General features: G+C 66.4%; 41 protein-coding genes and 3 pseudogenes. 11 read left to right on the top strand and 33 right to left on the bottom strand.

Annotation, left to right across the window (positions count from 1 at the left end; genetic code table 11):
* Positions 1-71: 71 nt before the first annotated feature.
* The 5 genes from ribD to B3T59_RS13840 all read right to left on the bottom strand — a co-directional run bounded on the left by ribD (position 72) and on the right by B3T59_RS13840 (position 4552).
* Complete coding sequence (gene ribD, locus B3T59_RS13860; RefSeq protein ID WP_313318321.1) at positions 72-1055, bottom strand: bifunctional diaminohydroxyphosphoribosylaminopyrimidine deaminase/5-amino-6-(5-phosphoribosylamino)uracil reductase RibD; 984 nt, start codon at positions 1053-1055, stop codon at positions 72-74.
* A 22-nt stretch (positions 1056-1077) separates the two neighbouring features.
* Entirely contained in the window at positions 1078-1776 is a 699-nt protein-coding gene (rpe, locus tag B3T59_RS13855; RefSeq protein WP_372495399.1) for a ribulose-phosphate 3-epimerase, read from the bottom strand.
* 10 nt (positions 1777-1786) lie between these two features.
* Complete coding sequence (locus B3T59_RS13850) at positions 1787-2353, bottom strand: GtrA family protein (protein WP_064861723.1); 567 nt, start codon at positions 2351-2353, stop codon at positions 1787-1789.
* Between the two features lie 71 nt (positions 2354-2424).
* Positions 2425-3894, bottom strand: a complete 1470-nt coding sequence (locus tag B3T59_RS13845) for an HNH endonuclease (RefSeq protein WP_287003847.1) — start codon at positions 3892-3894, stop codon at positions 2425-2427.
* 70 nt (positions 3895-3964) lie between these two features.
* A complete protein-coding gene (locus B3T59_RS13840; protein WP_287003845.1) occupies positions 3965-4552 on the bottom strand; it encodes a TetR/AcrR family transcriptional regulator in 588 nt (195 codons plus the stop codon).
* 91 nt (positions 4553-4643) lie between these two features.
* On the opposite strand from B3T59_RS13840, the pseudogene B3T59_RS13835 reads away from it, so the two are divergent.
* A pseudogene (locus B3T59_RS13835) lies at positions 4644-5135 on the top strand (SDR family NAD(P)-dependent oxidoreductase); the annotation flags it as partial.
* A gap of 35 nt (positions 5136-5170) precedes the next feature.
* Complete coding sequence (locus tag B3T59_RS13830) at positions 5171-5344, top strand: hypothetical protein (RefSeq protein ID WP_287003855.1); 174 nt, start codon at positions 5171-5173, stop codon at positions 5342-5344.
* A gap of 21 nt (positions 5345-5365) precedes the next feature.
* Here the strand turns inward: B3T59_RS13830 and B3T59_RS13825 are convergent, their stop codons facing one another.
* From B3T59_RS13825 to mihF, 8 genes are all read right to left on the bottom strand, one after another.
* Complete coding sequence (locus tag B3T59_RS13825) at positions 5366-6739, bottom strand: RsmB/NOP family class I SAM-dependent RNA methyltransferase (protein ID WP_064861712.1); 1374 nt, start codon at positions 6737-6739, stop codon at positions 5366-5368.
* On the bottom strand, positions 6736-7680 hold the full coding sequence (gene fmt, locus B3T59_RS13820) for a methionyl-tRNA formyltransferase (protein WP_251721310.1): 945 nt from the start codon (positions 7678-7680) through the stop codon (positions 6736-6738). Before fmt ends, B3T59_RS13825 begins: the two co-directional genes overlap by 4 nt.
* Before the next feature lie 39 nt (positions 7681-7719).
* On the bottom strand, positions 7720-9651 hold the full coding sequence (locus B3T59_RS13815) for a primosomal protein N' (protein ID WP_287003841.1): 1932 nt from the start codon (positions 9649-9651) through the stop codon (positions 7720-7722).
* Positions 9652-9715: 64 nt separating this feature from the next.
* On the bottom strand, positions 9716-10927 hold the full coding sequence (metK, locus tag B3T59_RS13810) for a methionine adenosyltransferase (RefSeq protein WP_287003840.1): 1212 nt from the start codon (positions 10925-10927) through the stop codon (positions 9716-9718).
* 129 nt (positions 10928-11056) lie between these two features.
* Positions 11057-12301 carry a bifunctional phosphopantothenoylcysteine decarboxylase/phosphopantothenate--cysteine ligase CoaBC gene (gene coaBC / locus B3T59_RS13805; RefSeq protein WP_287003839.1) on the bottom strand — a complete coding sequence of 415 codons (1245 nt, stop codon included), beginning with the start codon at positions 12299-12301 and terminating at the stop codon, positions 11057-11059.
* Between the two features lie 12 nt (positions 12302-12313).
* The gene (rpoZ, locus tag B3T59_RS13800) at positions 12314-12613 is read right to left on the bottom strand and encodes a DNA-directed RNA polymerase subunit omega (protein ID WP_287003837.1); all 300 of its coding nucleotides are present in this window, start codon (positions 12611-12613) and stop codon (positions 12314-12316) included.
* Positions 12610-13212, bottom strand: coding sequence for a guanylate kinase (gene gmk, locus B3T59_RS13795; RefSeq protein ID WP_197494644.1), 603 nt, complete (start codon positions 13210-13212; stop codon positions 12610-12612). The genes rpoZ and gmk overlap by 4 nt, the downstream gene beginning before the upstream one ends.
* Positions 13209-13523 carry an integration host factor, actinobacterial type gene (gene mihF, locus B3T59_RS13790; protein WP_064870783.1) on the bottom strand — a complete coding sequence of 105 codons (315 nt, stop codon included), beginning with the start codon at positions 13521-13523 and terminating at the stop codon, positions 13209-13211. The genes gmk and mihF overlap by 4 nt, the downstream gene beginning before the upstream one ends.
* Before the next feature lie 613 nt (positions 13524-14136).
* Between mihF and B3T59_RS13785 the strand changes: the two genes are divergently transcribed.
* Positions 14137-14691, top strand: a complete 555-nt coding sequence (locus B3T59_RS13785) for a hypothetical protein (protein WP_005202691.1) — start codon at positions 14137-14139, stop codon at positions 14689-14691.
* An 80-nt stretch (positions 14692-14771) separates the two neighbouring features.
* Here B3T59_RS13785 and pyrF read toward each other — a convergent pair whose 3' ends face one another.
* From pyrF to B3T59_RS13730, 11 genes are all read right to left on the bottom strand, one after another.
* Positions 14772-15614, bottom strand: coding sequence for an orotidine-5'-phosphate decarboxylase (gene pyrF / locus B3T59_RS13780; RefSeq protein ID WP_287003835.1), 843 nt, complete (start codon positions 15612-15614; stop codon positions 14772-14774).
* On the bottom strand, positions 15614-18949 hold the full coding sequence (gene carB / locus B3T59_RS13775) for a carbamoyl-phosphate synthase large subunit (RefSeq protein WP_287003833.1): 3336 nt from the start codon (positions 18947-18949) through the stop codon (positions 15614-15616). Before carB ends, pyrF begins: the two co-directional genes overlap by 1 nt.
* Positions 18949-20118: a glutamine-hydrolyzing carbamoyl-phosphate synthase small subunit gene (gene carA, locus B3T59_RS13770; protein WP_005202688.1), complete on the bottom strand. Its 1170-nt coding sequence runs from the start codon at positions 20116-20118 to the stop codon at positions 18949-18951. Before carA ends, carB begins: the two co-directional genes overlap by 1 nt.
* On the bottom strand, positions 20115-20636 hold the full coding sequence (locus tag B3T59_RS13765; RefSeq protein ID WP_039854484.1) for a hypothetical protein: 522 nt from the start codon (positions 20634-20636) through the stop codon (positions 20115-20117). The genes carA and B3T59_RS13765 overlap by 4 nt, the downstream gene beginning before the upstream one ends.
* Positions 20633-21964 carry a dihydroorotase gene (locus B3T59_RS13760; RefSeq protein ID WP_064870785.1) on the bottom strand — a complete coding sequence of 444 codons (1332 nt, stop codon included), beginning with the start codon at positions 21962-21964 and terminating at the stop codon, positions 20633-20635. Before B3T59_RS13760 ends, B3T59_RS13765 begins: the two co-directional genes overlap by 4 nt.
* Positions 21961-22932 carry an aspartate carbamoyltransferase catalytic subunit gene (locus B3T59_RS13755; RefSeq protein ID WP_287003829.1) on the bottom strand — a complete coding sequence of 324 codons (972 nt, stop codon included), beginning with the start codon at positions 22930-22932 and terminating at the stop codon, positions 21961-21963. Before B3T59_RS13755 ends, B3T59_RS13760 begins: the two co-directional genes overlap by 4 nt.
* Entirely contained in the window at positions 22932-23504 is a 573-nt protein-coding gene (gene pyrR / locus B3T59_RS13750) for a bifunctional pyr operon transcriptional regulator/uracil phosphoribosyltransferase PyrR (protein ID WP_005202678.1), read from the bottom strand. The genes B3T59_RS13755 and pyrR overlap by 1 nt, the downstream gene beginning before the upstream one ends.
* An 89-nt stretch (positions 23505-23593) precedes the next feature.
* The gene (gene nusB, locus B3T59_RS13745; protein WP_005202675.1) at positions 23594-24058 is read right to left on the bottom strand and encodes a transcription antitermination factor NusB; all 465 of its coding nucleotides are present in this window, start codon (positions 24056-24058) and stop codon (positions 23594-23596) included.
* Positions 24059-24088: 30 nt separating this feature from the next.
* Entirely contained in the window at positions 24089-24652 is a 564-nt protein-coding gene (gene efp, locus B3T59_RS13740) for an elongation factor P (RefSeq protein WP_005173212.1), read from the bottom strand.
* A gap of 66 nt (positions 24653-24718) precedes the next feature.
* Positions 24719-25834, bottom strand: a complete 1116-nt coding sequence (locus B3T59_RS13735) for a M24 family metallopeptidase (RefSeq protein ID WP_039854482.1) — start codon at positions 25832-25834, stop codon at positions 24719-24721.
* Positions 25835-25864: 30 nt separating this feature from the next.
* Positions 25865-27637 carry a bifunctional sugar phosphate isomerase/epimerase/4-hydroxyphenylpyruvate dioxygenase family protein gene (locus B3T59_RS13730; protein WP_064904198.1) on the bottom strand — a complete coding sequence of 591 codons (1773 nt, stop codon included), beginning with the start codon at positions 27635-27637 and terminating at the stop codon, positions 25865-25867.
* A 77-nt stretch (positions 27638-27714) separates the two neighbouring features.
* On the opposite strand from B3T59_RS13730, the gene B3T59_RS13725 reads away from it, so the two are divergent.
* The 4 genes from B3T59_RS13725 to B3T59_RS13710 all read left to right on the top strand — a co-directional run bounded on the left by B3T59_RS13725 (position 27715) and on the right by B3T59_RS13710 (position 31414).
* A complete protein-coding gene (locus tag B3T59_RS13725; protein ID WP_005202670.1) occupies positions 27715-28359 on the top strand; it encodes a TetR/AcrR family transcriptional regulator in 645 nt (214 codons plus the stop codon).
* Positions 28360-28501: 142 nt separating this feature from the next.
* Positions 28502-29374 (top strand): shikimate dehydrogenase, encoded by an 873-nt coding sequence (locus tag B3T59_RS13720; protein WP_287003827.1) that lies wholly within the window; start codon positions 28502-28504, stop codon positions 29372-29374.
* Between the two features lie 41 nt (positions 29375-29415).
* Complete coding sequence (locus B3T59_RS13715) at positions 29416-30768, top strand: MFS transporter (RefSeq protein ID WP_287003826.1); 1353 nt, start codon at positions 29416-29418, stop codon at positions 30766-30768.
* Positions 30769-30865: 97 nt separating this feature from the next.
* Positions 30866-31414: a B-4DMT family transporter gene (locus tag B3T59_RS13710; protein ID WP_287003853.1), complete on the top strand. Its 549-nt coding sequence runs from the start codon at positions 30866-30868 to the stop codon at positions 31412-31414.
* Positions 31415-31434: 20 nt separating this feature from the next.
* Here the strand turns inward: B3T59_RS13710 and aroB are convergent, their stop codons facing one another.
* From aroB to alaS, 8 genes are all read right to left on the bottom strand, one after another.
* The gene (aroB, locus tag B3T59_RS13705; RefSeq protein WP_287003825.1) at positions 31435-32541 is read right to left on the bottom strand and encodes a 3-dehydroquinate synthase; all 1107 of its coding nucleotides are present in this window, start codon (positions 32539-32541) and stop codon (positions 31435-31437) included.
* Positions 32538-33032: a shikimate kinase gene (locus B3T59_RS13700; RefSeq protein ID WP_287003852.1), complete on the bottom strand. Its 495-nt coding sequence runs from the start codon at positions 33030-33032 to the stop codon at positions 32538-32540. Before B3T59_RS13700 ends, aroB begins: the two co-directional genes overlap by 4 nt.
* Positions 33033-33094: 62 nt before the next feature.
* On the bottom strand, positions 33095-34303 hold the full coding sequence (gene aroC, locus B3T59_RS13695) for a chorismate synthase (RefSeq protein ID WP_287003824.1): 1209 nt from the start codon (positions 34301-34303) through the stop codon (positions 33095-33097).
* Between the two features lie 46 nt (positions 34304-34349).
* Positions 34350-34736 carry a prepilin peptidase gene (locus B3T59_RS13690; RefSeq protein ID WP_064905532.1) on the bottom strand — a complete coding sequence of 129 codons (387 nt, stop codon included), beginning with the start codon at positions 34734-34736 and terminating at the stop codon, positions 34350-34352.
* Between the two features lie 90 nt (positions 34737-34826).
* Positions 34827-35684 (bottom strand): shikimate dehydrogenase, encoded by an 858-nt coding sequence (locus B3T59_RS13685; protein ID WP_251721282.1) that lies wholly within the window; start codon positions 35682-35684, stop codon positions 34827-34829.
* 4 nt (positions 35685-35688) lie between these two features.
* Positions 35689-37170, bottom strand: coding sequence for an endolytic transglycosylase MltG (mltG, locus tag B3T59_RS13680; RefSeq protein WP_376782658.1), 1482 nt, complete (start codon positions 37168-37170; stop codon positions 35689-35691).
* Positions 37171-37603: 433 nt separating this feature from the next.
* Complete coding sequence (ruvX, locus tag B3T59_RS13675) at positions 37604-38032, bottom strand: Holliday junction resolvase RuvX (protein ID WP_287003821.1); 429 nt, start codon at positions 38030-38032, stop codon at positions 37604-37606.
* Positions 38029-40701 (bottom strand): alanine--tRNA ligase, encoded by a 2673-nt coding sequence (gene alaS / locus B3T59_RS13670; protein WP_287003820.1) that lies wholly within the window; start codon positions 40699-40701, stop codon positions 38029-38031. Before alaS ends, ruvX begins: the two co-directional genes overlap by 4 nt.
* A gap of 191 nt (positions 40702-40892) precedes the next feature.
* Here alaS and B3T59_RS13665 point away from each other — a divergent pair, with 191 nt between their 5' ends.
* The 4 genes and pseudogenes from B3T59_RS13665 (at position 40893) to B3T59_RS13650 (ending at position 43257) form a co-directional block, all read left to right on the top strand.
* Positions 40893-41384, top strand: coding sequence for a hypothetical protein (locus B3T59_RS13665; RefSeq protein ID WP_251721266.1), 492 nt, complete (start codon positions 40893-40895; stop codon positions 41382-41384).
* Positions 41385-41571: 187 nt separating this feature from the next.
* Positions 41572-42105 carry an XRE family transcriptional regulator gene (locus B3T59_RS13660; protein WP_251721264.1) on the top strand — a complete coding sequence of 178 codons (534 nt, stop codon included), beginning with the start codon at positions 41572-41574 and terminating at the stop codon, positions 42103-42105.
* Positions 42106-42179: 74 nt separating this feature from the next.
* A pseudogene (locus B3T59_RS13655) lies at positions 42180-42776 on the top strand (MFS transporter); the annotation flags it as partial.
* A 43-nt stretch (positions 42777-42819) separates the two neighbouring features.
* Positions 42820-43257 carry an MFS transporter gene (locus B3T59_RS13650; protein ID WP_251721262.1) on the top strand — a complete coding sequence of 146 codons (438 nt, stop codon included), beginning with the start codon at positions 42820-42822 and terminating at the stop codon, positions 43255-43257.
* Positions 43258-43263: 6 nt separating this feature from the next.
* Here the strand turns inward: B3T59_RS13650 and B3T59_RS13645 are convergent.
* A pseudogene (locus B3T59_RS13645) lies at positions 43264-43875 on the bottom strand (replication-associated recombination protein A); the annotation flags it as partial.

Genomic DNA, 43875 nt, shown 5'->3' with positions numbered 1-43875 from the left:
ACGATCATCGCGCTCGCGGGCGTGATCGCAGGATGGTTCATCGGCCGGAACCGCTTGAAGCGCAAGTAGGTTCAGTCACGCGCCATGCGGATGAGAACGTCGTCACCGAGTCGCTCGACGTCGGTGGTGACAAATCGCTTCGCTTGCGCGAGGGTCCTGAGCGCTGGCCGGTCGACCGAAGCAGCACCTGCGCCGAGCACTGTCGGTGCGACGTAGGCCTCGATTTCGTCGACGAGACCCGCGTCGATGAAGGCGCCGATGATCGCCGGTCCGCCCTCGACCAGCACCCAGGTGGCGTCGGGTAGGGCGGCGAGGACGTCTGCCGGGTCGTGGCTGCGCACCTGCAGAAACGGCGCGGCGTCGTCGCGTATGCGGGCCGACGTGTCGACGTCGCGCAACCCCATCGCCACCCGGACCGGTTGGAGTGGCGCGAGAGTGTCGTCGGGCAGGCGTGCGGTGAGAGAGGGATCGTCAGCGAGCACGGTTCCGGTGCCTACGACGATGGCGTCGATCTGCCGGCGCTGGAGGTGTGCGCGCGCCCGTGATTGTTGGCCGGTGATCCAGCGGCTCGTGCCGTCGGGTGCGGCCACCCGGCCGTCGACCGTCGACGCGATCTTCGCGGTGACGAACGGCCTGCCGTGCTCCTGCGTGAACAGCCAGTGGCGCAGTGGACCGGTGCGCGCCTCGACGTCGAGGCGACCGGATTCGACGTCGACGCCCGCGTCGCGCAGCCGCCCGGCTCCCCCGCTGGCGGTGGGATTGGGGTCCGCAACAGCGAACACCACGCGCGCGATCCCCGCGTCGATCAGGGCCTGCGAACACGGGCCGGTGCGGCCGGTGTGATTGCAGGGTTCGAGTGTCACCACCGCGGTTGCGCCGCGCGCGGCGTCCCCCGCAGCACGCAGCGCCATGATCTCGGCATGCGGCCCACCAGGTGGCTGTGTGTGGCCGCGCGCGACGATCTCGCCATCAGGCGACACGATCACCGCCCCGACGGGCGGATTGGGAGAGCTGAGCCCCAGTGCGCCGACCGATTCCTCGATGGCTGACCGCATCGAGGAATCGAGCAGGGGTTTGTCAGTCGACACGAGCCCTGGCCGTGGCGGCCTGCTCGCGCAACGCTGCGACAGCCTTACCGGGATCGTCGGCACCGTAGACAGCCGAACCCGCGACGAAGCAGTCGACGCCCGCTTCGGCGGCCTGCTCGATGGTGTCGGCGTTGATTCCGCCGTCGATCTCGACGAGCAGTCGCAGATCCGACGAGTCGACGATCGTGCGCACGATCTTGACCTTCTCCAGCACCTCAGCGATGAACTTCTGTCCGCCGAAGCCCGGCTCGACACTCATCACGAGCAACGTGTCGATGTCGCGCAGGATCTCCAGGTACGGCTCGAGCGGCGTGTTCGGCTTGATCGCGAGGCCGGCCTTTGCTCCTGCCGCGCGGATGTCACGCGCAACATCGACGGGATCCGACGTCGCCTCGGCGTGAAAGGTGACGTTGTAGGCACCGGCCTCGGCGTACGGCGGCGCCCAGCGCTTGGGGTCGTCGATCATCAGGTGGCAGTCGAGGGGGATGTCGGTTGCCTTGAGCAGGCTCTCGACGACCGGGAGCCCGAGCGTGAGGTTGGGGACGAAATGCGCGTCCATCACATCGACGTGCAGCCAGTCGGCGCGAGTGCTGCCCGGATGCGCGACCGCAGCAGATTCGGCTGCGAGATTGGCGAAATCGGCGGAGAGAATCGACGGCGCGATCATCGGCGTGTTGGCGTCACTCATGGCAGCCAATCTAACTGTCCACCGGACCCGACGATGTGGCAGGTTCTGCGGAGGCAGCCGGCGGCACCTGCTCTTCACGCGCGGCGATCGGTGACCGCACCGCGCGGAACGTCCACAGCTTGTTGACGGCGAAGTTGATGGGCATCGTGATCACGATCGTGATGATCTGGGCCCAGTACTCACGCGAATGCAGACCTGCGCCCTCGTGGAAGAACGACGACGAGAGGTAGATCGGCGACGTCGGATTGGTGAAGCCCACCTTCAGGAACATGCCGACGATCGCAGCGACGCTGCCGACGGCGAGAAATGGCCAAAACTCCGACCACCAACTCGCATGCTTGGCACTTTTGAAGGTCCATGTGCGGTTCAGCTGGAAATTCACGCAATTCGCCACGAGAAATCCGACGATCCAGACGATAACCGTATAGCGAAGGTTGAAGTCGGTGCCGCTGACGTGCCACACCACGTCGTTCGCCTTGGTGGTACCGCCGTGGGCCTTGTTCAGCAGGATAGCGACGACCATATTGACGACGACTCCGCACGCTCCGACAATGCCGAAACGGACAAACTGGCCCATGCTACGTATGTGTTCGGCGTACCGGGCTGCGCGAAGATCGTTCACGTATGGGCAATATACGTGGTCAACGCTCAAACTCCCGCACCGAGAATCAGCGCGCCGTCGGAAGTGATGATATTTGTGCCCTCTGAATGCGCAGCATTTCGCCCATCTGCCATAGGCGATGTACGCGCGTCATCGTCGACGACGAGGTCAGCGGAACCCTCGTAGGCGTCGGCAACGCAACTGACGTCACGCAGCGTTGATCGGTGCCGCCAGTTCGGTCTCGAGCGCGCTCTCCCCCCCGGCCGGAATCCGACGGTGGGCGGTGAGGTGCTCCGATGCTCGCACCCCGAGGGGGTGATGACGTCGATCACGGTGATGTCGCCGAACTCAGTGCGCCGACGGTACTTCCAACCGGGCAGTTCCTTGACCAGATTGTGAAGGCGGCACAGCCCCTCGCCGTTCTCAGCAGTCGTTTCTCCACCACTGCGATGGGCGAGGACGTGATCGATGTGTTCGACGTGGCCGTTGCAGTAGGCAACCCGACACCGCCTGTCACGCCGGGCGACGAAGAGCGCCAATGCCGACGGGAAGCACCGCGACCTGGCGTCCATCGAGACCAACGTGCCGTCGGACGGCCTGGCGTAGAGGCGGCGCAGGCTCGATGCGGTCTCGCTGTCAGGATCGAAGCCTTCCGAGATGAGCTGGCGTGCGATCGACGCCGGAATCGGCCCGTATCCCGGAACCTCCGCCGCCTTCTCACCCCCGAGCATCGTCTCCGCTGACATCACCAGGTCGACAGCGACCGGGACCGCATCGGCTGACGCCTGTCCCGTGACCCGCTCGACGAGCGTGTCGGCCATGATCTGCGCGTGGCTGCGGTCGTCTGCACCGACGACCGAGTCGGCGTACCGCTTGAGTGCCGCGTAGACCGAGATTCCCTGCTTCATCGGCAGCAGCGCGGACAACTGCGTCATCAGATCCGGCGCCGGACGAACTGACACTCGACGATCCTTCTCCGCCTTGGCCTTTCGATCGACGACGGCGCGGGGTTCCAACTCGTATACGTGTTGCTTCGCCAACGCCTCGAGTTGCCGATCGCCGACGCCTGCGAGGGTCTCCGGATCCTGACAGACCCGACGGTCGATCTCCTCACGCGTTTCGCGCGTGAGGTAGGCGGTCTCGCGGACCAGAATTGTGGCGCGCCACTCGGTCAGTCGGCCCGATGCCAGCGCATCGCGCGTGTGCGGCATCTCGTGGTGGAGCGCCCGCGCGAATCCGAGGTACTGAGACCCCTTCTGCGGAGAGGCTTTTCGCGCGATTCCGATTTCGGCCGAGAGTCCCCGACCCAGCCTCGCCTTCGGTATGCCACGCAGCTCCTCATCGGCGCGACGGAGTTCATCCAACCGCGCGGCCTCACGGGCCTGCGCTGCAGCACAGGCGGATTTGATCTCTTCCAGCACGGTGAGCCGGGCGGCGGCATCGGCTTCGGACTCCGCAGCCGACATCTCACCGAGCGCAGAAACCAGCGATTCCAGCTCGCTGGTTTCTGCAAACATGAGGCTCCCGACGTCGTCGAATGTTTGTTCTAGTCTACGCTGAATGTAGCCTTGCTGCAATCATTTTCGATCAAAATGGCGCCGGGGCGAGTAGGTCGACAAGTGCCCTGACATCGTCATCCACCATCGGTCGCTCTGTCGCCAGTACGCGATACCAAATGACACCGAACACGACGTCGGCAACGAGTTCCGCCGACAGGTGGCCAGGAAAATCGCCACGCGCTGCGGCACGGTCGACGATCTCAATGAGCGCCTCACGTCGACGGTTCAAGAATCCTTCACGAAACCGTTGAGCGAACTCGGGATTGACCTGGGACTCCGCCATCAGGCTACGCAGGGTGTCTGCGATTCCGGACACTGCCATCAACCTGATCGAATCTCGGAGGAAGTGTTCGATGTCGTCACGGAATGTGCCGTGGTCGTCGTGCGAGACACTCAAGTCGGCCCTTGAGGCACCGGCTTCGAGGAGTACGTCAGCCTTCGTCGGCCACCATCGGTACACCGTCTGCTTCCCGACACCTGCACGAGTAGCAATGCCCTCAATGGTCAGACCCCGATAACCCACTTCCTGCGTGAGCAGAAACGCGGCCGACAGGATCGCACTCCTCGCGTGTTCATTGCGTTTGGGACCTCGACGACTCGCTGATTGGTCCGACATGCCCACAACTCTAGCAATCACGAGACGCGATGGTCCGCAATTGCTGCTAACGTAAATACGAACCGCAACGTCTCGTGAAGGGATTTGTCTCATGCCTACATCGCTCATCATCGGCGGGAGCTCCGGAATTGGTCTCGCCACCGCCGCCCGACTCAGCACCCTGGGCGACATCGTCCACATCGCTGGTCGCAACGTGAAATCTCTGTCTGAGGCCACGCGCCAGCATCCGTCGCTGATCCCGCATGAACTCGACGCGGGCGACTTTGATGCTGTTGCCTCCCTGGCCGCCGGCGTGGGCGTCGTCGATCGTCTCATCGTGACGGTGAGCGGCAACAAGGGAGTTGGACCGCTCGCCGACCTGGACCTCGAACGCCTGCGCTCGGCCTTCGACGAGAAGCTCTGGCCGACCATCACAGCTCTCAAAGCCGCATTACCGCATCTCGCACACAGCGCATCGGTCACTTTGGTCGGTGCGATCACCGCCCGCATCGGCATGCCGGAGACAGCCGGCATTGGTTCTCTCAACGCCGCAGTGGAGGGACTAGTGGCACCACTTGCCGCCGAGTTGGCGCCGGTGCGTGTCAACGCTGTCTCGCCCGGCTATGTCGACACCCCCTGGTGGAGCATGCTCGACGACGACGCCCTGCTGTTTTCAAACAGATCGCGGACGGGCTGCCGACCAAGAGAATCGCGGCCGCCGACGATATCGCGCAGGTCATCGAACTACTCGCCACCAACCCGAACATCACCGGCACCGTCATCGAGTCCGACGGAGGAGCCCGCGTCGCCTGACCCGGCACCGCCCTCCGACTGTCACTCCTTCGTCAGCGCGGCCAGGAACATCGCGTCGGTGCCCTGCCGATGGGGCCAGAGTTGTACGTGCGGGCCGTCGCCGATCTCCTCGGTGCCCACCAGTGGCCGGGCGTCGAGCTGCCGAGCCTCCGGGACGTCGTCGAGAACAGAGGCGACGAGTTCGGTCGTCTCCGCGGGGTGCGGCGAGCACGTCGAATAGACGACGACGCCGCCGGGGCGCACCATTCGCAAAGCCTCCGTGAGCAATTCACGCTGAAGTCCCACGAGCTCGGTGACGTCCTCGGGAGTGCGCCGCCAGCGGGCCTCCGGTCGACGACGAAGCGAGCCGAGTCCCGAACACGGGGCGTCGAGCAGAATTCTGTCGTAGCCGGGGGCCAATCCCGTCTCGGGCGTGAGAGTGCGCGCGTCGCCGACGTGGACGTCGACAGGCATGTCGCGGGTGACACCGCGGATCAGGTCGGCGCGGTGTTCGCTCACCTCGACGGCGTCGACGTGTGCCCCGTCGATGTCGGCGATCGCGCCGATCAGCGCGGCTTTACCGCCGGGGCCTGCGCACATGTCCAACCATCGGCCGCCGTCCTCGCCGATGTCGGCGGCGGTGACAGCCCGTGCGACGAGCTGACTCCCCTCATCCTGAACTCCCGCATACCCCTGGCGCACAGCCTCGATGTCGCCAGGGTCGCCGCCCGGCAGGTACACCGCGTACGGCGAGTAGCGACCAACCTCGCCACCGCTCGTGAGGGCCAGTTCCTCGGCAGTGATCAATCCCGGACGCGCGACGAGGTGCACCGGCGGGCGCTCGTCGTCGGCGGCGAGTGCGGCCTGCAGCTCGCCTGCGGAGCCCCCGAGTGCGTCGGAGAACACCTCCGCGATCCACCGCGGATGGGCGTACCGGAACGCGAGATTGCCGACGAGATCCTCCCAGATCGGCGGAGCGAGTTCGTCGACCCACAGATCCTCGTCGCGCTGAGAAATCTTGCGCAGCACAGCGTTCACGAAACCCGATGGCCCCATGCCCTTTTCGCTACGAACAAGATCGACGGACGTCGAGACCGCCGCGTGCGCCCCGATGCGGGTACGCAGCAACTGGTAGGCACCGAGACGCAGCACGTCGAGAACGTCGCCGTCGATCTCGGACACCGGACGATTCGCCGCCGCGGCGATGATCGCGTCGAGAGTGCCGAGTGCACGCGCTGTGCCGTAGGTCAGCTCGGTCGCCAGCGCGGCGTCGCGTCCGGTGATCTTGCGCTCCCGCAACAGCTTCGGGAGTACGAGGTTGGCGTAGGCGTCGCGCTCACGGACTGCGCGAAGGACGTCGCGGGCGACCTCGCGGACCGGATCGGCGGCCTTCTTTCGCAGTTTCGGATCACTCATGACAGCACCGTCTCCTCGTCGAGTCGCGCACCACGCGCCCAATCCGTGGCGGGCATCTGCTTCTTGCCCGGCGGCTGCACCCACCCGAGCCGCACGGGATCGGTGGCCGTCCCGACGAACACCACCTTTTTGGTGACGACGACGCGCCCGGGCGCCAGATCCTTCGGCGCGGACGGGTCGTCGGAGCCGACGAGGCCGACCGGGCCGAGCTTCACGCGCGCGTCGCCGAGTGTCGTCCACGCGCCAGGTGCGGGAGTGTGCGCACGGATACGTCGATCGAGCAGGTGCGCGGGCAGATCCCACCGGACCCGCGCGTCGTCGACCTCGACCTTGGGTGCGTGGCTGACTCCCTCTGCGGGCTGCGGCACCGGCGACAACGCACCCGCGGCGATCCCGTCGAGAGTGGACGCGAGGAGCGTCGACCCTGCGTCGGACAGCCTGTCCAGCAGGTCTCCGCTGGTGTCGGTCGGCCGGATCGTTTCGGTCAGCACACCGTAGACAGGGCCGGTGTCGAGGCCCTTCTCCAGCAGGAAGGTGCTGGCGCCCGTGGTCTCGTCACCGGCGGCGATCGCGGCCTGCACCGGTGCGGCCCCACGCCACGCGGGCAACACCGAGAAGTGCAGATTGATCCAGCCGTGCGGCGGGATCTCGAGAACGTCCGGCGGAATCAGCCCGCCATAGGCGACCACGGCTCCGACGTCGGGTTGCCACCGCGCGAGTGCGTCGCCGACCTCCGCGTCGGACATCCGACGCGGGCTGATGACCTCGATGCCGTTCGCATCGGCGAGTTCGGCGATCGGTGACCGCGACACCTTACGACCACGCCCCGCGACCGCATCGGGTCGCGAGATCACACCGACGACCTCATGGTCGGCCGAGGAGAGCAGTCGCTGCAATGAGGGCACCGCGACCTCGGGTGTTCCGGCGAACACGATCCGCACGTCAGACTCCTTCGGCGTCGTTGGGCGCAGACATTGCGCTCATCCGATGGTAGGTGGATCGACCTGCACACGGATCGGCCCGGTCTCGTGATGTGTGTTGCGGCGCACCTGCGCCTCGGTCAGCGCCGCCGTCAGCTCTCGCCCGTGTCGGCGGTCGGTGCGCACCAGAATGCGTTCGATCTCGGCGCCGTCGGGAACACCAGCGGGGGGACGGACGCCCGGTGGCAGTGGCACCGGACCGAGAACGTCTGCACCAGAAGGCAATTCGATCAGATCGGTGAACGCGTTGATCGACGCGGTGTCGCCGTCGATCGAGGCCATCGTCACCGCGGGCGGAAAACCCAACTCGACCCGATTGCCGAGTTCGTGCGCGGCGAAACCCACCGGATCCCACCGGATGACCGCTTGCACCGGGCTCAGCGACGCGTCGGCGACGATCACCATCGCACCGCCGTCGTGGCGCGCACGGATCAGCGCACCGATCGCCATCCAGCGGCGCACCGCGTTCTCGTCGACGCGCAGGTCGAAGCGGTCGAGCTGGGCCCACGTGTCGAGGACGATCGCCGCTCCGTAACCGCCGTCGGCAATTGGTTCTGCACCCGGCGTCGACACGACGACGCGCGCCCCACCGTCGACTCGGTCGTGGATCGACGAGCCGCCACTGGTGAGCACCGGGACACCCGCAAAGGCACGTCCCAACTCCTCGGCAGTACGGCGTGCGCCCGTCGTGAGCGCCCTGACCTGCATACCGCCACAGTCGACGCAGCGAAAGCGCAGCTCGATCCGGCCACACCATCGGCAGGTGAGCTGCTGGTCGGCGCCCATCTGCACCGGCCCGTGACACGACCTACAGCGCACGTGGGTACGACATCGCGCGCACGCGAGCGACGGGATGTATCCGCGCCGAGGCACGCTGAACAGGACCGGGGCGTCGGCGGCGATGGCTTTCCGCGCGGCGTCGAACGCCACCTCGGGTATGCGTGCGCTGTGCGCCAACGGATCACGTGCCACGCGCGCATCCTCGTCGCTGATCGCGTCGATCCTGGGGCTGCGGTCGCGGACCGTCGTTCGCGCGGCAACGAGGTCGTGGGCCCAGCCGGCCTCGGCGAGCACCTGTGCCTCGGCGGTTCGTGCGAAACCACCGATCACGAGTCCGGCGCGCTCGATGTGCGCCCTCAACACCGCGACCTCGCGTGGGTGCGGATACGGCGCTCGCGGCTCATCGAGGCTGTCGTCGCCATCGTCCCAGATGACCATCAGCCCCAGGTCGTGCACGGGCGCGAACACCGCACTGCGGGTACCGAGTACGACGTCGGCCGCGCCTCGACGCACCGCCAACCATCGCCGATACCTGGCGGTCGGGCCAAGTCCTGCGGCGAGCGTGACGCACCGGTCGCCGAGCAGCGGCTCACATGCTGCCGACAATCTGTCGAGGTCACGTTGATCGGGTACTACGACGACCACACCGCGCCCCGCCGCGGCGACGTGCGCCGCGAGTTCGGCGAGTCGTGCCGGCCAGTCCTCCCCCGGCGTCGCCTGCCACAACGCCCGCGGAGCACCTTCGGCGAGCGAGTCGAGGAACGAGTCGGCGTTGAGATACGCACGCCACCCGTCACGTTCGGGAACGACGACGTCCGACGTCGGCGCAGGCGTCTCCTCCTTTTCGGTGCGCGCGTGTCGTGGCGGCACCGCGAGTCGGATCACGTCGGACATCGTGCCCGCGTAGCGCTCGGCCACCGCACGACAGACGAGCATCATCTCGGGCGAGAGCACCGGCTCGGGCGAGACGATCCGTTCGAGCCACCCCAGCTTGCCGGGATGCTCGGATTCCTCGACGCGGTCGAGAAGAAAGCCGTCGACGAGTCGGCCAGAGAACCGAACCCGCACGCGGACTCCCGGGACGGCATCGGAATCTTGCTCGGCGTCGATCAGATAATCGAAAGGCCGGTCGAGATGGGCCAGCCCGAGCATGGGCAGGACCTTCGCGACCGGCTTCGACGCTGCACGTTCTTTCTGCAGAACTGCGGCTTATGTCTTAGAGACCCGCTGCCGAGCGCAGCTTGTCGGCCCGGTCGGTGTTCTCCCAGGGCAGGTCCAGATCGGTGCGCCCGAAGTGGCCGTAGGCCGCGGTCGGGCCGTAGATGGGACGCAGCAGGTCGAGATCGCGGATGATCGCGAGCGGGCGCAGATCGAACGTCTCGGAGATCGCCTTGCGGATGACCTCGGGATCGGTTTTCTCGGTGCCGAAGGTCTCGACGAAGAGTCCGACGGGAGCTGCCTTGCCGATGGCGTAGGCGACCTGCACCTCGATGCGGCTGGCCAGACCGGCGGCGACAGCGTTCTTGGCGACCCAGCGCATCGCGTACGCCGCGCTGCGGTCAACCTTGGACGGATCCTTACCCGAGAAGGCACCGCCGCCGTGGCGAGCCATGCCGCCGTAGGTGTCGACGATGATCTTGCGTCCGGTCAGGCCTGCGTCGCCCATCGGACCGCCGAGTACGAACTTGCCCGTGGGGTTGACCAGCAGTCGGTAGCCCTCGGTGGTGAAGCCGGGCAGATCCAGCTCGGCGAGGACCGGATCGATCACCTGCGACTTGATGTCAGGGGTCAGCATCTTCTCGAGGTCGATATCGGCTGCGTGCTGCGTCGAGACGACGACCGTGTCGAGTCGGACCGGCTTGTCGCCGTCGTATTCAATGGTGACCTGGGTCTTTCCGTCGGGGCGCAAGTACGGCAGCGTGCCGTTCTTACGGACCTCGGTCAGCCGACGTGACAACCGATGAGCGAGCGCGATCGGAACCGGCATCAGCTCGGGGGTCTCGTCGGTGGCGTACCCGAACATGAGTCCCTGGTCGCCCGCGCCCTGCGCGTCGATCTCGTCCTCGGAGATGCCGCTGCGGCTCTCGTGCGAGTTGAAGACACCACCCGCGATATCGGGTGACTGCGCACCGATCGCCACGTTCACACCGCACGACGCACCGTCGAAGCCTTTGGTCGACGAGTCGTAGCCGATCTCGAGAATCTTGCTGCGGACGATGCCGGGGATGTCGACGTAGGCGGTCGTCGTGACTTCTCCGGCCACATGTACCTGCCCGGTGGTGACGAGGGTCTCGACGGCCACGCGCGCCTTCGGGTCGTCGGCGAGGATGGCGTCGAGGACCGAATCGCTGATCGCGTCGCAGATCTTGTCCGGATGGCCCTCCGTGACCGACTCACTGGTGAACAGGCGTGACGCAGAGCTGGTCATCTGATCCTCTCAAACTCGTGTCCCCCAGTGGGAGCACACGGCAAACTCGAATGGTCGCCGTTGGTGGTCTCGTGGATTACAAACCTACACACTCGCCCCGACATTCGATTGACGAGGTGGAGGGCGAACCTAATCAGGCAGCAAAGCGCGAACTTCGTCAAGTATTCGGCTCGCCATGAGTGTTTTCGAACCGTAGGGAAGCGACGTCTCGTTGCCGTTCGCCGCGAGCAACCAGCCCGTATTGTCCTCGGTGCCGAACGCCTTGCCGTCGCCGACCGCGTTCACGACGAGCAGGTCGCAGCCTTTCCGACGCAGCTTCGCGCGGCCGTGGTCGAGCACACCACCCTGGTCGTCGCCCGTCTCCGCGGCGAAGCCGACGATCACGACCTCGGACGGGATGGCACCGGACTCCCTGGACTGCACGAGTCCACGCAGGATGTCCGGATTGGTCGTCAGCTCGATGGGTGCGGGGCCATCGTCGTTCTTCTTGATCTTGGTGTCGTTGACGGTGACCGGACGGAAGTCGGCGACAGCAGCGGCCATGATCACCGCGTCGGCGTCTGCGGCACGCTTGGTCATCTCGTCGGCGAGTTGGCGCGCGTCCTCGATATGGACGACCTGGACGCCTGCCGGCTCGCCTGCCTCATTGGTCGAGCCCGCGACGACGGTGACATGAGCGCCACGCTGTGCCGCGGCGCGTGCGAGTGCGAAGCCCTGTTTACCGGAACTGCGGTTGCCGAGGTAGCGCACGGGGTCGAGCGGCTCACGGGTGCCTCCCGCGCTGATCACGATGCGCGCACCCGCGAGGTCGTAGGGCAGCGCGTCGGAGCGGTCGAGCAGCAACTCGCCGAGCAGTGCGATCTCCTGCGGCTCGGGGAGGCGCCCAGCGCCGGTATCGCGACCGGTCAGCCGACCGGACGCCGGCGTCACGACAGTGGCGCCGCGCTCACGCAACGTGGCGACGTTGGCCTGCGTTGCGGGGTGCTCCCACATCTCCGTGTGCATGGCGGGGACGAACATCACCGGACAGATGACCGTCAGTAGCGACGCGGTGAGGAGGTCGTCGGCCCGTCCCATCGCGGCACGGGCCATCAGGTCTGCTGTGGCCGGTGCGACGATCACCAGGTCGGCAGCCTGACCCAATCGCACGTGCGGCACTTCGTCGACGTGGTCGAAGACCTCGGTCGAGACGGGATGACCCGACAGTGCTTCCAGGGTTGCCTTGCCGACGAACTCGAGAGCTGCACGGGTCGGGATGACCCGCACCTCGTGTCCGGCCTCGGTGAAGTGTCGGATGACCGAGCACACCTTGTATGCGGCGATGCCGCCGCCGACACCGACCAGAATGCGCCGCTTGGCGTCCGGAGTGGACATCTCCTGTGAGTGCTACTCGCCCTCGGTGTGCTGAAGCAGATCCGAGTGGATCTCGCGCATGGCGATCGACAGCGGCTTCTCCTGTATACCCGGCTCGACCAGCGGGCCGACGTACTCGAGGATGCCGTCGCCGAGCTGGTTGTAGTAGTCGTTGATCTGACGTGCGCGCTTGGCTGCGTAGATCACCAGGGCGTACTTCGACGACGCGCGCTCGAGGAGATCGTCGATCGGAGGGTTGGTGATACCGAGCGGGGTGTCGTACGACGGTGCGTCGACGATCTCGGGGGTGTCGAAATTGGTCTGCGTGCTCACGCGAACTCCTGCTTTGTATTGTCGGATCCAACCAGCAAGGATACCAACTGGCGGGCGGCTGAGTCGACTTCGTTGTTGACCACCACGTGGTCGAACTCGCCCTGCGCGTCCATTTCGGTTCTGGCGGTTTCGAGACGACGCTGCGCCGCCTCGGGTGTTTCGGTGCCGCGACCTGCGAGTCGTTCGACGAGATCGTCCCAACTCGGCGGCGCGAGGAAGACGGTGATGGCCTCGGGAAGTCGGCGTACCGCGTTGCGTGCACCGGCCAGGTCGATCTCCAACAGTACCGGCTGACCGGTCGCGAGGGCGTTTTCGACAGGCTTCGCCGGCGTGCCCGATCGCTGGAGTCCGCCGTGGATCTCTGCCCACTCGAGGAATTCGTCGTCGGCGATCATGCGATCGAACTCGGCGTCGGACACGAAGTAGTAGTCACGCCCGTCGACCTCGCCCGGGCGCGGCGCGCGGGTCGTGGCGGAGACGCTGAAGAACAGGTTGGGCACGAGCTCGCGGACTCGCCTCACGACGGTCGACTTACCCACGGCCGAGGGGCCGACCAGAATAACCAGTCGGCCCCTCGTGTGTGTGTTCTGCCCGCTCAGGACGGGAACTTCTCGAGCAGCGCCGCGCGCTGACGATCGCCGAGGCCGCGCAGGCGGCGCGTCGGGGCGATCTCGAGTTCGGTCATGATTTCCTGCGCCTTGACCTTGCCAACCTTCGGCAACGCCTCGAGCAGAGCCGAGACCTTCATCTTGCCGAGGATCTCATCGGTCTCGGCATCCTTGAGCACCTGCGTGAGATCGGTGCCGCCGCGCTTGAGACGCTCCTTGAGCTCGGCGCGTACTCGGCGAGCGGCAGCTGCCTTCTCCAACGCAGCGGCGCGCTGCTCGTCTGTCAACTGGGGAAGCGCCACGGGTTCCTCCGTCTTTCGTTCTAGAACTGACTACACCGGCGCCCGGGGCAGGCTCCGGTGGCGTGTGGCCGCGTGTCTCGACGTGTACTCGCCCGATCAGGGGCGCCATCACGTCGAATGACTGCAGCGAAAGCGACCGTACCCATCTGAACAGGCATTTGCGAGAGGCACCCCCGCGTTTTCGGTCGGCCTCGGTGATGTAGAGGGTTGGGAAACTCCCTGCTCACCGACGACTCGGCAGAGCCTACGCGTTCGCTGTGACAGACCACGAATCCACACAAAACCGCAGGTCACAGAGTCGACTCCGCGACACGTGTGTCTCGGACGCCTCGACGTCGTCGATGCTCATCGAATCTCGCCTGGTACTGCTGTGACAGCAGTTGCGACCGACAAACTCCGCGAATTGATGCACAGCTTGAGCGTGTCGCGCGGCCGCGTCCTCGACGCTCCCCTGTGCTGACGCCCACATCCACCGATCGGGGGATGCGCTGATCATCCTGCTGATCAGCCCGTCGGCGGAGGTTGCGAAGGGCTTCTGAGCGGCAAAGTCATTGGTGTCAGAAACAGCGACCACGCCCCCCAAGGACGCGGCCCCGTCGCAAGGAGAAACACCATGAACGCCAACACCACCACCCCCGAGACCAACACCGCCGCCGCAAGCACCGAGACCGCCAACACCGCAAGCACCGAGCAGACCAAGCCGCGTCACCGGAAGACCTTCGCGATCCGCACCGCGGCGGTTGTCGCAGGACTCGGCATCGCCGGCACGCTGGCTGCCGCCGGAGTCGGCGCTGCACACGCGGGCACCTTGCCGGTGAACCACCCGGGAGAGCCGACCGTCGCCATGACCATCACCAACCACACCAATCACACCGAGTTCTACGCGGGCGGTACGCCTGGCTCCGGTCAGTGGATCAACGCACCTCAGTTCGCCCTGGCCCCGGGGGCCAGCGAGGTCGTCACCGCGAGCGCACCGAACGCACCGTCGGAGACGGTGTTCGTCAACTACCAGGTCGGTGCCTTCGGCCCGCGTGCGATCTACGAGCTGGAGAACGTCCGCGGCGCTGTGAACACCAACATGACCGGCACCACCGGTGGTCACTACTTCGTCAATGCCTCGGTCGCGAGCGGATTCCCCAACGCGAACGCCGTCTACGACCTGTGGTGATAGGAACAAGCAGGCGCCCGTCCGGCACAGACAGTGTCGGGCGGGCGTTTCGTCGTCGGAGTCCTCGGAACGTCCGACGATCAGCGCAGAGCGGCCTCTACCTCGTCGCGAGCAAGCGCGAACGCCGTCCGCAGCGCAGCGACATCGGGACCGACGCGCAGCACTCCGCGGGAACTCGCGGGCAGCACCCAGGCCGGGTCGGCGCCGGAGAAGACCTCGGGGAGGTCGGCGGCCGTCGCACCCTGCGCCCCGAGACCGGGAGCCAGGATGGGGCCGTTCAGTGCGCTCAGATCGAGCCCGTGCGCACGGGTCGCTCCGACGACAAGCCCGACCGTCGCCGATCCGTCAGCGTTCTGTTCAGCGGCGTCGTCGACGATCGTCTGTCCGACTGCCCGGTCGCCCGTCGTGGCGAGTTGCACTCCTGCCCCCTCGGGGTTGGATGTGCGTGCGAGCACGAAGACTCCGCGCCCCCCGTGCCGCGCGGTGTCGATCGCAGGCGACAGTGAGCCGAATCCCAGATACGGCGAGACGGTGACGGCGTCGGCGCACAGTGGTGACCGTTCGTCGAGCCACGCGTGGGCGTACGCCTGCATCGTCGAGCCGATGTCGCCGCGTTTGGCATCGGCGAGTACGACGGCACCCGCCGCGCGGCACCCCGCGATGACAGACTCCAACACCGCGAATCCCGCTGCGCCGAACGCCTCGAAGAACGCCACCTGCGGTTTGATCACGGCTGCGACCGGGCCGAGCGCGTCGACGCAGACGTCGGCGAACTGCCGCAGCCCAGTGGTGTCGACGGGCAACCCCCACTGCTCGAGTAACTCGACGTGGGGATCGATCCCGGCGCACAGCCTGCCACGTTCGGCAACAGCAGATCGGTAGTGAACCGCGAAACCTGTTGTGTCCGAACGTGTCACACTCATCACCCCTCGTTGACCAGCGTCGCGTGCCGACGCTGCAGCGATTCGACGCCTATCTCTTTTCGCATCGCGGCCTCGATGCCCTGCACCGCGGCGCTGGCTCCCTGCACGGTGGTGATGCACGGGATTCCGGCGGTGACGGCGGCACTGCGGATCTCGTAGCCGTCGACGCGCGGCCCCGACTGGCCGTAGGGCGTGTTGATCACCATCGCGACCTCACCGGCGAGAATCGCGTCGACGATCGTGCGCTCCCCCGGCTTGGCCTCGAAGTGCTTGGGCACCGTCGTCGCGACGATTCCGTTGCGTCGCAAAACCTCTGCGGTGCCCTCGGTGGCCAGGATGGTGAACCCGAGGTCGGCGAGGTGTTTGACCGGGAACAGCAGCGCGCGCTTGTCCTTGTTGGCCACCGACACGAAGACGGCGCCCTGCGTGGGCAGTGAGCCGTGTGCCGCGGTCTGCGACTTGGCAAAGGCCCGCCCGAAATCGGCGTCGATTCCCATGACCTCGCCCGTCGACTTCATCTCCGGGCTCAGCAGCGCGTCGACTCCCGTGCCGTCGAAGCGGCGGAAGCGGTTGAACGGCAACACTGCTTCCTTGACCGCGATGGGAGCGTCGATCGGCGCGGTGCCGCCGTCTCCCGTGGCGGGCAGCAGTTCCTGCTCACGCAGTTCGGCGATGGTTTCGCCGAGCATGACGCGCGCGCACGCCTTTGCGAGCGGGACGGACGTCGCCTTCGACACGAACGGCACGGTGCGGCTTGCACGCGGATTCGCTTCCAGGACATACAGGATGTCGTCCTTGAGCGCGTACTGCACGTTCATGAGTCCACGCACGCCGATGCCCTTGGCCAATGCCTCGGTGGAGCGTCGGACCATCTCGAGATCCGATCGGCCGAGCGTGATCGGCGGCAGTGCGCACGCCGAATCGCCGGAGTGGATGCCGGCCTCTTCGATGTGCTCCATGACGCCACCGATGTACACCTCGGTGCCGTCGCACAGGGCGTCGACGTCGATCTCGACCGCGTCTTCGAGGAAGCGGTCGACGAGCACCGGATGGTCGGGCGTCAATTCTGTTGCGCGCGAGATGTAGTCGGCGAGCGATGCCTCGTCGTACACGATCTCCATGCCGCGACCGCCGAGCACGTAGGACGGGCGCACCAGCACCGGATAGCCGATCCGGGCGGCGGTATCGCGTGCCTCCTCGAACGAGGTGGCCGTGCCGAACGCTGGCGCGGGCAGTCCGGCTGCGGTGAGCACCTTGCCGAACTCACCGCGATCCTCCGCGAGATCGATTGCCGCAGGGCTGGTTCCGACGATCGGTACCCCGGCCGCCTCGAGACGGTCGGCGAGTCCGAGCGGTGTCTGCCCACCGAGCTGGACGATCACTCCCGCGACGGTGCCCGACTGCGACTCCGCGTGGTACACCTCGAGCACATCCTCGAAGGTCAGCGGCTCGAAGTAGAGGCGGTCGGCGGTGTCGTAGTCGGTCGAGACCGTCTCCGGATTGCAGTTGACCATGACCGTCTCGTAGCCGGCCTCCGACAGGGTCAGCGCCGCGTGCACACACGAGTAGTCGAACTCGATGCCCTGGCCGATGCGGTTGGGGCCCGAACCGAGGATCAGCACCTTGGGCCGCTCGGTCTGCGGAGCGATCTCGCTGGTCGCCGCGGGATCGAGCTCGTAGGTCGAGTAGTGGTAGGGCGTCTTCGCCTCGAACTCGGCGGCACAGGTGTCGACGGTCTTGTAGACGGGCCGGACGCCGAGCTCGTGGCGACGGGCGCGAACGGCATTCTCGTCGGCGACATCGTCACGCAGAGCGGCGATCTGACGATCGGAGAAGCCATTCGACTTCGCATCGCGGAGCAGATCCTCGGTGAGCTCGTCGGCGTCGCGGATCTGCGCGCCGAGCGCTCCGATCCCCGCGATCTCGGCGAGGAACCACGGGTCGATGGCAGTGGCGTCGTAGACCTGCTCGATCGTGGCTCCGGCGTCGAACGCGAGCATCACCTTGTAGATGCGACCGTCCTTGGGGGTCGCGATCTCCTCCAGCAGGGCGTCGAGGTCGACGGTCGCCGGATCGGGCCGGTTCGGCTCGGTCCAGAATCCGGCCGCCTTGGTCTCGAGCGAACGCATCACCTTGCCGAATGCCTCGGCGAAGCTGCGGCCGAGGCTCATCGCCTCGCCCACCGACTTCATCGTGGTGGTCAGCGTGTCGTCGGCGCCGGGGAACTTCTCGAACGCGAAGCGCGGCGCCTTGACCACGACGTAGTCGAGCGTCGGCTCGAAGCAGGCCGGGGTCTCTTTCGTGATGTCGTTGGTGATCTCGTCGAGGCTGTAGCCGATGGCGAGCTTCGCGGCGATCTTCGCGATCGGGAAACCCGTTGCCTTGGAAGCCAATGCCGACGAGCGGGACACCCGAGGATTCATCTCGATGACGATGAGCCGTCCGTCGCGCGGGTCCTGCGCGAACTGGATGTTGCAGCCGCCGGTGTCGACGCCGACCTCACGCAGAATGTCGATCGAGAGATCGCGCATCTTCTGGTATTCACGGTCGGTCAGGGTCATCGCCGGTGCGACGGTGATCGAATCGCCGGTGTGCACTCCGACCGGGTCGACGTTCTCGATCGAACACACGACGACCACGTTGTCGCGGTTGTCGCGCATCAGCTCGAGCTCGTATTCCTTCCACCCGAGGATCGACTCCTCGATGAGCACGTTGGCGGTCGGCGACGCCGCGAGGCCTCCACCTGCGATGCGGTCGAGGTCGTCTTCGTTGTAGGCCATACCCGAACCGAGGCCACCCATCGTGAACGACGGGCGCACGACCACGGGATACCCGAGGTCGGCGACGGTCTCGCGCACTTCTTCCATGGTGTGGCAGACGCGCGACCGCGCGCTCTCGCCCCCGACCTTGGCGACGATGTCCTTGAACATCTGCCTGTCCTCGCCACGCTGGATGGCGTCGAAGTCGGCACCGATGAGTTCGATGTCGTACTTCTCGAGAGACCCCCGATCATGCAGGGCCACAGCGGTGTTCAGCGCGGTCTGCCCGCCGAGGGTGGCGAGCACCGCGTCAATCGGATGACCGGAGTCACGCTCGGCCTCGATGACCTTCTCGACATACTCGGCCGTGATCGGCTCGATGTAGGTGGCGTCGGCGAACTCCGGATCGGTCATGATCGTCGCCGGGTTCGAGTTGACCAGGCTCACGCGCAGACCCTCGGCCTTGAGCACGCGGCATGCCTGGGTGCCCGAGTAGTCGAACTCGCAGGCCTGTCCGATGACGATCGGGCCGGAGCCGATCACCAGGACGTGATTGATGTCGTCGCGGCGCGGCATTAGGACCTCGTTCCGTGTGCGCGATCTGCCTCCAGCAGGGAGACGAATCTGTCGAACAGATAGGCGGCGTCGTGTGGGCCGGCCGCCGCTTCTGGGTGGTATTGGACCGAAAACGCTCGGCCGGAGAGCAATTCGACGCCCTCGACGGTTCCGTCATTGGCGCACACGTGGCTGACGCGGGCACGGCCGAAGTCGGTGTCGAATTCTTCGCCCGCTTCGCCCTCGAGCGCGAAGCCGTGATTCTGTGCGGTGATCGACACCTTGCCGGTCGCCGCGTCGATCACCGGGATGTTGATGCCGCGGTGACCGAACTTCATCTTGTAGGTGTTCCGGCCAAACGCGCGGCCGAGGATCTGGTTACCGAAGCAGATGCCGAACAGCGGCAGATCGGCGCCGAGGACCCGCCGGGTCAACTCGACGGCATCGTCGGCGGTCGCCGGGTCGCCCGGACCGTTCGACAGGAACACGCCGTCGGGCTTCAACTCGGCGATCGCGTCGAAGCCGGCGTCCGCGGGCAGCACGTGCACGGCGACGCCGCGCTCGGCGAACATGCGCGGGGTGTTGGTCTTGATGCCGAGATCGATTGCGGCGACGGTGAATCGTGGGTCGGAAGCCGGTTCGACGAGGTAACCGGTGTCGGTGCTGACCTCACCCGCGAGGTTCGCGCCCTTCATCGACGGCTGGCTGCGCACCCGGGCGATGAGTTCGTCGTCGTCGGCGAGCGCACCACCGGAGAAGACCCCGGCTCGCATCGATCCGTGGTCGCGCAGCACGCGCACGACGGTCCGCGTGTCGATACCCGAGATGCCGACGATGCCCTGGCGCTCGAGTTCGTCCTCCAGGGACGTTGTCGCGCGCCAATTCGACACGCGCCGTGTGGGATTGCGCACCGCGTACCCGGCGACCCAGATCTTGCCCGAGTCGCCGACCTCGCCCTCGCTGCCCGCACTGCCGGTCGATTCGCCGTCCTCGTTGTTCCAACCGGTGTTACCGATCTGCGGAGCGGTGGCGACGACGATCTGTCGGTGGTAGCTGGGGTCGGTCAGTGTCTCCTGGTAGCCGGTCATCGCGGTGCAGAACACCGCTTCGCCGAGCGTCTCGCCGACGGCGCCGTATTCCCGGCCGCGGAACACCTGGCCGTTTTCGAGCACCAGAACCGCTGCGGTCATTGGTCTTTCCTCTGTTCTGTATCGGGCTGTGTGTCGAATGCGGCCACCCATCCCGGGTAGACGGTCTTGTCGTCCGCGCGCATTCCTGAATCGATCTCGGTTCCGGTGGGCAGCACCCAGCGGATCACCAGCAGTCCGTCGGCCGTCATGACCTTGCCCGCGAGCCCTCGCTCGGTACGGACGGCGGTGATCGACGAGCGCGGAATCCAGATGTCGCTGGCCCCACGCCGTTCGAGCAGCACACCGTCGGGGTAGGCCGAGATGGTCGCGGTGGCGCGATCGCCGACGTCGCCGACTGCCACTCGGTTCTGCCAACTCGGCGCGAGCGTCGAGCCGACGTACACACCGGAGTCGGGGCCGAGCTGCGGCTCGCCGAGTTCGGTTGGGGCAACGGGCATCTCGCCGATCAACTCCGCCTGGCGACGACCCCGGTTACGCCATCCGCGCAGGACCAGCGAGATGAGTCCGAGCCACACCAGCACGACGACGATCACGATGATGATCTCCGACGCACTCACCGTGTCACCTCGCCGTCGCGTGCCGTGACCACGCCGCGCAGCAGCGTCGCCACCACGGTCGCGGGCATCGACATCGACTCGTAGGGGGTGTTGTCGGAAAGGCTCGCGAGCTCGCGCCCGTGCACCACCCACGACGTCTCCGGATCGACCAGCGTCAGATTCGCGGGTTCTCCGACGGCGATCGGGCGGCCCTGATCGGTGAGCCCGACGATCTGCGCGGGGCGTTCGCTCATGACGCGGGCGACGCCACGCCAGTCGAGCAGACCCGGAGCGACCATGGTCTCGACGATGATCGGGAGCGCGGTCTGTAAGCCGAGCATTCCGGGCTTGGCCTGCGCGAACTCGCAGCACTTCTCCTGCGCGGCGTGCGGCGCGTGATCGGTCGCCACGCAGTCGACGATCCCGTCGGCCAGCGCCTGACGCAGCGCCACCTTGTCGCGCTCCTCACGCAGCGGCGGATTCACCTTGTTGATGGCGTCGTAGGTCTGCAGCCGCGAGTCGTCGAGCAGCAGGTGATGCGGGGTGACCTCTGCGGTCACGGCGATTCCCTGCTCCTTTGCCCAGCGCAGCAGTGCGACGGTGCCCTCGGTCGACGCGTGGCAGATATGCACCCGCGCCCCGGCGTCGCGAGCCAGCAGTGCGTCGCGGACGACGATCGACTCCTCGGCCGCGCGGGGCCAGCCCGCGAGTCCGAGCCGTGCCGCTGTAGGACCCTCATGCGCGACGGCCCCGACCGTCAGACGCGGCTCTTCTGCGTGCTGCGCGATGAGCACGCCGAGCCCCTTGGCGTATTCGAGTGCCCTACGCATGAGCAGCGGGTCGGAGACGCATTTTCCGTCGTCACTGAACATCCGGACGCCCGCGGCCCCCGACGCCATCATGCCCATCTCGGCGAGTTGCTTGCCCTCGAGTCCGACGGTGACAGCCCCGACCGGGTAGACGTCGACGAGTCCGACTTCGCGTCCGGAACGCCAGACGTTGTCGGTCACCGTCGAGTTATCGGCGACGGGTGCGGTGTTGGCCATCGCGAACACGGCCGTGTATCCGCCGAGAGCCGCTGCGGCAGAACCACTTCGGATCGTCTCGGTGTCTTCGCGGCCGGGTTCGCGCAGATGCGTGTGCATGTCGACGAAGCCGGGAAGCACGATCGCGCCGGCACCGTCGACGACCTCGATGTCGTCCGGGGCGTCGATCGACGTTCCGATCTCCGCGATCTCGCCGTCGGTGACCAGTACGTCGACCGGGTCGCCCTCGCCGTACGGGCGGACCGAGCGGATCAGCACCGATCCCGTGGCAACCGATCCTGCTGCCGAGCTGGGGCCGGTCACAGCGCACCTCCTGATTCTGTGCCCGCGAGCAGCCGGAAGAGCACCGCCATGCGGACATGCACGCCGTTGCGCACCTGTTCGAGAATGGTCGCGCGCGGCGAGTCGGCCACCGAGTAGCCGATCTCCATGCCGCGCAGCATCGGACCCGGATGCAGCACGACGGCGTCGTCGGACAGCAACCCCATCCGACGCTCGTTGAGCCCGTAGCGCACCGAGTATTCGCGTGCGGACGGGAAGAAGCCACCGTTCATGCGCTCCGCCTGCACCCGCAGCATCATCACGGCGTCGGCGCCCGGTAGTTCGGCGTCGAGGTTGCCCGACGTCTCGACCGGCCACTCGTCGACGCCCACCGGAAGCAGCGTCGGCGGCGCGACCAACACGACGTCGGCGCCGAGGGTGGAAAGTAGATGCGCATTCGACCGCGCGACGCGCGAGTGCAGCACATCGCCGACGATCGCAATCCGACGTCCCTCGATACTGCCGAGTCGCTGACGAAGCGTGAGGGCGTCGAGCAGCGCCCGCGTCGGATGCTCATGGGTGCCGTCACCCGCGTTGATCACCGCGGGTCCGGTGCCCTCCGCATCCGGGCCGTCCGGGCCGAATCCGCCGGAGGTCCAGGCGGCGATCTGATGTGCCGCGCCCGACGCGGGATGCCGCACGATGAGCGCATCGGCTCCCGCAGCCCGCAGCGTCTTCGCGGTGTCGCGCAGCGATTCGCCCTTGTTGACCGACGAGCTCGACGCGCTCACGTTGATGACGTCGGCGCTCATCCACTTGCCCGCGACCTCGAAAGAAACCCTTGTGCGGGTGGAGTTCTCGTAGAACACGGTCATGACGGTGCGTCCGCGCAGCGTCGGGAGTTTGCGGATCTCGCGGCCGGTCAGCGCCTGTTCAAAGCGCTCGGCCTCGTCGAGAAGATCGGTGGCGTCGTCGCGGGTCAGGTCGGCAGTCGAGAGTAGGTGGCGCATCACTGATCCGCCTGCTCGTCGCTCGACCCCTTCGAGCCGAGCACGACCTCGTCGACGCCGTCGTGCTCGGTCAGGTGTACCGACACGGTCTCGTCGCGCGAGGTGGGGATGTTCTTTCCGACGTAGTCGGCGCGTAGCGGTAGTTCGCGGTGCCCACGGTCGACGAGGACAGCGAGCTGGACTGCCGCCGGACGGCCGAGGTCGCGGAGCGCGTCGAGTGCCGCGCGGACGGTTCGGCCCGAGTAGAGCACGTCGTCGACGAGGACGACGACGGCGTTGTCGACGCCACCGGCGGGCACCATCGTGCGTTCGAGGGGGCGGTGCGGCTTGGCACGGAGATCATCACGATAGAGCGTGATGTCGAGGTATCCGACGGGAACGTCGACGCCGGAGAACTCTTTGATCCTCGCGGCCAGCCGATCGGCGAGAGTTGTTCCACGCGTCGGGATTCCGATGATTACCACGCGGGGTGCATCGGGTGAGCCCAGAGCCGTCTTCTCGATGACCTGGTGCGCGACGCGCGCGATGGTGCGGGACACATCCGCGGCGTCGAGCAGAACACGTTCGCCCATGTATGGACCTCCTTCTCCGCCTCACGGGACGGATCGTTAAAGGATGTCTGTCGCCGAATACTTTACACGCCGGTAGGCATAGGGCTGTTCTAGCCCTGCCCGTCGGACCCGGCCGCCTGCGCCGCCCGTACCTGCGGGGCGAGCTCGGCGATCTTTGCCAACACACCGTTGACGAACGCGGGTGAGTCGTCGGTGGACAGTTCCTTGGCCAATTCGACGGCCTCGTCGACGATCACGATCGGATCGACGTCGGTCGAGTTGAACAGCTCCCACGTCGCGAGACGGAGAATCGCACGGTCGACGGCGGGAAGCCGCTCGAGCGTCCAGCCCTTCAGATGCGACGCCACGACGGAATCGATCTGTGCCTGGTCGTCGGCGAGCCCCTCGATGACCGTCGCGGTGTAGTCGTGGATCTCGCCGACGCTCTCGTCGTCGCGCACGAATTCGCGCCGTTCCGCGACGAGCTGCGCGGGGCTGACCTGCTTGGCTTCAGCCTCGAACAACAGGTCCACCGCGCGGCGGCGGGCCTTGTGCCGGGTTCCGGGTTGCTTCACTGATCTACCTTCGCTGACGGAGCCGGGCGGTCAGCTGTTGACGCGGCCGAGGTAGCTGCCGTCGCGCGAGTCGACCTTCAGCTTGTCGCCGGTGTTGATGAACAGCGGCACCTGGATCTCGGTGCCGGTCTCGACCGTTGCGGGCTTGGTGCCGCCGGTCGACCGATCACCCTGCAGACCCGGGTCGGTGTGCGTGACGACGAGCTCGACCGTGACCGGGAGCTCGACGAACAGCGGCTGACCCTCGTTGAGGGAGACCTGGACGGTCATGTTCTCGAGCAGGAAGCGTGCGCCGTCGCCGACGGTCTCCGGCGCGATCGGGTACTGCTCGTAGTCCTGTGCGTCCATGAAGACGTAGTCGGTGCCGTCGTTGTACAGGAACTGCATGTCGCGACGATCGACGGTCGCGGTCTCGACCTTCACGCCTGCGTTGAAGGTCTTGTCGACCGTCTTACCGCTGAGCACGTTCTTGATCTTGGTACGCACGAACGCGGGTCCCTTGCCGGGCTTGACGTGCTGGAACTCCAGGATCTGCCAAAGCTGATCGTCCATGCGGAGTACGAGACCATTCTTGAAATCGGCGGTGGTCGCCATGAATCAGTTCCTCAATCTTCTACGTCGGTATGTGTGCATCTCCTGCGCATCGGCGTGCGCGGGCCGTCAGATGACGGTGAAGGTCTTGTCGGTGGTGGTCAGCAGGTCGGGCTCGCCATCTGTCACGATGAGCGTGTCCTCGATCCGGACGCCACCTCTTCCGGGGAGGTAGACACCGGGCTCCACAGTCACCGCTGCGCCGGAAGGTAGTGTACCCGTCGCCAGTTTTCCGATGCCCGGCGCTTCGTGGATCTCGAGTCCGACGCCGTGGCCGAGGCCGTGCACGTACTGGTCCCCGTAGCCGGCGTCGGCGATGATCGACCGCGCCGCGGCGTCGATCGACCTGAGGTCGGCGCCCGCTTTCAGCGCCTCACGGCCCGCAGTCTGTGCCGTCAACACCAGGTCGTAGATCTCGCGCTGCCAGTCCGCTGCGCGCGCGAGCACATAGGTGCGGGTCATGTCCGAGTGATAGCCGCCCGCGACGGCCCCGAAGTCGATCTTCACGAAGTCACCGTCTGCGAGGACCGTCGACGTCGGGCGGTGGTGCGGGATCGCCGAGTTGGCACCCGCCGCGACGATGGTCTCGAAGGAGATCTCGTCGGCACCGTGGCGGAACATCGCGTTCTCGAGCGCACGTGCCACCTCGCGTTCGGTGGCCCCGGCACGGATCACACCGTCGGAGATGATCTCGGCGAGTGCGACGTCGCCGATGGCACACGCACGCCGCAGCAGTTCGACCTCTGCGTCGTCTTTGACCTCACGCAACTCGGCAACGAGTCCGGTCCGTCCGACGAGTTCACTCCCCTGCCCGAGACCGCCCGTCAGATTGGCATGTGCGGCAACCGTGAGTACATCCGACTCGAAGCCGACCCGCGAGGCACCCGCGGCGATCGCGGCGCCGATGAGCTCATCGGTGCAATTGCGCGCGATGATAGCGACGAGGTCGCCCGACTGTTCGGCGACCTGCGTCAGGTAGCGCCCGTCCGTGCAGATCCGGTCGCCGTCGCTTCCCGCGGCGGAGATCGACAGCGCGGCGTTCGAGCCCGTGAACCCGCTCAGGTAACGAATGTTGGTGAGGTCGGAGACCACGAAGGCGTCGACGGGCGCCGGGCCGGTCGAGATCAGTGCACGAAACCGCTCGCGACGACGCGCGAATTCATCGGGAAACGGAGCTGTGAGCATGCCACTCACGCTACTCGGAGGGCTGCTGAGCTACTGCTGCGCGGCGAGTCGCACGGGTGCGTTGTCGATGGCGTACCCGTCGTAGCCGTCGAACCGCTGGACGAACTCGAAGAAGACCCGGCCGACCGTGCGGGTGTAGAAGTGCAGCAGGTACCCGCCCGCCGGATCGGAGCTGCGGTCGTAGAGCACGCCCAGCTCACGCAGCTGCGCGAGCAGTTCCTCGTCGATGCCGAAGCGTCCACGAACGTAGTCGTAGTAGTTGTCCGGGACGCGCAGGAACTGCAGGCCTGCCTCGTGCGCGCGACGCGCGAGTCCGAGCACGTCGTCGCACGCGAATGCGACGTGCTGCGCGATGGCCTCGGAGTCGAGGACGTGCGGGGCGACGTTGAGTGGAATCCGCACGCCACCGTCGACAGAACGCAGCACCTCGCTGCGGATCAGCCCGCGTGGCCCCGGCACTTCGACCGGGTCGTCGGCGTCGAGACCGAACACGCTCATCAGGAATAGCCGTGCGTCGTCGGCGGTCTCCCACTGCTGGGTGAGATTGACGTGGTCGATCGCGCGAATCGCCGTGGGCGTCGTCGGCAGCCCGTCGTCGAACTCGTCGACCCAAGCGGGTTGGTCGGGCGTGGCTCCCGTCCAGAAGACCTCGGTGCCGCCGGGCACGATTGTCGTGCCGAACGCGTGCTCCGACGCGTGTGTGCGGCGGTTGACGGCGGGTGCACCGAGGATCGCGGAGCGCCTGCTCACCGCGTCCGGGTCGGATACCTGGAGTCCGATGGCCGCGATGTGCGGCGACTCGTCACGCGCCTGTTGCTCGTTGAGAACCACTCGCGGCTGACCTGCTGTCCACAACGTGACCGGTTTGCTCCGATGTCGGCCGCGCCCGACGAAGCCCAACTGGTGCAGCATGGCCTCGACCTCACGGGTGTCCTCGGCCTTGATCTCGACAAAGTCGAATCCTGTCGGGGACTTGGGGTCGGGGATGTCGATCAGGTCGAGCCGGTCCTGCAACCACAGCAGTGACCGATGCGCGTGTACCGCCGTCGGCACCGGGTCGGTCTGCCGGAATGTGTCGTTGAACACCTCCAACGACAACGGGCCGGTGTAGCCGGCAGCCAGAACATGACCGACGAAGCCCTCCAGATCGAATGCGCCCTCGCCAGGGAACAAGCGATGGTGCCTGCTCCACGACAAGACGTCCATGGAGAGCGCCGGGGCGTCGGCGAGCTGGAGAAAGAAGATCTTCTCCCCCGGGATCGCTCGGATCTCCGACGGGTCGTGCCCACGGGAAAGCACGTGAAAACTGTCGAGGCACAGACCCACTGCCGGATGGTCGGCGAGTTCGACGATCCGCCACGAACGTCGGTAGTCGTCGACGAACCGTCCCCAGGCGAGGGCCTCGAAGGCGATGCGCAGGCCGTGTGCGGCGGCGAGGTCACCGACGCGTCGGAGCTGATCGGCGGACACCGCGTCGTCGTCGATGGTCGCGGTGGCGACATTGCTGCAGACGAGGACCGTGTCGATACCCAGTCGCGCAGCGGTGGCGAATGTCGCGTCCGCGCGTCGCAGGTTGTCGGCGAATCTCGCCTCGCTGACACCTTCGATGTCGCGCAGCGGCTGATACAGGTACAGCGCCAGACCAAGCCTTTGTGCGAGGGCTCGAATCTCCTCAGGGGACTGATCGGCGGCGATGAGATCGGGCTCGAAGATCTCCACACCGGCGAAGCCCGCTGCGGCGCACGCGTGCAGTTTCTCGACGAGTGAGCCAGACACCGAGACGGTAGCGATCGAGGTCTTCATCACATCAATGTACCAATTAGTACATAGTGGTGGCAATGGTTCGCCGTGGCCAGATGCCTCGCAAGTAAGCTCCCATCGTGGCCGCCAAGCCGAAATCCGAACTCCAGCGCGATCCCGAGCGCACGCGTGCAGAACTGCTCGACGTTGCCACCGAGGTCTTCGCCGAATCGGGATATTCGGGCGCCAGAGTCGACGAGATCGCCGAACGCACGCGCACCACCAAGCGCATGATCTACTACTACTTCGGCGGTAAAGAGGGCCTCTACCTGGCAGTTCTGGACCGGGCGTACCGCGGAATCCGTCAGGCGGAACAGAAGCTGCGCGTCGACCACGCCGATCCGATCGAGGCGATCCGACGACTCGCCGAGGTCACCTTCGACCACCACATCGACAACGACGACTTCATCCGTCTGGTCTCGATCGAGAACATCCATCGCGGTGACTTCATCCGACGACTCACCGACCTCCCCCAGTTGAGCGCCCCCGCGACGTCGCTCCTCGACGACATCCTCGCCGACGGTCGGACGGCCGGCTTGTTCCGAACCGACGTCAGCGCGCTCGACGTCCACCTGGTGATCAGCTCGTACTGCGTGTTCCAGGTGGCCAATCGCTACACCTTCGGCTACCTCTTCGACCTCGATCTGACCGAGACGTCGAACCGCGCTCACCTGCGCAGAATGATCGGCGACGTCGTCGTCGGGTGGCTCACCACCACCGCCTGAACACACCCCGCGACTGAGGCCCCAACGGGAGTCTCTGCGTCTTCTTGTGCGATTCCAATCACACGAAACTGTTGACGAGACGCGGAGCACAGTGCTCTACTCGATTGCGAACGTACTAGTTCGTACATTACGGAGACAGCTCATGAACACTTCCGAGACCAGCTATCTGGTCGGACTCATCGGCACCGGCGTCGGGCCGTCGTTGACCCCGGCGATGCACATGGCCGAGGGCCGCGCGTTCGGCCTCGACTACAGCTACCGCCCGATCGACCTCACCGCGGCGGGCATCTCCCCCGACCGCATCGGCGAGGTGCTGTCCTGGGCGCGCGCGCTCGGATTCGACGCCGTCAACGCCACCCACCCGTGCAAGCAGTTGGTCATGGCGCACCTCGACCATGTCGATCCCGTCGCGGCCACGCTCGGCGCGGTGAACACGGTTCTGTTCACCGACGACGGCGACGTCGGATACAACACCGACACAACGGGATTCGCACACGGCTTCACCGAGGGGCTGCCCGACGCCGACCTCGCCGACGTCGTGCTGGTCGGCGCGGGCGGCGCGGGAACGGCGGTCGCGGATGCGCTGTTGCGGCTCGGTGCCGCCCATCTCACCGTCGTCGACCTCGACGTCGACCGCGCCGGAGCCCTCGCACACGACCTGGCCACCCGCCACCCACTGCCACGTGTCGACGCCGCGGCGTTCGACAAGCTCCCCGCACTGCTTCCGGAGAGTTCCGGCGTCGTCCACGCGACACCAACCGGCATGGCCGAACATCCCGGCATCGCGTTCGACGCCTCACTGCTCCGGCCTGACCTCTGGGTGGCCGACATCGTCTATCGCCCCCTCGACACCGCGCTGCTGCAGGCCGCGCGCGCAGCGGGCGCACCGACCCTCGACGGAGGCCACATGGCCGTCTACCAGGCCGTCGACGCATTCGCGCTGATCACCGGGCTGCACCCGGATGCCGATCGGATGACCCGCCACTTCCGCCAACTCGTCGCAAACGCGTCCTGAACCGCCTGCCACCAGGCACAATCGCACCAGAGGAGCACCCAATGACCACAACCGAATCCGACGGCACCGGAGCCGTCGGGAAACGCACACCACGACACGCCGCACTCGCGGGGTTCATGGGCAGTGCCGTCGAGTACTACGACTTCTTCCTATTCGGCTCCGCGGCAGCACTGATCTTCCCGCACGTCTTCTTCCCATCCGACGACAACGCGGCACTGGTGATGTCATTTGCCACGTTCGGTGTCGCCTACATCGCACGCCCGATCGGAGCGTTGATCCTCGGCCACTTCGGTGATCGCATCGGTCGCCAGCGGGTACTGATGTTCACGCTCGTGCTGATGGGGCTGTCGACGTTCGTCATCGGTTGCCTGCCGACCTTCGATCAGATCGGCTGGCTGGCTCCCGTACTGCTCGTGATCTGCCGTCTCCTCCAAGGATTCTCAGCCGCCGGTGAACAGGCAGGCGCCAGTTCGCTCGCACTCGAGCACGCACCCGACCACCGCCGTGCGTTCTTCACCTCGTGGACGCTGACGGGAACCCAGGGCGGACTCATCCTGGCCTCGCTCGTCCTGATCCCCTTCATGGCACTTCCCGACGACGCGAAGTATTCGTGGGGCTGGCGCATTCCGTTCTGGCTGTCGGCCGTCGTCGTTCTCGTCGCATTCTTCATCCGACGTCGACTGCACGAGACCCCGCAATTCACCGAGGCTCGCGAATCCGGCGAGATCGCACGCCTGCCTTTGGTGCCCCTGATGCGTGACCATTGGCGCGATGTCACACGGGTTGTGTTGTGCGCCTTCATCGCCGCGGTCTCGACGGTCTTCGCCAATCTCGCTCTCGCCTACGGCAAGCATGTCGGGCTCGACGCCGGACTCACCCTCTGGCTCGTGGTCGTCGCCAATATCGGCGCGCTGATCACCCAGCCGCTGTTCGGCGCACTTGCCGACCGCATCGGACGCAAGCCCGTCTTCATCTATGGCGCACTCGCCTCGGCCGTCCTGATGCCCTTCTACATGCTCTCCATGAGTCAGAGCAATCACCTGCTGACCTTCGTGCTCGCCGTGCTCACCTTCTCGTTCGGCTATGCAGCGGCCAACGCCGTGTGGCCCGCGTTCTACGGCGAGATGTTCTCCACCCGGGTCCGGTTCTCCGGCCTCGCGATCGGTACCCAGCTCGGATTCCTCATGGCGGGCTTCGCACCGTCGATCGTGACCGCGCTGGGAGGCGTCGGAGACGACGGCTGGGTGGTGATCAGCATCTTCACCGCGACGATCTGCCTGATCGCGGCCGCGGCGGCCCTCACCGCGCGGGAGACCAAGGATGTCGCGACCGAGGACCTCGGATTCGCACCGGTGACGGTGACGACCCGCAGCGCCACAGCGCTCGCAGCCTGACATCGCACTGAACCCCGACGCGGGAGTGGGGTGGCGAGTGACGCCACCCCACTCCCGCGTGTTCGAGATCACGTCACCCATGAGTATGCTGTCGGCCATGGTGTCCTGGTTGCTGCGCGGTGTCGTCATGACCGCGGTCCACGTCGTCGCTCGTGTCTTGCTCGGCATCGCCGTGGTGCAGTCGCCACTGCACTCGACGGCATGGAGGACCATCGCGGTCGCAGCCGTTGTCTTCATCGCGCTGGTCTGGGGTGGGTTCGACGGCATCCGCGACGCCCGGGCGCATCCGGATCCCGACGACTACGACGACCTCACGATCCGCTGGCTCAAGGCAGGCGTCTTCGCTGGCCTCGTGTCGTGCCTGATCTGCTGGATCCTCGGCACCATCGGTGTTCAGGGCATCAGCGAATCGAGCTTCTTCATCGAGATCATCGCAGGTGGCTCGTTCATCGCGCTTCTCATCTTCTTCCCTGCGTTCATCGGGGCGTCCCTGGGCCGCTGGCTCACCCGCCGCGACCAACGCAAGGAACAGCGACGTCTCGACGACGAATCCAACCGGGTCGACGACTCCCGCGACGGCGACACAGCCGTCATCGAACGCACCGACGACCGCACGGTCGCGAAATCGGGCGCCGACCCCGCCTGATCAGAGCGGTACCGGCCTGATCAGAGCAGCGTGGTGCCTGCGGTCGGACGCTCGGAGGCGATAGCCGAATAGGCCGCGACAAGCAGGCCGGGATCGGGGCCCTCGAGCCTGCCCGGCTTGGCCAGTCCGTCGAGTACGACGAACCGCAGAACGCCCGAACGGTTCTTCTTGTCGCCCGACATCCCCTCCAACAGATCGGGAAACGCGTCGGCGTCATAGGTGGTCGGCAAGCCGACAAGTTCGAGGATGCTCCGATGCCGGTCGGCCGTCTCGTCGTCGAGTCGTCCTGCGAGCCGCGCCAATTCGGCCGCATAGACCAATCCGACGGCCACGGCGGCACCGTGGCGCCACCGGTAGCGTTCACGACGCTCGATCGCATGCCCCATCGTGTGTCCGTAATTCAAGATCTCGCGCAGTGACGATTCCTTGAGGTCGGCGGAGACGACGTCGGCCTTGACCTGGACCGAACGTCGGATCAGCTCCGGCAGCACCGGACCGGTCGGGTCCGTGGCGGCGGCGGGATCAGCCTCGATGATGTCGAGGATGGTGGGATCGGCGATGAATCCGGTCTTGATGACCTCGGCCAGACCCGCGATGATCTCGTTGCGCGGCACCGTCTCCAACGTGGCGATGTCGATGAGCACGGCGTCGGGTTCGTGGAACGAGCCGACGAGATTCTTGCCGGCGTCGGTGTTGATGCCGGTCTTGCCGCCGACTGCGGCGTCGACCATGGCGAGCAGCGTCGTAGGAATGTGGATGACACCGATCCCGCGCATCCAGGTGGCCGCGACGAACCCGGCGAGATCGGTTGCCGCTCCCCCGCCGAGCGCGATGACCTTGTCGTTGCGCTTGAGTCCGATACGCCCGAAGACATCCCAGCAGAATGCGGCAACCGACAGATCCTTACCGGCCTCCGCATCAGGAATCTCCACGCGATGCGCGTCGAATCCCTTGTCCGCCAAGAACTCTCGTACCTGCTCTGCCGTCTGCGCGAGCGTCGGCTGGTACAGCACGGCGATCCTGTCGGCGCCGACGGCGGCCTGCGCGACCTCGTCGAGCAGCCCGCGCCCGATGACGACGTCGTACGGCGACGCCCCGTTGACCCGGATGGAGATCGGCTCGGTCATGAGGTTCTCCCTGATGTGAGTTCGTCGGCCAGCGCCAGAATGATCAGATCTGCGACGACATCGGGGTCGCCATGCGCGTCGACTTCGACGCGCGCGACCGCCGTATAGGTTTCTTCGCGTTCGGCGAGCAACGATCGGTAGCGCTCCGCCGGATCGTCGGAGGCCAGTAGCGGGCGATCGGACTCGCGCACCCGGGCGAATCCCGACTCCGCACTGACGCGCAGGTAGAAGACACGATGCGAATCAAGAGCCGTGCGCACGTCCGCCGTGGTGACAGCGCCACCGCCGAGCGCGACGATCCCGCTGTGCGTTGCGAGCACGTCGGCGACGACCTCCGCTTCGAGTTCCCTGAACTTCTCGGGACCATCGGCGACGAAGATGTCGGGAATGGACCGCCCGGTTCGGCGGACGATCTCGTGATCGGTATCGATGAAGTCGACCCCGAGCCTGTCGGCGAGCAACCTACCGACGGTCGATTTCCCCGCACCCATGAACCCGACGAGCACAGCGGCCGGTTTACTCGTCGATGTCACGCCCGCTGCCGCAGGTGTGTTCACGACCGCGCTCCGCGCTGCGCGATGCGCTTGAGGTACCCGGCCAGATTGTCGGAGGTCTCGGTCGCCGAATCGCCACCGAATTTCTCCAGGGCAGCCTGTGCGACGACGAGTGCCACCATCGACTCGGCGACGACGCCCGCAGCGGGCACGGCGACGACGTCGGAACGCTGATGGATGGCCTGCGCCTGCTCACCGGTCGCCATGTCGATCGTCGAGAGTGCGCGCGGCACCGTCGAGATCGGCTTCATGGCGACACGGACACGGATGTCCTCACCGTTCGTCATGCCGCCCTCGAGGCCACCCGCACGGTTGGTGGACCGGAGTACGCCGTCGGGTCCGGGAACTATCTCGTCGTGCGCGGCGCTGCCACGACGACGTGCGGTCTCGAAGCCGTCGCCGACCTCGACGCCCTTGATCGCCTGGATACCCATGAGCGCGCCCGCCAGGCGCGAATCGAGTCGGGTCTCGCCGCTGACATGCGAACCGAGCCCGACCGGAACACCGGTCGCGACGATCTCGACGACGCCGCCGAGCGTGTCGCCTTCCTTCTTCGCGGTCTCGATCTCGGCGATCATCGATTCCTCGGCAGCCTTGTCGAACGCACGCACCGGGCTCTCGTCTATCGCGGCGAGGTCGGAGATCGTCGGTGGCGGACCGACATACGGAGTGCTGCCTCCGATCGAGATCACGTGCGAGATCACCTCGATCCCGAACACCTGACGTAGGAAGTTGCGCGCGACGGTGCCCGCCGCGACGCGCGCGGCGGTTTCGCGGGCGCTCGCACGTTCGAGCACCGGACGAGCGTCGTCGAATCCGTACTTGAGCATGCCGGAGTAATCGGCATGCCCTGGCCGGGGGCGGGTCAGCGCGGCGTTACGCGCGCTGCCCTCGAGTTCAGCGGGGTCGACGGGATCGGCCGCCATCACGGTCTCCCACTTGGGCCACTCGCTGTTGGCGATCTCGATCGCGACCGGCCCACCGAGGGTCAGCCCATGTCGCACACCCCCGAGCACGCTCACCTTGTCGGCCTCGAACTTCATGCGCGCACCACGCCCGTAGCCGAGCCTGCGGCGTGCGAGTTGTTCGGCGATGTCGGTCGAGGTGATCTCCACCCCGGCGACCATGCCTTCGACAATGGCAACAAGGGCCGGGCCATGAGACTCTCCGGCGGTTATCCAGCGCAACACAAGGATCAATTGTTCCATGTGACGGCGGCGACACCCCAACCACGTCTTGCCATCCCACGTCTTCTCATCCCGAGCCTGCGACGAGCAGCATCGCGCCCGAGGCGATCATCGGCGGCCCGTGTGGCCAGCGCTGCCGCCCTCGTCGCATCAGCAGCCCGAGTACCTGAGCGAAGAGCACCATCAGCAATGCCGACGCCGGGTCGGCGAGCGTGCCGCCGAGCGCGAACGCCAACTTGACGTCGCCACCACCGCAGAGACCGGTGAGCCACCCAACGAGGTACGGACCCGCGGCAGCGACCGCGGCGAGCGCAATGCACGGTCGTACGCACGACGAGACCCCGACTGCGACGCAACCGGGCCACAGCAGAACGGTCGGCAACCGCGAGGTACGACGGTCGATGTCGGCGAGCGCGGCCAGCCACAGCGCGACCAGGCAGCCAACGGGTTCCATGCACGACAGTCTCGACGACGAGTCGCAATCCGACGCGCCGCCGCCGATAGGCGCGGCGCACCTGTGGATCGGGCTGTGAGTGTGGAGGGATCAGTCGAGCGCGGCGGCCATCGCCTCACGCGGTGCGACACGTCCCGTGAACTGCTCCACCTGGCTGTACGCCTGGTTGAGCAACATCACCAAACCCCCGACAACGCGCCCTCCGCTGGCCGACACGGAGTTCGCGAGCGGCGTCGGCCACGGGTTGTAGATCACGTCGACGAGCGCGCGCGTGTGCGTGAACGAGTCGATGATCGGCTCGACCGCCGCGGCGGGGACCGTCGAAACGACGACGCCGGCGTCGGCGCTCGCCTGAAGGAGTTCTCGCGACGGACGGAACGGAAGGAAGCGCACGTCGAGATCGAGTCGCCGCGCGAGGTCGACCACGTCGGACGCGCGTCCCTCGTCGCGCGCGACCACCGTCAATTCAGCGAAACCGGCCTCCGCGAGCGCGGCCACGCTCGGCAGCGCGGTTCCACCCGCCCCCACGAGAACGGCGTGCGGACGCCCGGCCACCGCGACGTCGACCTCCCGCAGGGCACCGATCATGCCGTCGATGTCGGTACAGTCGGCGCGCCAGCCGTTTTCGGTGCGCACCAGGGTGTTTGCCGAACCCACGAGGACTGCCCGCTCGGTGCGTTCGTCTGCGACCTCGAGTGCGACACGCTTACCGGGCATGGTGACCGACAGGCCTACCCATTCGGGCGAGAGCGCGCCCACCAGTTCGGAAAGCCGACGCTCGTCGCACTCGATCCGCTCGTAGGTCCAGTCATCCAATCCCAGGGCACGGTACGCCGCGAGATGCAGGTCGGGTGAGCGCGAATGCGAGACCGGCGAGCCGAGGACCGCGGCACGGCGGCCCGCGGTGCCACCGACGGGAGCGTGCCGTGGCGGAGGTGTCAGATCCATCGACTCAACTACACCCGGTGGTCAGGAGCTTGTTGTCGCACGCCTTCTCGCGGTTGCGTTTGTGCTCGTCGAAGGTGTCGGCGAACAGCGTCGTACCCTCGCGGTCGACGGTGACGAAGTACAGCCAGTTGCCGCTCTCCGGACGTTCGGTCGCCTCCAGCGCACGCTCGCCGACCGCACCGATCGGCGTAGCCGGGAGCCCCTTCATCTGATAGGTGTTCCACGCATTGTCGGACTTGTATGCTTCACCGTCGAGGTCGATGTTTGTCACCGTCGCGGTGTAGTTGGCGGTCGAATCCATCTCGAGGCGCTGGTCCTTGTCGAGACGATTGAGAATCACCCGCGCGACCTTGGCGTAGTCGTCCGGCTTGGTGACCTCGCGTTCGACAACGGACGCCGACACCAAGGTCTGATACGGCGTCAGACCCGAGTCGTTGGAACCCTCTGAATTCAAACCCCACTGCGCGAAACGCTGCCCGCTCTGCGAGATCAACTGCTGCAGGATCTGCGTCGCCGACATATGCGGGTCGATCGTCTCCCAGGTACCCGGAGCTATCAGTCCCTCGATCCGGCGGTGATCGCCATTGAGCTTCTCGACGTCGGCGACCGCCCAGTCGGGTACGCCGAGTTGCTGCGCGGGGGTGTCTGCTGCCGCCTTCTGCAGGTCGTCGACCGACACGCCGATCTTCTGTCCGTTGACGGTGACGGACGTGGCGTCGGAGATCTTCTGGAAGATGCCCGGCGTCGTCTTGCCGTCTATGCCCTTTTTCGTGTCGAGCTGCAGACCCTCCGGAACCACGACTCGACCGACCCGGTGCGTGGTCCCGTCGGTGAGCATCTGCACGGCTGTCGACGCGGGGATCTCGGTGCGTAGTTTGTAGTAGCCGCCCGAAATCGCCTGTCCGTCAGCGGCATTGATGAATGCACGCTGACTGCCGACGACGTTGTCGTCTGCGAGGATTCGCCCGAAATCCTTCAACGTCGAGTTCTGCGGAATGTCGACGATCACGTCGCCGGTGCCCGCAGCGTTCGTGTAGTCCTTGCGCGAGTCCAGCAAGCCCGCCGCACGCAACCCGTAGTAGCCGACACCGACAACCGCGATCAGCATGATGGCGATGACCGCTGCGAGCACGGTTCGTCGCTTGCGTCGTCTGCGTCGCGATTCGGGAGTGCGTGTGCGGCCCCTCCCCCTGCGCGTCGGCGAGATCGGTTGGTCGTGGTCGATCGAGTCGTACGACTCGTCGGGCTCGATCGACTCGAGTGCGACAGGGGCGCTCTGGTAGTCGTGCGCATCCTGGTAGTCATGGGCCCCCTGGTAGTCGTGGGCCCCGTGAGCCTCTGGTGAGACTGTCGTCCGCGACGTCACCGGGGCGTCGGCCGGCGTCGTCTCAACCGGCGCCGGGTCGACCCGGGTTGTATCGAGTTGATGGTCGACGGGCGGCGTCGGCGAGATGCGTTGCGGGCGGGCGCGACGCGGTGTGGCCATGTGGAAGGTATCCACCGACTCGCCGTCCGCAGACGGTTCCGGTCGGCGAACGGGCCGATCGGTCGGCTGGGGCCGGGTAGCGGGAGCCTCTGGCGCACCCTGCGCCGGGCGCGCGACACGACCCTGCGGAACGTCTCGCGCCGGCTGTGGCGACTGCGCGCCGTCGGTGCGCGGACGTTGGGGCCTGGGAGTGTCGGTGCGGACTACCGGTATCTGTCCCGTGGTGCCGGTGCGTCGACGCCGATGCCGGTTGTGCGGCTTGCCGTCGGCCGGTTGTGTGAAGTACCGGAGTCGCTCGAGATCCAGTCCTTCGGTAGGATGATCAGAGAGTTCACGATGACGATTCCGATGCGGTTCGTCGGTCACCGAACGTCTCCTCCCTCATATCTGACAACTCGCATGGCGAGATGGTCCGTGGACAGCGTTGAACCACTCATCGTCGCGAATCCAGCCACCCCTGAAGAATAGCGACCGCAGCCGCCTGATCAATCACCCCGCGCGACGCCTTCACGCTGCGTCCACTGGCGTGTAGCGCCTGCTGCGCAGCTACGGTGGTGAGTCGCTCGTCAGAAAACACTACTGACATCCCTTCAAGTCCTTCGGCGAGTCGGGTCCCGAAGGCGCGTGCCTTATCGGCTGCCGGACCGTCCGTATTGCGCAGCGTCTTGGGCAGCCCGACGATCACCTCGACGGCGTCGTACTCCTCGACCAGTGCGCGTAGTCGCGCCACCGCGGCGTCGACGTCGGCTCCCGCGACCGTCTCCACAGGTGTCGCGAGGATGCCGTCGGGATCGCTCACGGCCACCCCGATCCGCACGCTCCCCACGTCGACGCCGAGACGACGCCCCCGAGTCAGACTCATCGGCCGACGATCTCCCGGATGCGGGTCCGCGCGGCGTCGATCCCCGCGGCGTCGGTGCCCGATCCCTGCGCGAGGTCGGGTTTGCCACCGCCGCGTCCACCCACGAGTGGCGCGATCTCCTTGACCAGGTCGCCCGCTTTGATGCCGGCGCCCCGCGCGGTATCCGTGGTGGCGATGACGAACGGAACCTTGGTGTCGTCGCCCTCACCGGTCGTCGAGAACAACGCGATCACGGCTTGTCGGTCACCGACGCGGCCTCGGAGATCGGTCGCGATACCGCGAAGGTCGTTGGCCCCGACTCCCGGGACCACCCCGCCGACCACGAGCGTCGATCCGACGGTGTCGGCGGAATCGAGCAGGTCGCCTGCCGCCGAGCGAGCAGCGTCGGCACGCACCTTCTCGAGCTGCTTCTCCGCATCACGCAGGCGGGTGACGAGTTGCTCGACGCGGCCCGGAACCTCGGCGGAGGGCACCTTGAGCGACGACGCCAGTCCCGCGAGCAACGCACGTTCCTTGGACAGGTAGCGGAACGAGTCCATTCCGACGTACGCCTCGACGCGCCGCACGCCTGATCCGACGGAGGATTCGCCGATCAACGTGACCGGTCCGATCTGCGCCGACGACGCCACATGCGTTCCGCCGCAGAGCTCCATCGAGAAGGGCCCGCCGATCTCGACGACGCGCACCACATCGCCGTAGTTCTCGCCGAAGAGCGCCATCGCGCCCATCGCCTTCGCCTCGCTCAGGCCGGTCTCGAACGTGTGCACCGGGTAATTGGACTCGACGGCGGCGTTCGAGATCTCCTCGATCTGCTGCCGCTGATCCTCACTCAACGCCGAGCCGGAGTGGAAGTCGAAGCGCAGGTAGCCGGGCCGGTTGAGCGATCCGGCCTGTGTCGCGCTGGGGCCGAGTACCTCGCGCAGCGCGGCATGGACCATGTGCGTACCCGAATGTCCTTGTGTCGCACCGTGTCTCCACGACTGATCGACAGAAGCGATCACCTCGTCGCCGTCGTGGATCTCGCCTGCGTCGACGGTGGCCTTGTGCAGCCACACCGATTTGCCGACCTTCTGCACGTCGCTGACGGTGAGTCGGGTGCCGTCGCTGGTGGTGATCGTGCCGATGTCGGCCATCTGACCGCCCGACTCCGCGTAGAGCGGCGTGCGGTCGAGGATCACCGTGGTCTGTTCACCGGGGCCCGCCGACCGCACGCGCGTGCCGTCGGTGATGAGACCGAGCACTCGTGCCTCGGACACCAGCTCGTCGAAGCCGGTGAACTCGGTGGGGCCGCGGTCGAGGAACTCGCGGTACACCGCGGCGTCGGTGTGTCCGGTCTTGCGGGCCACCGCGTCGTCCTTGGCGCGCTGCTTCTGCTCCGCCATCAGTTCGGTGAATCCCTGCTGATCGACGTCGAGACCTGCCTCCGCGGCCATCTCGAGCGTGAGATCGATCGGGAATCCGTATGTGTCGTGCAGGGTGAACGCGTCGTTACCGCTGATCGTCTTCTTGTGCGCCGCCTTGGTGGCCTGCGCGGCGTCGGCGAACAGCTTGGACCCGGCCTCGAGCGTCTTGGCGAACGACGTCTCCTCGCCAACCGCGACGGTGACGATATGGGCGCGCTGCTCGGCGAGTTCGGGGTACGACGGCGACATGACGTCGATCACCGTGTTCACGATGATCTCCATGGTCGGCTTGGCATCGCCGAGCAACCGCATGGAGCGCACCACGCGCCGCAGGAGTCGCCGCAGCACGTAACCGCGTCCGTCGTTACCGGGGAGCACGCCGTCGCCGATGAGCATGACCGCGGTGCGGGCGTGGTCGGCGATGACGCGGAACCTCACGTCGTCGTCGTGATTGCCCGCGCCATAGCCCCGACCGGTCAGCTCCGACGCCAGGTCGATGAGCGGCTTGAGCAAGTCGGTCTCGTAGACGTTGTCGACGTTCTGCAGCAGGCAGGCCACACGCTCGACGCCCATACCGGTGTCGATGTTCTTCTTCGGCAGCGGGCCGAGGATCTCGTAACCCTCCTTGGCTCCGCCGGGGCCTCGCTCGTTCTGCATGAACACGAGATTCCAGATCTCGATGTAGCGATCCTCGTCGGCTTCGGGTCCACCTTCGACGCCGTAGGCGGGTCCACGGTCGTAGAAGATCTCCGAGCACGGGCCGCACGGGCCGGGCACGCCCATCGACCAGTAGTTGTCCTTCATCCCGCGCCGCTGGATGCGCTCTGCGGGAACACCGATCTCGTCGCGCCAGATCGCGAACGCCTCGTCGTCGTCGAGGTAGACCGTCGGCCACAGCTTCTGCGGGTCGATGCCGTATCCGCCGTCGTCCACCGACGAGGTGAGCAGATCCCACGCAAAGCGGATGGCCTCACGCTTGAAGTAGTCGCCGAACGAGAAGTTGCCCGCCATCTGGAAGAAGGTGTTGTGGCGGGTGGTGATGCCGACCTCTTCGATGTCGAGTGTGCGGACACACTTCTGCACGCTGGTGGCGCGGTCGAACGGCGGGGTCTGTTCACCGAGGAAGTAGGGCTTGAACGGCACCATGCCTGCGTTGACGAACAGCAGGTTGGGATCGTCGAGGATCAGCGAGGCACTGGGCACCTCGGTGTGTCCGGCCTTGATGAAGTGATCCAGGAATCTCTGCCGGATCTCATGCGTCTGCACTGGGTTCTCGTCCTCGGTGGTCGTGGTGCGTGTACGTCTGTCGTCACCGTCGGGACCCGGGCACGCGCGAATCCGACGATCTGCGACATACCAGCCTACCGCCGCGTCACCAGGACACCTGAAGAGCGTCTTCGGGAGCACAAAACGATCACTAGGCTAACGACCCAGATGCGATTCACGATCACAAAGACATGAGACCGATCACAGTAGCCCGCTCCGCACTCGTCCTGTTCGTCGCGCTCGTCGTCACCTCCGTCGGCATCGGTGTGGCATCGGCAGCCACCTACGACGAATCCGATGGGGTGATCAACCAGATGTCCCGAAACCGCTGCAATGCCCTCAGCCCCAACATCATCGACAACACGTACTCCGGTGGCATCAGCACCAGTCAGTGGCTACGCAACGGGCAGCGCGGCGCCGTCGACATATCGGTAACGGCGAGTTTCAGCATCTGGGGATACGACAACCTCATGACGGTCGTCTGGACGAACCTGAACACTCATCGCTCGGGGACGTTGAGAGCCGTCCAGCGCACAACTGGTGCCAGTGGCGGCTCGATTCACGACTTCCGCGACGTCCACACCGGCGCAGGCCGGGTGCGTATCGAGCTGCGGCCGGTCAATCGGGGGCCACTGCTGACGCTTCCTGCGCCGAGCTGCTCGGACGTCTTCATCGTCAAGTGACGGGCTGACTGGCACCGGCAGGGACAGGCACATGGCCGTTGATCGGGTCACGATGGACTCGTGACCAACGGATCAACGGCCGCCGAGCAACTCGCCGACTTCCTGCGCACTGCGCCTCGACGAAGTCGAGCGTGCACACCTTTATCACCTCGCGGGCTCGGCGACGCCGCCGCCGGTCAGAGTGCGAATGCGTCCCGGTCTCGCGACGCTGCTCGACGCCATGCCCGACGTCGCTGCGATCGCGCTCTCGCCTGTGCAGGACATCGCCGGTTGGAATCGCCTCGGTCACGCGGTGCTGGCGAGTCACCTCGACCCTGCATCCCCGACGTCGAGTACACCGCCGAACAAGGTGTCGATGCTGTTCACCGACCCGGCCACCCGCGCGCTGCATCGTGACTGGGAGTTCGAGGCACGACTGGCAGTTGCCTCGTTGCGATACGTCACAGCACCCCTGCACATCCACGACATCGACCTTCTCGTCGCAGACCTGGCTTCCCGCAGCGCCGACTTCGCCCGGATCTGGGCGGCGCACCCCGTCGAATCCTGTTCGAGCGGTACCAAGCGCTTCCGGCATCCGATCGTCGGCGATCTCGACCTCACCTACGACATGCTGCATCTCCCCCAGGAAGACGGGCATCGATTGATGCTCATGCACGCCACGCCAGGGTCATCGCACGCCGACGCGCTACGCCTGCTCGCGAGCACGACGCTTTCGGGCTGAGCCCGCACCGCACGGTTCCCCTTTTCCCACGCCGGTCACCCGACCGCGCGTCATCTCGTCGTGAAGGAAACACCATGAGTGAGACCGCAACTGCCGCAACAGATTCCACCCCGGACAAGGCCACCGCCACACCACACGCCCGAGCGGCTCTGACCGCACTGGCCGTCGGCGGATTCGGGATCGGCCTGACCGAGTTCATCATCTCCGGACTGCTTTCCGACGTCGCCGAGTCGCTTCGCGTATCGGTGCCCACCGCTGGTGCGCTGATCTGGGGATATGCTCTCGCCGTCGCTTTCGGAGCCTTCACCGTCACCGCATTCCTCAGCAGGCGACCACCCAAACGCGCGCTGGTGGTGCTGCTGTGCCTATTCATCGTCGGCAACGTGCTCACCGCCCTCGCACCCACATTCGACGTGGCGCTGCTCGGCCGTGTGGTCACCGCGATGTGCCACGGCGGCTACTTCGGTATCGGCGCAGTGCTGGCTGCCGACCTCGTGGCGCCGCACCGCAGAGCCGGCGCGATCGCGGTGATGTTCACCGGTTTGACTGCGGCGAACGTGATCGGGGTTCCCTTCGGAACCGTTGTGGGACAACACTTCGGCTGGCGGGCGGCGTTCTGGATGGTGAGCGTCGTCGGAGTTGTCGCACTGGTCGGGATCGTTGCACTCGTCCCGTCACGACCGGCGCCGACGTCGAGCGGCGGATCGGCCTACCGTGTCCTGCTTCGACCGCTGGCTGCTGATCGTTTTCGGGCTCGGACTGTGCGTCGGCAACATCGTGGGCGGCTGGGCCGCCGATCGCAACCTCACGCTCACACTGCGCACTCTGCCCGTGCTGCTGACCCTCACCCTCGTCGCCTACGCACTGCTCGCACACGTGCCGGTCGCCGTCGCGATCCTGCTCTTCGTCATGGGCCTCGTCGGGTTCGCGACCAGCCCGCCGCTGCAACTGCGGGTGATGCACTTCGCGGGCGACGCACCGACCATGGCGTCGGCAGCCAACATCGCCGCGTTCAACGTGGGCAACGTGATCGGCACGTTTCTCGGCGGACTGACGATCGGCGCAGGGCTCGGTTGGGTGTCGCCGGTGTGGGTGGGCATCGCAATGGCCGCGGCAGCAACGGCTCTGGCGTTCTCTACACGCCACCGCTGAGCGGCGTCACGACTTCTTCGGCCGGCGCGTCGCCCGGCGCACGATCGATCGCAGTTTGGCCACCCGCGGCCCGATCTCGCGCTCGAAACCGTGATCGGTGGGCACGTAGTAGTCGACGCCGACGAGCTCATCGGGTGGATACTGTTGCGGCACAACACCGTCAGGATCGTTGTGGGGGTACTGATATCCGACGCCGCTGCCCAACTTCTTGGCGCCGCTGTAGTGCGCGTCGCGTAGTCCGGGCGGCACGGCGCCGGCTTTGCCTGCTTCGACGTCGGCGAGCGCAGCGCCGATAGCGCTGACCACACCCGCGGACTTCGGGGCGGTCGCGAGGTGGATGGTCGCCTGCGTGAGCGCCAGCTTTGCCTCCGGCATCCCCACGAGAGCCACCACCTGCGCCGCGGCGACGGCGGTCTGCAACGCCATCGGATCGGCCATCCCGATGTCTTCGCTAGCGTGGATCATCAGCCGCCTGGCGATGAAGCGGGGATCCTCGCCTGCGGCGATCATCCGGGCGAGGTAGTGCACCGCGGCGTCGACGTCGGATCCGCGGATCGACTTGATGAACGCGCTGGTCACGTCGTAGTGCTGGTCGCCGTCGCGGTCGTACCGCACGGC

Origin of the sequence: Gordonia sp. UBA7860, from assembly GCF_002500165.1 — a bacterium.
In the GTDB taxonomy this organism is placed as follows: domain Bacteria; phylum Actinomycetota; class Actinomycetes; order Mycobacteriales; family Mycobacteriaceae; genus Gordonia; species Gordonia sputi.
This window is presented reverse-complemented; position numbering and strand designations above follow the sequence as displayed.

What these genes read in the sequence shown, in the direction of transcription:
- B3T59_RS13845 (WP_287003847.1), bottom strand. Translation starts at nt 3,894, where the DNA reads ATGTTTGCAGAAACCAGCGAGCTGGAATCGCTGGTTTCTGCGCTCGGT.
- coaBC (WP_287003839.1), bottom strand. Translation starts at nt 12,301, where the DNA reads ATGTCCACTCCGGACGCCAAGCGGCGCATTCTGGTCGGTGTCGGCGGC.
- B3T59_RS13735 (WP_039854482.1), bottom strand. Translation starts at nt 25,834, where the DNA reads ATGCTCACAGCTCCGTTTCCCGATGAATTCGCGCGTCGTCGCGAGCGG.
- ruvX (WP_287003821.1), bottom strand. Translation starts at nt 38,032, where the DNA reads ATGAGTCTGACTCGGGGGCGTCGTCTCGGCGTCGACGTGGGGAGCGTG.
- B3T59_RS13825 (WP_064861712.1), bottom strand. Translation starts at nt 6,739, where the DNA reads ATGAGTGATCCGAAACTGCGAAAGAAGGCCGCCGATCCGGTCCGCGAG.
- B3T59_RS13690 (WP_064905532.1), bottom strand. Translation starts at nt 34,736, where the DNA reads ATGGAACCCGTTGGCTGCCTGGTCGCGCTGTGGCTGGCCGCGCTCGCC.
- B3T59_RS13720 (WP_287003827.1), top strand. Translation starts at nt 28,502, where the DNA reads ATGAACACTTCCGAGACCAGCTATCTGGTCGGACTCATCGGCACCGGC.
- B3T59_RS13815 (WP_287003841.1), bottom strand. Translation starts at nt 9,651, where the DNA reads ATGCTCGGGCTGGCCCATCTCGACCGGCCTTTCGATTATCTGATCGAC.
- carB (WP_287003833.1), bottom strand. Translation starts at nt 18,949, where the DNA reads ATGCCGCGCCGCGACGACATCAATCACGTCCTGGTGATCGGCTCCGGC.
- B3T59_RS13715 (WP_287003826.1), top strand. Translation starts at nt 29,416, where the DNA reads ATGACCACAACCGAATCCGACGGCACCGGAGCCGTCGGGAAACGCACA.
- B3T59_RS13785 (WP_005202691.1), top strand. Translation starts at nt 14,137, where the DNA reads ATGAACGCCAACACCACCACCCCCGAGACCAACACCGCCGCCGCAAGC.
- mltG (WP_376782658.1), bottom strand. Translation starts at nt 37,170, where the DNA reads ATGGCCACACCGCGTCGCGCCCGCCCGCAACGCATCTCGCCGACGCCG.
- pyrR (WP_005202678.1), bottom strand. Translation starts at nt 23,504, where the DNA reads ATGGGCGAACGTGTTCTGCTCGACGCCGCGGATGTGTCCCGCACCATC.
- pyrF (WP_287003835.1), bottom strand. Translation starts at nt 15,614, where the DNA reads ATGAGTGTGACACGTTCGGACACAACAGGTTTCGCGGTTCACTACCGA.
- B3T59_RS13710 (WP_287003853.1), top strand. Translation starts at nt 30,866, where the DNA reads ATGGTGTCCTGGTTGCTGCGCGGTGTCGTCATGACCGCGGTCCACGTC.
- ribD (WP_313318321.1), bottom strand. Translation starts at nt 1,055, where the DNA reads ATGCGGTCAGCCATCGAGGAATCGGTCGGCGCACTGGGGCTCAGCTCT.
- aroC (WP_287003824.1), bottom strand. Translation starts at nt 34,303, where the DNA reads ATGGAACAATTGATCCTTGTGTTGCGCTGGATAACCGCCGGAGAGTCT.
- rpe (WP_372495399.1), bottom strand. Translation starts at nt 1,776, where the DNA reads ATGAGTGACGCCAACACGCCGATGATCGCGCCGTCGATTCTCTCCGCC.
- B3T59_RS13850 (WP_064861723.1), bottom strand. Translation starts at nt 2,353, where the DNA reads ATGGGCCAGTTTGTCCGTTTCGGCATTGTCGGAGCGTGCGGAGTCGTC.
- B3T59_RS13685 (WP_251721282.1), bottom strand. Translation starts at nt 35,684, where the DNA reads ATGGATCTGACACCTCCGCCACGGCACGCTCCCGTCGGTGGCACCGCG.
- aroB (WP_287003825.1), bottom strand. Translation starts at nt 32,541, where the DNA reads ATGACCGAGCCGATCTCCATCCGGGTCAACGGGGCGTCGCCGTACGAC.
- B3T59_RS13840 (WP_287003845.1), bottom strand. Translation starts at nt 4,552, where the DNA reads ATGTCGGACCAATCAGCGAGTCGTCGAGGTCCCAAACGCAATGAACAC.
- metK (WP_287003840.1), bottom strand. Translation starts at nt 10,927, where the DNA reads ATGACCAGCTCTGCGTCACGCCTGTTCACCAGTGAGTCGGTCACGGAG.
- B3T59_RS13665 (WP_251721266.1), top strand. Translation starts at nt 40,893, where the DNA reads ATGAGACCGATCACAGTAGCCCGCTCCGCACTCGTCCTGTTCGTCGCG.
- B3T59_RS13755 (WP_287003829.1), bottom strand. Translation starts at nt 22,932, where the DNA reads ATGCGCCACCTACTCTCGACTGCCGACCTGACCCGCGACGACGCCACC.
- B3T59_RS13660 (WP_251721264.1), top strand. Translation starts at nt 41,572, where the DNA reads ATGCGTCCCGGTCTCGCGACGCTGCTCGACGCCATGCCCGACGTCGCT.
- carA (WP_005202688.1), bottom strand. Translation starts at nt 20,118, where the DNA reads ATGACCGCAGCGGTTCTGGTGCTCGAAAACGGCCAGGTGTTCCGCGGC.
- B3T59_RS13700 (WP_287003852.1), bottom strand. Translation starts at nt 33,032, where the DNA reads ATGGGTGCGGGGAAATCGACCGTCGGTAGGTTGCTCGCCGACAGGCTC.
- efp (WP_005173212.1), bottom strand. Translation starts at nt 24,652, where the DNA reads ATGGCGACCACCGCCGATTTCAAGAATGGTCTCGTACTCCGCATGGAC.
- B3T59_RS13730 (WP_064904198.1), bottom strand. Translation starts at nt 27,637, where the DNA reads ATGAAGACCTCGATCGCTACCGTCTCGGTGTCTGGCTCACTCGTCGAG.